The organism is Spirosoma harenae, from assembly GCF_054776975.1.
Window position 1 is genome coordinate 1 of record NZ_BAAHBD010000020.1, and the last position, 57,671, is coordinate 57,671.

General features: G+C 46.9%; 54 protein-coding genes (1 of these 54 running past the window's edge). 27 read left to right on the top strand and 27 right to left on the bottom strand.

Annotation, left to right across the window (positions count from 1 at the left end; all coding sequences use genetic code 11):
• The 5 genes from ACYVE4_RS22185 to ACYVE4_RS22205 all read left to right on the top strand — a co-directional run.
• Window positions 1-2,473, top strand: a 2,473-nt coding sequence (locus ACYVE4_RS22185) for a T9SS type B sorting domain-containing protein (protein WP_461042438.1), incomplete at its 5' end; no start/stop codon positions are given.
• Window positions 2,474-2,478: 5 nt separating this feature from the next.
• On the top strand, window positions 2,479-3,456 hold the full coding sequence (locus tag ACYVE4_RS22190) for a PorP/SprF family type IX secretion system membrane protein (RefSeq protein ID WP_461042439.1): 978 nt from the start codon (window positions 2,479-2,481) through the stop codon (window positions 3,454-3,456).
• 205 nt (window positions 3,457-3,661) lie between these two features.
• Window positions 3,662-6,040 carry an OmpA family protein gene (locus ACYVE4_RS22195; RefSeq protein ID WP_461042440.1) on the top strand — a complete coding sequence of 793 codons (2,379 nt, stop codon included), beginning with the start codon at window positions 3,662-3,664 and terminating at the stop codon, window positions 6,038-6,040.
• 144 nt (window positions 6,041-6,184) lie between these two features.
• On the top strand, window positions 6,185-7,102 hold the full coding sequence (locus ACYVE4_RS22200) for a PorP/SprF family type IX secretion system membrane protein (RefSeq protein WP_461042442.1): 918 nt from the start codon (window positions 6,185-6,187) through the stop codon (window positions 7,100-7,102).
• A 144-nt stretch (window positions 7,103-7,246) separates the two neighbouring features.
• Window positions 7,247-8,296: an AAA family ATPase gene (locus tag ACYVE4_RS22205; RefSeq protein WP_461042494.1), complete on the top strand. Its 1,050-nt coding sequence runs from the start codon at window positions 7,247-7,249 to the stop codon at window positions 8,294-8,296.
• On the opposite strand, the gene ACYVE4_RS22210 is transcribed toward ACYVE4_RS22205, so the two are convergent.
• Both ACYVE4_RS22210 and accC read right to left on the bottom strand, forming a co-directional pair.
• Window positions 8,293-9,063: a LamG domain-containing protein gene (locus ACYVE4_RS22210; protein ID WP_461042444.1), complete on the bottom strand. Its 771-nt coding sequence runs from the start codon at window positions 9,061-9,063 to the stop codon at window positions 8,293-8,295. The two genes, ACYVE4_RS22205 and ACYVE4_RS22210, sit on opposite strands and share 4 nt — an antisense overlap.
• A gap of 116 nt (window positions 9,064-9,179) precedes the next feature.
• A complete protein-coding gene (gene accC, locus ACYVE4_RS22215; RefSeq protein WP_461042445.1) occupies window positions 9,180-10,673 on the bottom strand; it encodes an acetyl-CoA carboxylase biotin carboxylase subunit in 1,494 nt (497 codons plus the stop codon).
• A gap of 207 nt (window positions 10,674-10,880) precedes the next feature.
• On the opposite strand from accC, the gene ACYVE4_RS22220 reads away from it, so the two are divergent.
• Together ACYVE4_RS22220 and ACYVE4_RS22225 are read left to right on the top strand one after the other, a co-directional pair.
• The gene (locus tag ACYVE4_RS22220; protein WP_461042446.1) at window positions 10,881-12,185 is read left to right on the top strand and encodes an aminotransferase class I/II-fold pyridoxal phosphate-dependent enzyme; all 1,305 of its coding nucleotides are present in this window, start codon (window positions 10,881-10,883) and stop codon (window positions 12,183-12,185) included.
• A gap of 143 nt (window positions 12,186-12,328) precedes the next feature.
• Window positions 12,329-12,511, top strand: a complete 183-nt coding sequence (locus ACYVE4_RS22225) for a histone H1 (RefSeq protein ID WP_461042447.1) — start codon at window positions 12,329-12,331, stop codon at window positions 12,509-12,511.
• 164 nt (window positions 12,512-12,675) lie between these two features.
• On the opposite strand, the gene ACYVE4_RS22230 is transcribed toward ACYVE4_RS22225, so the two are convergent.
• Window positions 12,676-13,083: a MaoC family dehydratase gene (locus tag ACYVE4_RS22230; protein WP_461042448.1), complete on the bottom strand. Its 408-nt coding sequence runs from the start codon at window positions 13,081-13,083 to the stop codon at window positions 12,676-12,678.
• 150 nt (window positions 13,084-13,233) lie between these two features.
• On the opposite strand from ACYVE4_RS22230, the gene ACYVE4_RS22235 reads away from it, so the two are divergent.
• On the top strand, window positions 13,234-14,460 hold the full coding sequence (locus ACYVE4_RS22235; protein WP_461042449.1) for an acyltransferase family protein: 1,227 nt from the start codon (window positions 13,234-13,236) through the stop codon (window positions 14,458-14,460).
• A 48-nt stretch (window positions 14,461-14,508) separates the two neighbouring features.
• Here the strand turns inward: ACYVE4_RS22235 and ACYVE4_RS22240 are convergent, their stop codons facing one another.
• Window positions 14,509-14,952 (bottom strand): YybH family protein, encoded by a 444-nt coding sequence (locus ACYVE4_RS22240; RefSeq protein WP_461042450.1) that lies wholly within the window; start codon window positions 14,950-14,952, stop codon window positions 14,509-14,511.
• Between the two features lie 112 nt (window positions 14,953-15,064).
• Here ACYVE4_RS22240 and fabG point away from each other — a divergent pair, with 112 nt between their 5' ends.
• The gene (gene fabG / locus ACYVE4_RS22245; RefSeq protein ID WP_461042451.1) at window positions 15,065-15,802 is read left to right on the top strand and encodes a 3-oxoacyl-ACP reductase FabG; all 738 of its coding nucleotides are present in this window, start codon (window positions 15,065-15,067) and stop codon (window positions 15,800-15,802) included.
• 222 nt (window positions 15,803-16,024) lie between these two features.
• Window positions 16,025-16,903, top strand: a complete 879-nt coding sequence (locus ACYVE4_RS22250; protein WP_461042452.1) for a diacylglycerol/lipid kinase family protein — start codon at window positions 16,025-16,027, stop codon at window positions 16,901-16,903.
• Window positions 16,904-16,908: 5 nt separating this feature from the next.
• On the opposite strand, the gene ACYVE4_RS22255 is transcribed toward ACYVE4_RS22250, so the two are convergent.
• Window positions 16,909-17,973 (bottom strand): sensor histidine kinase, encoded by a 1,065-nt coding sequence (locus tag ACYVE4_RS22255; protein ID WP_461042453.1) that lies wholly within the window; start codon window positions 17,971-17,973, stop codon window positions 16,909-16,911.
• Between the two features lie 164 nt (window positions 17,974-18,137).
• On the opposite strand from ACYVE4_RS22255, the gene ACYVE4_RS22260 reads away from it, so the two are divergent.
• The 5 genes from ACYVE4_RS22260 to ACYVE4_RS22280 all read left to right on the top strand — a co-directional run bounded on the left by ACYVE4_RS22260 (window position 18,138) and on the right by ACYVE4_RS22280 (window position 22,835).
• The gene (locus ACYVE4_RS22260) at window positions 18,138-18,665 is read left to right on the top strand and encodes a hypothetical protein (protein WP_461042454.1); all 528 of its coding nucleotides are present in this window, start codon (window positions 18,138-18,140) and stop codon (window positions 18,663-18,665) included.
• 102 nt (window positions 18,666-18,767) lie between these two features.
• On the top strand, window positions 18,768-19,958 hold the full coding sequence (locus ACYVE4_RS22265; RefSeq protein WP_461042455.1) for an argininosuccinate synthase: 1,191 nt from the start codon (window positions 18,768-18,770) through the stop codon (window positions 19,956-19,958).
• Window positions 19,955-21,148 (top strand): glycosyltransferase family 9 protein, encoded by a 1,194-nt coding sequence (locus ACYVE4_RS22270; protein ID WP_461042457.1) that lies wholly within the window; start codon window positions 19,955-19,957, stop codon window positions 21,146-21,148. The genes ACYVE4_RS22265 and ACYVE4_RS22270 overlap by 4 nt, the downstream gene beginning before the upstream one ends.
• Window positions 21,149-21,317: 169 nt before the next feature.
• A complete protein-coding gene (gene argC / locus ACYVE4_RS22275; RefSeq protein WP_461042458.1) occupies window positions 21,318-22,301 on the top strand; it encodes an N-acetyl-gamma-glutamyl-phosphate reductase in 984 nt (327 codons plus the stop codon).
• 21 nt (window positions 22,302-22,322) lie between these two features.
• A complete protein-coding gene (locus ACYVE4_RS22280) occupies window positions 22,323-22,835 on the top strand; it encodes a GNAT family N-acetyltransferase (protein ID WP_461042459.1) in 513 nt (170 codons plus the stop codon).
• On the opposite strand, the gene ACYVE4_RS22285 is transcribed toward ACYVE4_RS22280, so the two are convergent.
• From ACYVE4_RS22285 to ACYVE4_RS22295, 3 genes are all read right to left on the bottom strand, one after another.
• Window positions 22,830-24,293, bottom strand: a complete 1,464-nt coding sequence (locus ACYVE4_RS22285; protein WP_461042460.1) for a gluconokinase — start codon at window positions 24,291-24,293, stop codon at window positions 22,830-22,832. The genes ACYVE4_RS22280 and ACYVE4_RS22285 overlap by 6 nt on opposite strands.
• Window positions 24,294-24,311: 18 nt before the next feature.
• Complete coding sequence (locus ACYVE4_RS22290) at window positions 24,312-25,142, bottom strand: amidohydrolase family protein (RefSeq protein ID WP_461042461.1); 831 nt, start codon at window positions 25,140-25,142, stop codon at window positions 24,312-24,314.
• Between the two features lie 120 nt (window positions 25,143-25,262).
• Window positions 25,263-26,117 (bottom strand): fumarylacetoacetate hydrolase family protein, encoded by an 855-nt coding sequence (locus ACYVE4_RS22295; RefSeq protein WP_461042462.1) that lies wholly within the window; start codon window positions 26,115-26,117, stop codon window positions 25,263-25,265.
• 221 nt (window positions 26,118-26,338) lie between these two features.
• Between ACYVE4_RS22295 and ACYVE4_RS22300 the strand changes: the two genes are divergently transcribed.
• The 7 genes from ACYVE4_RS22300 to ACYVE4_RS22330 all read left to right on the top strand — a co-directional run bounded on the left by ACYVE4_RS22300 (window position 26,339) and on the right by ACYVE4_RS22330 (window position 34,730).
• Entirely contained in the window at window positions 26,339-27,421 is a 1,083-nt protein-coding gene (locus ACYVE4_RS22300; RefSeq protein WP_461042463.1) for a M20 family metallo-hydrolase, read from the top strand.
• 58 nt (window positions 27,422-27,479) lie between these two features.
• A complete protein-coding gene (locus tag ACYVE4_RS22305) occupies window positions 27,480-28,835 on the top strand; it encodes an alpha-L-fucosidase (protein WP_461042464.1) in 1,356 nt (451 codons plus the stop codon).
• Between the two features lie 97 nt (window positions 28,836-28,932).
• Complete coding sequence (locus ACYVE4_RS22310) at window positions 28,933-29,913, top strand: type I phosphomannose isomerase catalytic subunit (RefSeq protein ID WP_461042465.1); 981 nt, start codon at window positions 28,933-28,935, stop codon at window positions 29,911-29,913.
• 121 nt (window positions 29,914-30,034) lie between these two features.
• Complete coding sequence (locus ACYVE4_RS22315; RefSeq protein WP_461042466.1) at window positions 30,035-30,361, top strand: L-rhamnose mutarotase; 327 nt, start codon at window positions 30,035-30,037, stop codon at window positions 30,359-30,361.
• Window positions 30,362-30,500: 139 nt separating this feature from the next.
• Complete coding sequence (locus tag ACYVE4_RS22320) at window positions 30,501-32,414, top strand: CocE/NonD family hydrolase (RefSeq protein ID WP_461042467.1); 1,914 nt, start codon at window positions 30,501-30,503, stop codon at window positions 32,412-32,414.
• Window positions 32,415-32,443: 29 nt separating this feature from the next.
• Entirely contained in the window at window positions 32,444-33,178 is a 735-nt protein-coding gene (locus tag ACYVE4_RS22325) for an ATP-binding cassette domain-containing protein (RefSeq protein ID WP_461042495.1), read from the top strand.
• On the top strand, window positions 33,171-34,730 hold the full coding sequence (locus tag ACYVE4_RS22330) for an ABC transporter permease/substrate-binding protein (RefSeq protein WP_461042468.1): 1,560 nt from the start codon (window positions 33,171-33,173) through the stop codon (window positions 34,728-34,730). Before ACYVE4_RS22325 ends, ACYVE4_RS22330 begins: the two co-directional genes overlap by 8 nt.
• Before the next feature lie 79 nt (window positions 34,731-34,809).
• Here ACYVE4_RS22330 and ACYVE4_RS22335 read toward each other — a convergent pair whose 3' ends face one another.
• From ACYVE4_RS22335 to ACYVE4_RS22360, 6 genes are all read right to left on the bottom strand, one after another.
• The gene (locus ACYVE4_RS22335; RefSeq protein WP_461042469.1) at window positions 34,810-35,076 is read right to left on the bottom strand and encodes a hypothetical protein; all 267 of its coding nucleotides are present in this window, start codon (window positions 35,074-35,076) and stop codon (window positions 34,810-34,812) included.
• Window positions 35,077-35,092: 16 nt separating this feature from the next.
• On the bottom strand, window positions 35,093-36,268 hold the full coding sequence (gene fahA, locus ACYVE4_RS22340) for a fumarylacetoacetase (protein WP_461042470.1): 1,176 nt from the start codon (window positions 36,266-36,268) through the stop codon (window positions 35,093-35,095).
• A gap of 3 nt (window positions 36,269-36,271) precedes the next feature.
• A complete protein-coding gene (locus ACYVE4_RS22345) occupies window positions 36,272-36,709 on the bottom strand; it encodes a MarR family winged helix-turn-helix transcriptional regulator (RefSeq protein ID WP_461042471.1) in 438 nt (145 codons plus the stop codon).
• Window positions 36,710-36,743: 34 nt separating this feature from the next.
• On the bottom strand, window positions 36,744-37,469 hold the full coding sequence (phhA, locus tag ACYVE4_RS22350; RefSeq protein ID WP_461042472.1) for a phenylalanine 4-monooxygenase: 726 nt from the start codon (window positions 37,467-37,469) through the stop codon (window positions 36,744-36,746).
• 108 nt (window positions 37,470-37,577) lie between these two features.
• Window positions 37,578-38,714, bottom strand: coding sequence for a 4-hydroxyphenylpyruvate dioxygenase (gene hppD / locus ACYVE4_RS22355; RefSeq protein WP_461042473.1), 1,137 nt, complete (start codon window positions 38,712-38,714; stop codon window positions 37,578-37,580).
• A 12-nt stretch (window positions 38,715-38,726) separates the two neighbouring features.
• Window positions 38,727-39,920, bottom strand: coding sequence for a homogentisate 1,2-dioxygenase (locus ACYVE4_RS22360; protein ID WP_461042474.1), 1,194 nt, complete (start codon window positions 39,918-39,920; stop codon window positions 38,727-38,729).
• Between the two features lie 246 nt (window positions 39,921-40,166).
• On the opposite strand from ACYVE4_RS22360, the gene ACYVE4_RS22365 reads away from it, so the two are divergent.
• Complete coding sequence (locus ACYVE4_RS22365; RefSeq protein WP_461042475.1) at window positions 40,167-41,081, top strand: nucleotidyltransferase family protein; 915 nt, start codon at window positions 40,167-40,169, stop codon at window positions 41,079-41,081.
• Between the two features lie 118 nt (window positions 41,082-41,199).
• Here the strand turns inward: ACYVE4_RS22365 and ACYVE4_RS22370 are convergent, their stop codons facing one another.
• From ACYVE4_RS22370 to nusB, 8 genes are all read right to left on the bottom strand, one after another.
• A complete protein-coding gene (locus ACYVE4_RS22370) occupies window positions 41,200-41,772 on the bottom strand; it encodes a DUF4136 domain-containing protein (RefSeq protein ID WP_461042476.1) in 573 nt (190 codons plus the stop codon).
• Between the two features lie 83 nt (window positions 41,773-41,855).
• Window positions 41,856-43,523, bottom strand: coding sequence for an amidase (locus ACYVE4_RS22375; RefSeq protein WP_461042477.1), 1,668 nt, complete (start codon window positions 43,521-43,523; stop codon window positions 41,856-41,858).
• 49 nt (window positions 43,524-43,572) lie between these two features.
• Window positions 43,573-44,178 carry a dephospho-CoA kinase gene (coaE, locus tag ACYVE4_RS22380; protein WP_461042479.1) on the bottom strand — a complete coding sequence of 202 codons (606 nt, stop codon included), beginning with the start codon at window positions 44,176-44,178 and terminating at the stop codon, window positions 43,573-43,575.
• 63 nt (window positions 44,179-44,241) lie between these two features.
• Complete coding sequence (locus tag ACYVE4_RS22385) at window positions 44,242-44,958, bottom strand: YbbR-like domain-containing protein (RefSeq protein ID WP_461042481.1); 717 nt, start codon at window positions 44,956-44,958, stop codon at window positions 44,242-44,244.
• 90 nt (window positions 44,959-45,048) lie between these two features.
• Window positions 45,049-45,369 (bottom strand): preprotein translocase subunit YajC, encoded by a 321-nt coding sequence (yajC, locus tag ACYVE4_RS22390; RefSeq protein ID WP_461042482.1) that lies wholly within the window; start codon window positions 45,367-45,369, stop codon window positions 45,049-45,051.
• A gap of 123 nt (window positions 45,370-45,492) precedes the next feature.
• A complete protein-coding gene (locus ACYVE4_RS22395) occupies window positions 45,493-45,945 on the bottom strand; it encodes a DUF1573 domain-containing protein (RefSeq protein ID WP_461042483.1) in 453 nt (150 codons plus the stop codon).
• A gap of 99 nt (window positions 45,946-46,044) precedes the next feature.
• Window positions 46,045-46,347, bottom strand: coding sequence for a YtxH domain-containing protein (locus ACYVE4_RS22400; protein ID WP_461042484.1), 303 nt, complete (start codon window positions 46,345-46,347; stop codon window positions 46,045-46,047).
• Between the two features lie 97 nt (window positions 46,348-46,444).
• On the bottom strand, window positions 46,445-47,581 hold the full coding sequence (gene nusB / locus ACYVE4_RS22405) for a transcription antitermination factor NusB (RefSeq protein WP_461042485.1): 1,137 nt from the start codon (window positions 47,579-47,581) through the stop codon (window positions 46,445-46,447).
• 288 nt (window positions 47,582-47,869) lie between these two features.
• Between nusB and ACYVE4_RS22410 the strand changes: the two genes are divergently transcribed.
• Entirely contained in the window at window positions 47,870-49,651 is a 1,782-nt protein-coding gene (locus ACYVE4_RS22410) for an ABC transporter ATP-binding protein (RefSeq protein ID WP_461042496.1), read from the top strand.
• A gap of 6 nt (window positions 49,652-49,657) precedes the next feature.
• On the opposite strand, the gene ACYVE4_RS22415 is transcribed toward ACYVE4_RS22410, so the two are convergent.
• The 3 genes from ACYVE4_RS22415 to ACYVE4_RS22425 form a co-directional block, all read right to left on the bottom strand.
• Window positions 49,658-50,185 (bottom strand): DinB family protein, encoded by a 528-nt coding sequence (locus tag ACYVE4_RS22415; protein ID WP_461042486.1) that lies wholly within the window; start codon window positions 50,183-50,185, stop codon window positions 49,658-49,660.
• A gap of 102 nt (window positions 50,186-50,287) precedes the next feature.
• The gene (locus tag ACYVE4_RS22420; RefSeq protein ID WP_461042487.1) at window positions 50,288-52,267 is read right to left on the bottom strand and encodes a hypothetical protein; all 1,980 of its coding nucleotides are present in this window, start codon (window positions 52,265-52,267) and stop codon (window positions 50,288-50,290) included.
• Between the two features lie 134 nt (window positions 52,268-52,401).
• A complete protein-coding gene (locus tag ACYVE4_RS22425) occupies window positions 52,402-52,977 on the bottom strand; it encodes a hypothetical protein (RefSeq protein WP_461042488.1) in 576 nt (191 codons plus the stop codon).
• Between the two features lie 152 nt (window positions 52,978-53,129).
• Between ACYVE4_RS22425 and ACYVE4_RS22430 the strand changes: the two genes are divergently transcribed.
• Together ACYVE4_RS22430 and ACYVE4_RS22435 are read left to right on the top strand one after the other, a co-directional pair.
• A complete protein-coding gene (locus ACYVE4_RS22430) occupies window positions 53,130-54,197 on the top strand; it encodes an Ldh family oxidoreductase (RefSeq protein ID WP_461042497.1) in 1,068 nt (355 codons plus the stop codon).
• Between the two features lie 63 nt (window positions 54,198-54,260).
• Window positions 54,261-55,247 (top strand): aldo/keto reductase, encoded by a 987-nt coding sequence (locus ACYVE4_RS22435; RefSeq protein WP_461042489.1) that lies wholly within the window; start codon window positions 54,261-54,263, stop codon window positions 55,245-55,247.
• 124 nt (window positions 55,248-55,371) lie between these two features.
• Here ACYVE4_RS22435 and ACYVE4_RS22440 read toward each other — a convergent pair whose 3' ends face one another.
• Both ACYVE4_RS22440 and ACYVE4_RS22445 read right to left on the bottom strand, forming a co-directional pair.
• On the bottom strand, window positions 55,372-55,941 hold the full coding sequence (locus ACYVE4_RS22440; protein WP_461042490.1) for an outer membrane beta-barrel protein: 570 nt from the start codon (window positions 55,939-55,941) through the stop codon (window positions 55,372-55,374).
• 129 nt (window positions 55,942-56,070) lie between these two features.
• The gene (locus ACYVE4_RS22445; protein ID WP_461042491.1) at window positions 56,071-56,760 is read right to left on the bottom strand and encodes a PepSY-like domain-containing protein; all 690 of its coding nucleotides are present in this window, start codon (window positions 56,758-56,760) and stop codon (window positions 56,071-56,073) included.
• A gap of 327 nt (window positions 56,761-57,087) precedes the next feature.
• Here ACYVE4_RS22445 and ACYVE4_RS22450 point away from each other — a divergent pair, with 327 nt between their 5' ends.
• Window positions 57,088-57,671: the start of a circularly permuted type 2 ATP-grasp protein gene (locus tag ACYVE4_RS22450; RefSeq protein WP_461042492.1), read on the top strand. It continues 922 nt past the right edge of the window; the window shows 584 of its 1,506 coding nt (coding positions 1-584); the start codon lies at window positions 57,088-57,090; its stop codon lies beyond the right edge, outside the window.

Consider the following 57,671-nt stretch of genomic DNA (forward strand, 5'->3'; position numbering starts at 1 on the left):
CAGCACGGTATCGAACGGAGCTATCTGGAAGCATATCGATAGTCTGCACGTAGGGGCTAGTGAGCAAATTGTGTTCACGGCCCGTCTGACGGTGAAAAACCAGGAGGTTGTCAATACTGCCCAGATCGTATATCTGGATAATAAAGACACCAATCTGGCTAACAACACATCGAGTGTAACCGTAAAAGATACGTCAGCTCACACAGCGAGTCGGATTGGTATTGCCAAATCGGTACTTGGTCAACCGACAGCAGAAGGAGATTCGATTGTGAAAGTTTCGTATCGATTCGTCGTAACCAACATGGGCGATGATACCCTGCGCAAAGTTCAGGTAAGTGATGATCTGGCCTACGCGTTCCGGCCAAATACCGTGACAGCCGCCAACGTAACGCTGTCGAATAGTGGTTCTACATTATACCTGAATCCGGCCTTTACCGGAAATGGTGCCAATACGAACCTACTTGATTCGACGAGCTACCTGGCACCAGGTCAGTCGCAGATGATGGTCATGAATGTGACAGTGAAACGGACTGCGGGTGATACAACCAAAGCGTTCGATAACATTGCCCAGGCTTTTGCATTCAATGGATTAGCAACGGTCTCTGATCTTTCTACCAATGGCGGAGATGTTGACCCAGATAATGATGGCGATCCGACGAACAACACGGGTGTGACCAGCTTTACACTGGGAGCAACTCAACCTCAAGGTCCAAGCATTGGCCTGGCTCTGGCAGTGGTGAAAGTTGAACAGCAACCAGATAGTTCGTATAATGTGACTTACAAAGCCACTATTAAGAACTTCGGTGATGTTGAATTGAAAGGTATAAGTCTAATTGATAGCTTGAATCAGGTGTTTGTGTCGCCAGCCTCTTACAGTGTGGTAGGCGCACCGACAACAGCCCTTGGCAGCACGCTGGTAGCGAACGCGAGCTTCGACGGCAATACACAGCCCGACATTCTGACCAACGCTAGTGTGTTGGGAGTTGGAGTTCAGGATACGGTAGTGTTCGTGGTGAATGTGAAGACCAATGGTAACAACGGTCCATTCTACTCTAGCGCTACGGTGAAAGGAACCACTCCGGATGCCAGTCAGACCGTTATGGATATTTCCAACAGTGGTCTCGATCCGGCTCCGCAAGGCTCTGTTTCGACTACGGTTCGTTTCGATCTGCCCAAAGGCCTGTTGGGTGTAGCCAAATCAGTGGGAACACCGATCAAGGTGCAGGATGGCGTATATGATGTGCCGTACACGATTACGCTGACGAACGCTGGTTCGGTACCGCTCAAGAACGTGCAATTGGAAGATAACCTCTCAGCCGCTTTCGGCAATGGTGCGCTAATTGTCAGCAACCGCATTGCAGTGGCGAGTACGGGTACGGTTAGTGTAGATTCGCTTTACTCGGGTCAGGGCATGATCACGAAAATGCTGATCGACTCAGCCAGTACGCTGGCGGTGGGTGCTAAAGCTTCGCTGTCTTTCACGGTACGGGTAGATGTGACGAGTGTAAATCCTGACTCACTGACGTTCTTCAACGTGGCTAAGGGTTCGGCCTTAACGCCAACCGATGACCTGGTAGAAGATCAGTCGACAGCAGGTACCAATGCCGATCCGGACAATGACCTTGACCCACGAAACAACAGCCAGCCTACGCCAATTGCGCTGAACAGTCTGGCCAGCAATTCGTACATTGGTCTGGCGATGGCCGTGGTCGACACAGCTCGTCAGTCGGACGGTAGCTACAACGTGACCTACCAGCTGGTGGTAAAAGCTTACGGGCCTGATCCGCTGAAAAATGTGACGATTACCGATTCGCTCTCGAAGGTGTTCAATGCCCAGACAGGAGCTCTGCTCAAAGTTGTAGGAGCACCGACGATCACGTCGACAGGTAGCGCCCTGAAAGTTAATCCGAACTTCAACGGCGTCAGTGATCCGGTGATCGTTCTGGGTGATAGCACCAGTCAGTTAGCTGCGGGTAAAGTAGATACGATCCGAATCGTGATCAACGTGTTGACCGATGGTACCACAACGACCTATCTCAACAGTGCGTACGCTCAGGCGAATTCACCAACGGGTGTGGTCAGTGATGTGTCGACGAGCGGGCTCAACCCAGATCTGAACGGCAATGGCAACCCAACGGATGCCAACGAACGTGAAGCAACTCCGTTGACGATACTGCCAGTCTACACCACGGTCTTTATTCCGGAAGGGTTCTCACCAAACGGCGATGGTATCAACGACCTGTTCGTGATCCGAGGAGCCAATGGATTGACGGTGAGTCTGGAGGTGTACAACCGCTGGGGTAATCTGGTGTACAAGAATGAGGATTACCGCAACGATTGGGATGGTAAAGCCAACACCGGCATCACCATCAGCTCTGCCGATGCGGTGGGTGTGCCCGACGGCACCTACTACTACGTGGTTACCCTCAGCGATGGCCGCAAGTTTGTTCGATACATGACCATTAACCGTTAATTCCGATGGCAAACCAGTTTGCATCTAAACTTTGGGCCGCCAGTCTTGGGCTGCTGATGCTGGGCATCGGCAGCCGCTCCGCCCAGGCTCAGCAGGACAAGATGTTTTCTCAGTACATGTTCAACATGACTGCTCTGAATCCAGCCTATGCGGGCAGCCGCGACGTGCTGAGCATGTCGGCCCTGTACCGCAACCAGTGGACCGGCGTGGAGGGAGCGCCCCAAACCGCCACCTTCACCGCCGACATGCCGCTCAGCAATGAACGGGTAGGGGTAGGGCTGCAGCTCTACGGCGACAAAGCCGGGGTGATCCAGGAAGCCGGTGGCTTTGCCTCCTACGCTTTTCGCATCAAGGTGGGTGCCAAGAGCACGCTGGCTTTGGGCCTGCAGGCCGGAGCCTCCAGCTACCAGGCTAATCTGACGGAGGTGAGAACCTCCCCCGACAATCAGGTTGATCCGGCGTTTGCCTCGAACATCTCCAAGATTCTGCCCAACTTCGGTACGGGGATCTATCTGAGCAATGACCGGGCGTACCTGGGCTTGTCGGTGCCCCGACTGATCAAGAACCGCTTGAGCGAGTACAATGTGGGGGCGTTGCGGTCGGTGCAGGCTCGTCATGCGTATCTGGCGGCCGGTTTCGTGGTGGGCTTGAGTCCGGCCATCAAAATGAAGCCCTCGATGCTGGTGAAGTATGCGGAGGGTGCACCGTTGGGCTTTGATGGGAACATCAATTTCTGGTTTGCGGACCGGATCGCGATTGGGGCCTCGATTCGTCGGAATCAGTTTTCGACCTGGTCGAGTTATACCACGGATGCGATTGTAGGGATGCTGGAGGTTCAGTTGACGGATCAATTCCGATTCGGGTATGCCTATGATCGAACGATGAACAATCTGCAGAGCGTAGCGCCAAGTTCGCACGAGATCATGATTCGGTATGAGTTTGGTTTCGGTAAAAACCGAATCCTCACCCCGCGTTACTTCTAATAAACATAATCGCATAAACGTGCAAAAGCGTGATGTCTATCCAATAGATGTCGCGCTTTTGTGCTTTCAACCATTCCCTATTTTTCTTCTTTAGATCGTCACTTCGGCGTAGAATTTGCTTATTAAAAGGTGTATTCGACTGTTTTTACAGACCGAATACACCTTTTCTTTTTCTAGTCGATTGCGTTCCAACTTTCATAAGTATATGAGGTATACCATTCCTATTCTCGTTCTTTCCTGGCTGTTCGTTAGTCCGTTGCTGGCCCAATCCTTAGTCAAACAAGCGAATCGTCAGTTCGATGATTTAGCGTATTCCAAAGCGATTGAACTGTATGAACAGGCAATGATTAAGTCAGCCTCGTTGTCAGTAGCTGAACGGCGCGATGCCAGAGCCAAACTGGGCTATAGCTATCAGCAAATGCGCGATATGGCGAATGCTGAACGAGTTTATCGAGACTTGATGAGCGAAGGAGACCTACCTGCCGAATACACAAAATGTTATCTTTTCTACGCCCAATCGCTGGCTAGTAATGGTAAATACAAAGAGTCTAGGGATGTGTACGAAAAATACGGAACGTTACAAGCGAGCGATAAGCGAAGCCCGTCGTTTTCAAAACTTTATCACGATGTCAGCGCGCTGACCAAAAATGCCGGAAGCTACAAAGTTGAGTTTTTACGGATGAATACGCGTAAAGCCGAATTTAGCCCGATGATGTATAAAGATGGCCTGGTATTTGTGTCAGCGGGCAGCGGTGGTAACGGGATCAAGCGGGTGTTCAACTGGAACGATACCCCATTTCTGGATTTGTATTACCTACCCGATCTGAAAAAAATACGGGGTTCCAAAGCGGCTAGTCTGGGGGGGAGTTCGGTATCGGTGAAACGGGAACGAACACATTTGGTCCGTCCGCTCGGGAGTGACGATTATACAGCGCCAACACCAAACGATTCTCGAACGGTAGGGTTCTATGGTGGCAACAACATCAGCTTAGGTTACGAAGATCAGCCGCTCAGCGAATCGGAACGGTTTGGGCGTTCGTTAAATACAAAATACCATGAAGGACCCGCTACTTTTTCGAAAGATGGGTCGCGCGTGATTTTCACCCGAAATAATTTCAATGAAGGTAAATATGGGAAAAGCACCGATGGGGTTAATAAATTAAAACTCTATACAGCTACTCAGACGAATGGCGTATGGAGTAAGGCCGAAGAATTACCCTTCAACAGTAATGAATATTCGACAGGCCATCCAAGCCTTTCTAAAGATGGCCAACTGCTTTATTTCGCGTCGGATCAGCCTGGTGGATTTGGCGGCACCGACATCTATGTGACGAAATGGGTTAGTGGAAAATGGAGTACGCCCGTCAATTTGGGTAAAGAAGTAAATACCAAGGGCAACGAACTCTTTCCATTTGTCGACGAAAAAGGAAACATTTATTTCTCATCCGACGGTCGACCGGGGTTAGGCGATCTGGATATTTTCTATGCGCAGCTTACTCCCGATGGTCAACAAGGGTTACTGTCGCGTAATCTGGGTGAACCAATTAATTCGTCGAAAGATGATTTTGGCATCGTAACGGATGGGGATCGGATGACGGGTTACTTTAGCAGCAACCGGAAACGGGGTGGTGCCGACGACGATTTGTACCGCTTTACTCGTGAAGGTTCGCTGTATCCTTGTCGCGAACTGACCGTCAGTATTATTGATGCCGAATCGAAAGCGCCATTGGCCAATACGTCGATATCAATGGATAATTCGGCGAATAATGCGCCAAAACAGCTTAAAACGGATGCAGATGGCCTTTTGCGGGTTTGTCTGAATGTCGATAGCGACTTTAAATTCCTGGCTAGTCGTGAGGGGTATGTAGAGAACAAAGTGGGTTTCTCCACAAAAGATTTATCGGATGATCAGCCTTCCCGGCTGGAAATTCCTCTGCTGCTATTGAAGTCGAAAGAAGTAGCTCCAGCTATGACTACTATACGCGGACGCATCACGACGCAAACCGATAAAAAGCCGATTGCTGGCGTAAAAGTTATCTTGAAAAATGGCTGTGATACGACGTCGCAACAGGCAATAACAGGAGCCGATGGTAGTTACGAATTTACCGTTAAAGTGGGTTGCGATTATTCCATCGAAGCGATGAAAGATGAAATGGGTACAACAGGTAGCCGGATTACGAAAGAAGGTATTGGCTCTGCCGACCTGACCATGTTTAAGAAAGGCGACATTATTAAAATTGATAATATTTACTACGACCGCAACAAAGCTGCCATTCGCGCCGATGCCGCCGTTGAGCTGGACAAAGTGGCCGAGCTGATGAAAAAATACCCGACGATGACCATTGAGATGCGGTCGCATACCGATAGCCGCTCTTCGGCTAAGTTCAACTATGTATTGTCGAGCAACCGGGCAAAAACGGCGGTGAAATATTTGCGGACAAAAGGTATTGCACCTAAGCGAATGGTTGCCAGAGGCTACGGCGAAAGTCAGCTGTTAAACAAATGCAAAGACGGCGTGAAATGTCCTGAAGAAGATCATCAGCAGAACCGCCGTACTGAGATTAAAATTCTGACGGTGCAATAGAATAAAGATTGCTTCTGTCGTTCTTTGAAGAGCTAAAACAGAATTGTATTACCCGTGAAACGCCAGTCATCTCGCCAATACATTCGGGGTGATTGGCGTTTTTCGGTTATCACTGGCAGCTAGCCTGCTCTTATCAACGTCTATATGCGTTTTACGTTTCCTAACCCGTTCAAATGGCTTCTGATCGTTGGATGTATTCTTGTAGCCAAGCGGTCTGCATATGCCCAGAAAGAAGTGCTGTATTCGCAGTATTTGTTAAATACATTGAGTATCAATCCCGCTTATGCCGGTAGCCGCGAGTCGTTTCATTTAACGGCGGCACTTCGTCGGAAATGGATCAGTGTTCGTTATGCGCCGGTTACCCAGAGTGTTTCGGCTGATGGTTCTATCGCCCACGGCAAGCTTGGTATTGGTTTTCAGGCGCTGAACGACCAGATGGGGCAGATTACAAATACGGGTCTATATGGCAGTGTAGCGTACCGATTTAATTTACCTGCACTGGCAAAATTGTCAATTGGCGTTCAGGGGGGAGTCAGTATTATTCCCTTCTCTTATGCTGTGACCGTATCAAGTATTAATCGGGCGATGGCCAGTTTTGGAGTCGGTGTTTATTATAAATCCGATCGTTTTTTCGGTGGACTTTCTGCTCCTGAACTGGGTGGGTCTATCACGGACTTAACAGGGCAGTACACGTTCAAAAGTGTTCGACCCATTATGTTACAGGCCGGCATGCCGTTTGAAGTGGCCGATAATACCATTCTGATTCCGTCGGTCATGCTATCCAAAATTGCGGACCGACCAATAGGTTTCGACATCAATCTTCGGGCGTGGTTTACCGAGCAAATTGGCTTAGGATTGTCGTATCGGCAGAATAGCCCCGGCTTAACTCAGACGAATTATGTACAGGCATTAGCTGAATATCAATTAAGTAAAGCCATTCGATTGTCGTATATTTTCAACTCGCAAACCCCCGAAAGTCCGCGGGCTTTGCAGTACGATCAAACGAGTGTACATGAAATTATGCTTCGATTTTCACCTAACCTGCTGTCGTTTACCTACTGAGCAATTAACTCGAACAGCCGCTGGTGAGGCAATGAAAAATTTTGGTAACTTGGTCCCTCCGAAACGTAACGAAACGTCTGCTTGAAACAGAAAGATGAGCTATTCAGGGCCGATATCTTGCGTTATCTGTCGGCCGATAGTCATATGCCTAATCAATCTATTATTCAGAATCTCTATATCCCCAGCGACCTTGATCGGGAATTTCCGCTGGCACCTCATTTTGTTCAGGCATTTGGCAGTTACCCCAATTACCTTCATTTCAACGACGATTTTAAACTATCGGCTCAGGAGCTATTGGATACGCGGGGCTTTGTCCAGATTAACCATTCGACGCGAGTTAATGATACTGGTTGGCACGTTGTTGAGCGCATTTACCAACACGACGAAGGTATTATTCTGAAAGCCGAATATGTTGGCGAGCGATTTTTCCGGATGTACGGGTATTTCCGCGACGAAACGTCGGTAAAAACACTATTAGATGGCTTTCAGGAGCATAAATACGTTCATGAGGATAATCAAACGCATATCTATCTGATTCAGAGTGGTATGGGCGGTTTACATACCGAGCGGGTTGAAATTCTACCACCTGAAATTGACCTTGAATTACATTACAACGACGATTTTCCGGCGGTTCACGAACGATTGGTAAGTTTACTGGCTCAGCCAAAGAGCAAAGGATTGATTTTGCTTCACGGCGAACCAGGAACGGGCAAAACGACCTATATAAAATACCTCAGTTCGCTGGTCAAAAAGGACATGCTTATTTTGCCGCCTTACATGACCAACTATCTGACCTCGCCCGAAATAATTCCGTTTTTACTGGATAATAAGGATTCCGTATTGATCATTGAAGATGCCGAGCGGATTCTGCAATCACGCGAAGCTGGTGGCGATACAAATAGTGTCTCGAACATCCTAAACCTTACTGACGGACTTCTGGCCGATTGTATGCACATTCAGGTCATTGCCACCTTCAACGCCAGCAAGCATCTCTTAGACAAAGCTTTGCTCCGAAAAGGCCGCCTAATGGTCGATTATGCGTTTGGAAAACTGGCCCCGGCCAAAGCCAACGCTTTACTGACTAGCCTCGGCATGGACTACCGTACCAATCAGCCCATGACCTTAGCCGACATCTTCAATCTGGACGAGCAAACCGTTTCCGGCGAACGGCAGGAGGTTCGGATGGGGTTTTAATTGACAGAATACACATTTTGAACTTCATCAGGTGTAAGAGCACGGTTGTACAAACGAACGTCACTAATCTTGCCTTCAAAGAAAACGTTGTGAACAGATGAATACAAATGAGCCCCTATGTGCAACCGCTTAGTGGGCTCACTACTTTGCCTGGTATAGGTTAGCTTTTGAACACCATTATCGAATAAACTAAACAATTTGTCTTTCTTCACCAGCGTCAAATGATGCCAGTTTGTATCAATGAGAAATTCTGTAGAATTATCGTTGTCACAATTGATACCACCCAGTAAAACAATAATTTTATTTCCCTTAGAACATTGACCGCTGCTAATGATGAGACCAAAACCATCCTTCCCAGCATGCCCATAATACATGATAATTGCATTCTGGGAAAGATTATCTGCTTTTACCCAGCATGACATTGTGACATCAGTGCCTAATGAAACACTATCAGCATAAATGATTCCATCAACACCATTGAATTGATAGGCCCCGTTTGATGCGCTATTTCGGTTTGTAGTTGGAGTTATACCTTTTGAAATAAATGAAATATTTGAAAAATCTGGGTTGCAAGAACTATTAGTTACATTGGCATGGAGGGGCAGATAAATGGATAGATCTTCAGTGGGCCCTTTTATATCACAGCTTACTTCCTTTTTGCAAGATGATAACAATATAAATACTATCAAGAGTGCTATATATTTGTTTGATTTATAAATACTGTTGTCAGTATAGTTTGTGGCAATGTAAATTTCTCTCCGCATCATTTTGCTAATGAGTATTAAATTCTGAAAGATTAGACAAGTTGCCCTAAGAGGGGATTCAATGGGTTAAAGGTGTAAAAGAAATAAAGATGATTGAGAGTTTGTTTGGAAAGAAGATCTTATCCCAGCCTATTCACCTTCCAATTACTCTTCCTACTAGTCGTTAAGGTGACCCCATTTTGCTTTGGTTTAGCGGTTTCCAGTAGCCAGGCACTCAATACAGCCGCTAATTCAATTTCGTCATTATCAGATTTTGGGATAAGTTTATCAGCTGTAAAATACTTGCCGACGAAACCTGTATCGAACTGGCCAGAACGGAAGGCGTCATGTTCCATTACAAAGCGGCAGAAAGGCAAGGTGGTTTGTACACCCGTAATCTGATACTCGTCAATAGCACGGATCATTTTCTGAATCGCTTCTACGCGGGATTCTCCGTAAGTAATGAGTTTGGCAATCATCGGATCGTAATAAATCGGAATCGCCATGCCCTGCTCGAAACCATCATCCAGCCGGACGCCGTTTCCCTGCGGACGCACGTAGGTTTCTAGTGTACCGACATCAGGCAGGAAATTGTTGGCTGGATCTTCCGCGTAAACCCGTACCTCCATCGCATGGCCTCTTATCTGTAAATCCTCCTGCCTGATCGTGAGCGGCTTGCCTTCAGCAATATAAATCATCTGCTTGACCAGATCGATGCCCGTAATCTGCTCCGTAACAGGATGCTCGACCTGAAGCCGGGTGTTCATTTCCAGGAAATAAAAATCCAGTTTATCATTCACGATAAACTCGACGGTACCAGCCCCGTAGTAGCCGCAGGCACGAGCTACATCGACGGCAGCACGACCCATCGCATCCCGAATTTCAGGCGATAAAATAGACGAAGGTGCTTCTTCAACAACTTTCTGATGCCGACGCTGGATAGAGCATTCCCGTTCAAACAGGTGAATAATATTTCCATGCTGATCGCCCAGAATCTGAATTTCAATGTGCCGGGGTGAGGTGACGTATTTTTCAATAAATACCGACCCATCGCCAAATGCCGACTGCGCTTCGCTGACAGCACGATCCATCTGTTCATCGAAATCGGCTTCATTCTCCACAATCCGCATACCTTTCCCTCCTCCGCCTGCACTCGCTTTGATCAGAATCGGGTAACCAATCTGAGTTGAAATGGCTTTGGCTTCAGCACGATCAGTAATTGCAGACGGTGTCCCCGGTACCATTGGAATATTGTAAGCCGCAACGGCTGCTTTAGCTGCCAACTTACTACCCATCACCTCAATGCTTTCGGGCGAGGGACCAATGAAAATAAATCCGGCGTCACGCACTTGCTTGGCGAAACTGGCATTTTCGGATAAAAAACCGTAGCCTGGATGGATAGCATCAACCTGAAGTTGTCGGCAAACATCGATAATTGTATCTGCACGAAGATACGATTCGGTAGATGGGGCAGGGCCAACGCATACAGCTTCGTCGGCGTAGCGTACGTGGAGTGCATTTCGATCTGCTTCAGAATAAATGGCAACCGTTTTAATCCCCATTTCTCGGGCAGTTCGCATAATTCTGAGCGCAATTTCGCCCCGATTGGCAATAAGAATTTTTTTTATAGTCATTGGGATATGATTAACGGTCATTTATCATCGTCAGGGCATTTATCATTAACAACTGCTAATGAGTAGAATGACAACGAATGGCCAATAATACAAAAGGATTATCGAATTGAATTTTACAGCTTGAGTTTGCGCTACCAAAAGTTAACCGTATTTTTGCACTTAGCTTATAAAAAAACGAGGCTTACGCCTGATAAACACCAATATAAAGTGGATTTATTTGAGAAACTGCGTAACAACTTAGGACCTATCGGTTCGCCAGCACGGGAGTTCAATGGCCACCATTATTTCGCATTTCCCAAACTGGAGGGTGAACTAGGCCCTCACATGCGCTTTCGGGGGAAAGAAGTACTGAACTGGAGTCTGAACAATTATCTGGGGTTAGCCAACCATCCTGAGATTCGGAAAGCGGATGCGGAAGCGTCGGCGCAGTGGGGCCTGGCATACCCAATGGGAGCTCGGATGATGTCGGGAAATAGCGACCTGCATGAACAGTTCGAGCAGGAACTGGCTCAATTTGTTGGGAAAGAGGATGCGTTCCTGCTTAACTATGGCTATCAGGGCGTTATGTCGGCCATCGAAGCCGTTGTCGATCACCGTGACGTCATCGTTTACGACGCTGAATGTCATGCCTGTTTGATTGATGGCATTCGTCTGCACAAAGCTAAAATGGGCGAATACTATAAATTCAACCATAACGACATCGATAGCCTGGAGAAAAACCTTCAGCGTGCGGCCAAAAAAGCAGCCGAAAAAGGAGGAAGTATTCTGGTCATTACCGAAGGCGTGTTTGGCATGTCAGGGAAAGTAGGTAGCCTGGACAAGATTGTTGCCCTCAAAGAAAAATACGAATTCCGGCTCCTTGTCGACGACGCGCATGGCTTCGGTACGATGGGTAAAACGGGCGCGGGTGTTGGCGAAATGCTCAACTGTCAGGATGGTATCGATTTGTACTTTTCGACGTTTGCCAAGTCGATGGCGGCTATCGGTGCATTCATCGCAGCTGACCACGACATTATTATGTATCTGAAGTACAACATGCGTTCACAAACCTACGCCAAGGCGCTTCCAATGCCTTATGTAGTGGGTGGACTGAAGCGACTGGATATGATCCGAAATTCGTCGGAATTCCGGGATAAACTTTGGGAAAATGTTCGTGTTCTACAAAGTGGTTTGCGTGAACGCGGCTTCGATATTGGCGATACGCAATCGCCTGTAACACCGGTGTTTTTACACAATCTGGAAGGTGGCGTTCCCGAAGTGGCAGCACTAACCAAAGATATGCGTGAGAACATGGGCGTATTCTGCTCGATTGTGGTATACCCTGTTGTGCCGAAGGGAACGATCATGCTCCGAATTATCCCAACAGCTGCTCATTCGCTGGAAGATGTAGAATATACCTTAAATGCATTTTCTTTAGTATACGAAAAGCTGAGCAAAGGGTACTATAAGCAAGGCGCACTCGAAATTGCCAACAAAACGCTTCAAGTATCGGCCGAAGCGGCTACTGAGTAAGGTTTTTTAAGGAAAATAGGATTTTTTAAGCATTTTTTTGGCTTAGCTATTGCGCTGTATGAGAGAATGATTAAATTTCCGACTAAAACCGCGTTTTTGGCGGAATTTGGGCATTTTTCTCACTTAAACCCATACAAATCGCTATGGCTCGCTTCGATGAAGTAAAGAATTTGGTTATGTCGCTGGAAGGCGATTTCGAGAAGTTTTACGAAAAAAATAACCAGGCTGCCGGTACCCGCGTTCGGAAAGGAATGCAGGATCTGAAAACGCTGGCACAAGACATTCGTTCAGAAGTTCAGAATACTAAGAACGCTGCTGAAAAGTAATGTAAGCCACGGTTGACTAACCGCCATAAAAACACCCCCGTTAGGCTAGGCTTAGCGGGGGTGTTTTTATGTGACGTTGCCGGATTTTAATGTTGTGTGGGCTATATAGTTAGCTAACACGTATTCTTACCATTATAACTCTGTCGCATTACAACGTTATGCCTTTACAACTTCTCTCGGTGCATTAATGTAGCCACTCCGCGTGTTGTAATTTTCCCAGTTTGAACATCTCGAATTTCACCCAGAATTTGTGCCGTATGTTTGGCTGAATCAACGGATTGCACTGTAAACGTTGCTTCGTAATCCGTATCAACAAACATTGGCCGGAGGAACTCCAGTGTTTGTGCCAGATAAACCGAACCGTAACCTGGAAATTCAGTGCCTAACACTTTTGTGAAAACACTGGCTCCCAGCATGCCGTGAATAATAGGACGCTTGAAGGGGGTTTGAGCCGCAAAATCAGCATCTACATGTAGCGGGTTATTGTCGCCCGTAACACCCGCAAAATCAACTACGTCGGCCTGCGAAAACCGAAACGCGTAGCGATGAACAGCATTAATTCCAAACTCCATAGAATAGTGATGAACGATAAGTGATAAACGATGAGTGCAAAAATAGTTTATCGCAATTCATTAATCATCACCGCACGGGCAACCCCGTTATCTTCATCACTCATCACTTATATCACTTGTCGTTCATCATGCTTACCTTCGTGAGTAATTATGCTGACGAAACTGTTTTCGCCCGATATCACATTGACTAAGCGCGTATTTGGCTTGGATGTTATGCGGGCCATTGCCATCCTGATTGTCGTTGATGCTCATGCGACAATTGCGCTTAAGGAATATTATAACGGAATTTTTCTCCATCATCTTCTGCCCGACGGTGTTGAATTGTTTTTCGTACTGAGTGGCTTTCTGATTGGTGGAATCCTGATTCGGTCGTACGAAAAAAAAGGCCGTTTCGATCGTCAGCTCTTACTTAATTTCTGGACCCGTCGATGGTTTCGTACGTTACCTAATTATTACCTTGTTCTGCTTGGATTGATTTTGTTTGCCTTAGTTCGGGCGTGGCGAAGTGGCTTGCATCATACCTTGCCTGAGCGACAGATTCTGAGTAAATATTTTGTTTTCTTACAGAATTTTGCGAGTCCAGTCCCGCCGTTTTTTCCCGAAACCTGGAGTTTGGCTATTGAAGAGTGGTCGTACATTTCGTTGCCGCTCATACTTTGGTTGATGCATGGTTTGTTTGCAAATCGATGGTCGCGGCAACGGATTGTGTTAGCGACAATTTTGATGGTCATTGTCGGAACCAACGTTTATCGACTGATTATCGCCAGTTATACCCCACTTGATGAAGGTGAACTGGAGTATCGAGGTATGGTGATGACTCGGCTGGATGCGATTTCTTATGGTGTACTGGCTGCCTACGCTAAACACTATTTTCCGGCTATCTGGACTAATGAGTCCCTCCGCCGACGTCTACTAATTATTGGCCTGATCATCACAGCCTTAGCATCTTTTTCGTCGTCCGTGCTTGTGATTGGCTACTATTACAAAGCCGGAATTACGCTGGGCTACACATTCTTTAAGCGCACCTTATACTTTCCCTTAATCGGATTAAGCATGGCACTGCTAGTACCCTACATGGATGGTTGGCGGACGGCTACGGGTGCTTGGGCGAAGTTTGGTATTGCTCGGGCGATCACGCACATTAGTCTCATTTCGTATTCGATGTACCTGCTGAATCTGACGCCCATTATGATCAACGTGATAGAGCGAATCCCAACTACTTCTTTTGTGGTTGGCTGGTCGAAAGTGGCACTTTTCTGGATTTTAGTAATAGTACTCTCAACGCTCTTATATAAATTCTTCGAGAAACCCGTCACCGAACTCCGCGAACGCCTTTCCGTCAAGGAGCCAACGCAGCTTACGGAGCATAGGGCATAGGTTTTCTACTGTCCTATCTTTTACCCGCTGCCCTTACCCCTCTGCTCTTCAGCTTGTATGATCGCTGATGATGACCCAGCGGTTTTTAACCTTGTGCCAGAGAAGAGTAAAATAACCGTCGGCATCACCAATTTTGGGTCGGGTGAGATGAAATCGACCGATGACATAAGCGACAGTAGGCGTTGGGAAATTCATGTTCAATATATCGAACTTAAGTGTACCCATTGCAGCCCGGCTTGGGTAGCGTTTTTTATAATTCTCAAGCGTTGCCTGATAGCCGTATGTTATCCCAGCTTTGCCTATAAACGTAAGCGAGTCAGAATTCCAGTAAGCCTTCATAAACTTATCAACCTGCCCCGCATTCCAGTCGTCAGTCTGTCGTTTCAATACCTGCAGAATTGCTCTACGGTCAGTTGCGGTCCCGATCGATTGAGCGTGGCCTGGTAATGCTGAAAGCAAACTAAGTAGCAGGCAAATAAAAAGTAGTTTCATGATTAGATCGTTTTTACTACAATACGTTACAGGATAAAGTCCGTCAGTCGATAAACGGCGAGGTTTGTTATTCGTTTCGCAATGATAACACAGTAATCTTGATTGATAAGTTATGCGATTACAAGATAGAGTTGCCATTATTACCGGGGCTGCCCGAGGAATTGGCCAGAAAGCCGCCGAAGTATTTTGCCAGGAAGGTGCTACCGTTGTGATCTGGGATGTTCTTGACGAGGGCGAAACCACCGCACAGATGCTGAGAAATCAAGGCTTCCGGTGCGACTTCAAACACGTAAGTACAACCGATGTGTCGGCTATTGAAGCGGCCGCTCGTGAAGTATTTGAAACTTACGGTCGGATTGATATTCTCATCAACAACGCTGGCATTACCCGTGACAAAACCTTGCTGAAAATGTCGTTTGAAGAATGGCAACAGGTGATCGACGTAAACCTGACGGGCGTATTCAACTGCACGAAGATTATTGCTCCTTACATGGTAGATCAGAAATACGGCCGGATTATTTGTACCTCGTCAATCAACGGCGTGCATGGAGCCTTTGGGCAAACGAATTATGCAGCTGCCAAAGCGGGCATTATTGGTATGGTTCGATCGTGGGCGAAGGAGTTAGGGCCAAAAGGCGTTACGGCCAATGCCGTTGCGCCTGGATTTATCCAGACCGCCATGACCGATGCGATGCCAGAAGATGTTCGTAATCATGCCATTGCTACCATTCCAGTCCGACGAATCGGCAAACCTGAAGACATTGCACATGCTTACCTTTTTCTAGCGTCTGAAGAGGCTTCCTTCGTCAATGGGCACGTATTGGCGGTGAATGGTGGGCAAGCGATTTAATTAGTTTGACGTTTGGGGTTCGAACCCCAAACGTCAAACTACCTATCTTTGTAGCATGAATAAGATTCGGAAATTTTATAACGAGTATAAACCGTATATTTTCTCTGACGGCTGGTACTATGTATTTATCGTTGTTTTCATTCTCTTCTTATTTATTTTCTTCTCCTGAACTTGTTCTCAACAAGAGAGTTGAAATCGTAACACGTAAATCATACGTCTATCGTGGCTACTCGTTCGGCCGTTCTGGCCATTATCAATCCGAATTCCGGTACGACAACTACCGAGCAGAAAAAACTCCTATTAGATGCGTTTACCCGTCGGGCCAAAGCGCTCGATTTCGAACCAGAAACCATCTTAACGACACACCCTGGTCATGCTACTGAATTGGCCGCTGATGCCGTAAAACGAGGAGTAAATCGTATGCTGGTGATTGGAGGTGATGGCACAATTAACGAAGCGGCTCAGGCGCTTCGTCGGTCGTCTACATCGCTGGGCATTGTGCCAATTGGATCGGGCAACGGACTGGCGCGACATTTGGGCGTTCCACTTAATCCCCTGAAAGCCATCGAGCGAGCCTTGGCGGGGCGCCCGGTTGTAATTGATAGTGGCGAAATCAACGAACATCCTTTTTTCTGTACCGCAGGCATGGGTTTCGAAGCGTATGTGGCGCATGAGTTTGCGAAATCACCCGTGCGTGGCCTGCCAACCTACGTCCGGACTGCCTTCCGGTCCTTCTGGACGTATAAACCGCAACGCTTTCAGATTGATGGACAAGAGAAGGAGTTGTTTTCAATGACGTTTGCTAATGCAGGCCAGTTCGGCAATAACGCCTGGATGGCTCCCACCGCCAATATTGCCGATGGTCGACTGGAACGGTGTGAAATCAGCCCATTTCCAGCTCAGGCTGTTGGTATGATTACCTGGCAATTATTTAATAAAACCCTGAATCAATCGAAGTACTGGCGCGGCCATTCCATCACGAAAGCAACCGTAGAAGCTGACGGTCCATTGCTAATTCATGCTGATGGCGAACCGCTGGAGATACCCACAGGCCAGGCCGAAATCCGCATATTGCCGGGAAGTTTGCTAATAGTGTTGTAGAAATATCAGGCCGGAATCAAAGGGATGGCTACGACAAATAGGCCTGCTTCTTCGCGTACAATCGGTTGAGGTTGCCCCAGCATTTTATATTTGGTCATAATATTCGACAGTCCCACACCATTCGAAACAACTCCCTGCTTCTTTTGTTGCAAATTGTTGGTTATCAGTAGGTTGCCTATTTTGTCGGTGCATATTTCAACAGTCAGCGGCTGGCTCGTCTGCACAATATTGTGCTTAACGGCATTCTCCACCAACAGTTGAAGCGTTAGAGAGGGAATCTGATAGGTATTAAATTGGGGGTGTATATTCGTAATAAACTGAAATCCAGAGCCGTATCGTGTTTTAAGCAAATGGGCGTAAGAGTGAATAAAGTCTAATTCTGTATCTAGCTGAATTAAATCCTGCTCATTAGCCCGAAGAATATAGCGGTACACAGAGCTTAATTCTTCCGCAAAGATCTCAGCCTGTTGAGGATTCTCGCCAATAAGTGCGATCAGGGAGTTCAGACTATTGAAGAGAAAATGTGGGTTGACCTGTGTTTTTAAGACGTTTAACTGATTTAACAAAGCCTCCTGCTTATACATTTCAGTCGCTATACTATTCTCCCGCCATTTTGTAAGCGTATAATAGAGTTCGTAAATACAAAGCGAAATAATGTTGGAGCCAATGCCTATCCAGAAAATAATAACTTGACTGGAATACGGAGGCTGAAAATTAAAATAGGGAATCAATCGGTAAACGAAAAACGATATGACTGACGTAGCTATCGTGAGTACAACAAAAACTGGGAACTCAAGCGCCATGCGTAGGGGCGTTTGCGATAACTCAGGATACCGATGGGTGATTCGACGGATAATGGCTGTCTGAAGAATTAACAGTGTTGTGCAAACTGTGTATGAATTGAGTGAAGCAATCAAGAATATGCGCCAATCCGAAAAATAGCGATCGCCAAGCCAAACGTAGTTACCTAGCGGAACTGTCCATGAAACCAAACCGAGTAAGATCCAGATGCTCTGCGTCGGAAAATTGATACCGGGAAATGTAGACCGCCAACGGGTTAGGTATAACATAAGCTTATCAGCAAAAGCTGACTAAGGACTTTATGGTAAACTGCAATGACGAATATCCGCAATTATTTTAAGTCGCTCAATAGTTATGTTTGTTAAATTCGATCCTATTGCCCAACATAGACCTATTGGGCAACGATTTCAACCTGTGTGACTATATACGATCTATGCCAGCTCCTAAACGTAAAGTTGTTGTTTCGCTTGATACCTATCTGAGTGTTCTTGCCGTTGTTTCCAGTTTTTGCGCAATCGGGATTACGTTATATCAGGCATACTTGCAGAGAACAGAACAGTATGCATCAGTGATGCCTATTCTAAAATGTCTGAATACCAATAAAGTGGAAGGTGGTGGCTATGCGTTTATTTGTGTAAACAATGGTCTTGGCCCAGCCTTTATTGACGAAGCAACGTATATATATGAGGATAAATCGTATTCATCCATTGACGACATTATAAAATTTTTACCAGAAGATTCAACCTTAAATACGAGTAATGTAGGCAAAGGCTGGGTTATTCCCCAGGGGGAGCGAGTTGATATTTTACAGATTATTGGTAAAAAAAACGCAGCCATTATGCGGCAGAAGATCGGAAACGGCAATTTGACGGTCAAATTTGTTTATAAGTCAGTTTATGGTCAACGTTGGCGTATGACGTATCCCGCTAAGCTCAATGAGGTGAATGTAGAGATAAAGTAGTGTTTGGAAGAATACGCGCAAGTTAACCGCAAAAGCCCGATATTTGCGGCTCCAAAACTAGACTGATAGCCAGGCAATCCGTTGTTCGGCGTCTTTTATCCGATGTCTCAAAAAGTAGTTCTTGCCTTTAGTGGAGGTCTGGATACCTCCTTCTGCGTTAAATATTTGTCTGAAGACCGGGGTATGGAGGTATACTCGGTGCTGGTCGATACGGGCGGTTTCTCCGATGCCGAACTCAAAGCTATTGAAGAGCGGGCGTATTCGTTAGGTGTAAAATCACATAAAACGATCTCGAAAACCGACGATTACTATCAGCAATGCCTGAAGTTTCTGGTATTCGGTAATGTCCTGAAAAACAATACGTATCCACTCAGTGTCAGTGCTGAACGTATCTTCCAGGCCATTGCCGCTGCTGAGTATGCTCGTGAAATTGGTGCATCGGCTATTGCACACGGTAGCACAGGAGCGGGTAACGATCAGGTTCGCTTTGATATGGCGTTCCGGATTATTGCGCCCGATGCCGAAATCATCACGCCAATTCGCGATCTGCGATTGTCGCGCGAAGCTGAAATCGAGTACCTCAAGGAGAAAGGTGTTGATCAGGAATGGCACAAAGCGGCTTATTCGATCAACAAAGGCCTTTGGGGAACATCGGTAGGCGGAAAGGAAACCCTGACTTCCGATCAATTCCTGCCCGAATCGGCCTGGCCAACGCAAATCACGAAAACCGAGCCTGAAACCATTACGCTGACGTTCCAGCACGGTGAAATTAAGGGCGTCGGTGATGAGAAATTTGCCAATCCAGTCGATGCGATTCGTAAACTCACTGAACTCGCCGGGCCTTTTGGTATTGGTCGCGATATTCACGTAGGCGATACGATTATCGGAATCAAAGGGCGCGTTGGCTTTGAAGCTCCCGCTCCGTTGATTCTCATCAAATCGCACCATACGCTCGAAAAACATGTATTGGGCAAATGGCAATTATACTGGAAAGAGCAACTGGCGAACTGGTACGGTACGATGCTCCACGAAGGTCAATTTATGGACCCGGTAATGCGAAATATCGAAACCTTCCTGGCTGATTCACAGGCGCATGTATCAGGGAAAGTCCACGTGTTGCTGGCTCCTTACCGGTTCCAGGTGCTGGGTATCGAATCGGATCATGATCTAATGTCGTCGAAATTTGGTTCTTACGGTGAAATGAATAATGCCTGGACCGGCGACGATGTACGTGGCTTCTCGAAAGTGGCGTCCAACCAGGTGATGATCTACGAGAAAATCAACAATCAGTGATCGGTAAATCCCGAAAATACTGTGCTCCCCGGAGTATTGGTTATCCATTACAACTGCTGGATGTAGTGGTTGACCAATACGCTCGGGGGGCCTATAGTCGCCGAAACTACGGAGCGATCAATACCGACGCACCCGAAATTCTGATCATGATGTCGGGGCATCTGGGCGATGCTCTGATTTTGTCGTATGCCTTTCCTATTATTCGAGAAAAGTATCCGAAAGCGCAGATTGATGTGCTGGCCGGTAGCTGGTGCGATCCGATCTGGAAAGACAATCCCTACATTCGGCGGGTCATCCATCTGAATCACATACGAACGAGCCGTCGACCTTTGTCGAAGTTGGAGAAATGGCAGGAATTTTACCGGACGACGAAATCAGCCATAAAAAGCCTTCACGATACGGTTTACGACTATTCAATTGATGTTCGGTTTTCGGATTCGCCCATGCATTTTGTCTTGCCCTATCTGAAGGTGAAGCGTAAAATTGGCTACGGAACTCGCGGGTTCGGGGGATTGCTCGACGACGAGTTTTTCATGCCCGATGAGGAAGTCCATAACTTCGACCTGATTCTCAACTTACTGGAGCCTCTGGGAATCAAAGCCGATTTACGAAACGTAAAGCCCTATTTCTTCCATCCGTCAACGTCGTTCGAGGCCGTATGGACTAAGTTGGCGGTTCCTGTTCCAACACAAAAAATCATTTTAATTTGCCCTGAATCGGGTGCTGACGTGCGAATGCTCTCCAGAGATTACTGGAGCCAACTGATCACCCGGTTGTTAGCCGAAAGCACAAATCCGGTGGTTTTCAGCGGCCAAAAGGCATTTACCACGGAGTTATACGAACAGGTACGGAATGAGAATCCGACGGCGAGTGAACGATTGATTTCGGCGGTGGGTAAATTGACTTTGCAGGATGTTGCTAGTCTGAGCGAACAAGCCAAAGCTGCTTTCACGCTGGATTCATTGCCCATGCACTTATGCTGTATCAGCTGCCCAACGCTCTCGTTTCAGAAAAGTGGTATGGGCATCCAGTTTTTCCCGATTTCCATACAGCCGACGCTGGTTATACACGATCATCGACTCAGTCAGTCACTTACGCTGGATCGGCCAGGTTTTTCGAGTGAATATGTGACTACGTTCGACGAGGCTGTTCTGGATCGGGCAATACAATGGTTTCGGAAAATAAACTAAGCGTTGAATCCGTGGACTGTGTCCTCACAGTCCACTTTGCCGGATGGTTACCTCTGGCTGGCGCGTGGGTGGACTGTGAGGACACAGTCCACGGAAGAGGAGTTGGCGCAGGTCAATTTCGCAAAAGAGAATATGAATCAATCCCTGTAGCGGCACGTTACGAAGGAATATGGAGAAAATTAACGTTGGTATAATTGGCGGGGCAGGCTACACAGGTGGCGAACTGCTTCGTATTTTGATTAATCACCCGTTTGTAAATGTGGCTTTTGTACATAGCAAAAGTCAAGCGGGCAAACCTGTCTGGTCAACGCATACGGATTTACTGGGCGATACAGATTTGACCTTTTCGGGCGAAGAGTCGGCCGAACTCATGACGCATGAAGGCCTGGACGCGGTTTTTCTGTGCTCTGGTCATGGGGCTTCGGCTACATTTATGGCCGATCATGAGGTTTCCGACGATATTGCGGTTATTGACCTCAGCGCTGATTTCCGGGATGAACACGACGACTTTGTGTATGGCTTGCCCGAACTCCAGCGGGAGCGTATTCAGGAAGCGACGCGAATTGCCAATCCGGGATGTTTTGCCACCAGCATTCAACTGGCGTTGCTACCGTTAGCCAAAGCCGGAAAGCTGATTAATGATGTCCAAATTAGCGCCATTACGGGCAGTACGGGTGCTGGACAGGCATTGGTTCCAACAACAGGATTTACCTGGCGAAACAACAATGTATCGATCTATAAAGCGTTTACGCACCAGCATTTAGCCGAAATTCGCCAAAGCCTAACGCAACTCGAGCCAGATTTTAAAGCGGCTATTAACTTCGTACCTTACCGAGGTGATTTTACGCGAGGCATTATGGCTAACGTGTATACACCTTTTTCGGGAACGCTGGATGAAGCCAGACAACTCTACAAAACGTATTACGAGAACCATCCGTTTACCCATGTAAGCGACGCTTCTATCGATGTAAAACAGGTGGTGAACACAAATAAGTGTCTGCTTCATCTGGAAGTACACGATGGTCAATTGCTGATTACGAGCGTCATTGATAATCTGACGAAGGGAGCATCAGGACAAGCCGTTCAGAATATGAATCTGGTATTTGGTTTGCCTGAGGACACCGGTTTACGGTTGAAATCGGTGGCGTTTTAAGCTGGAAATTGGCGTTCTCGTATGTTCGAAACCGACCGGTTACTGCTGCAAAAGTTTACGGTTGACGATGCCCCCTTTATGCTGGAGCTGCTGAACACACCAGCTTGGCTTACGTTTATCGGTGACCGGGGTGTCCGGACGATTAGTGATGCCCGGCAGTACATTCTGGATGGCTCTATCCGAAGCTATAATCAGCATGGATTTGGCCCGTATCTGGTCAGGCTGAAAGCGGATGGCCAGCCGATTGGGATGTGTGGCTTGTTCAAACGCGATACCCTGGACGATATGGACATCGGGTTCGCTTATTTACCTGAGCATATTGGTAAAGGCTATGGACTGGAAGCGGCAACGGTCGTGATGACTTACGCCCGTGATGTGCTGGGCGCTACTCGTATTGTAGGCATTGTTGATCCGAAAAATGTTGCTTCCATTCGACTGCTCGAAAAGTTAGGGCTGACTTTCGAACGAACTGTTCTTCTAAATGGACGTACGGAAGAGTCGTTGTTATTTGCCAAGCTTATTCAGGAATCATAAGCGGGCGAGGGCGGCTTGCCACTTTTTAAGTGCTTTCTGATAGAGTCTGTGTCGCGTTACATTCGGCTCAAATGTTTGTCCAAAGGCGACGCGATCAGCGGCTTCTTCCAGCGTTTTTACAATTCCAACGGCTTTCATTGTCAATAGAATAGCGCCCATTGACCCGCTTTCATTGCTGGCATTGAGCCGAACGGGAACGCCCGCCATATCGGCAAGCATCTGCACCCACAGACTTGATTGCGCAAAACCACCATTGGCATGAATCACGCGCGCAGATCCTGTATAATCAATAAGTAGGTCATTGATGCTGAGGAGGTTAAATAAGACTCCCTCCAGTGAAGCCCGGATAAAATGAGCGCGTGTATGGAGCCAATCTACCTGCAAGTACGCTCCTCGTACGGATGCATCCCACAAAGGGGCCCGTTCACCTTGTAGGTAGGGGAGGAACAATAAGCCATCAGAACCGGGAGAAATGGATTCGGCTTCGGTCAAAACAGTTTCGGTTTCCTGATGGGTCAGTTTTTCAGATACCCATTCCAGTACGTTTCCGCCATTGTTGGTTGGGCCGCCAACTACATAATGTCCCTCGTCAAGATAGTAGCAAAATAGTCGGATTTCAGCATCCCGAAGCGGTTTTCGAACCGTTTGCCGAATAGCCCCACTGGTGCCTATAGTGAGCGTAGCGGTACCGCGTTTGATAGCCCCAGCGCCCAGATTTGCCAGGCAACCATCAGACGCACCAATCAACAGCGAAACACCAGCGGGTAATTCTGTTGCTTTGGTTTCAGAACGAGGTTGGTACGTTTGCTGGTGCGTTGTTGGAACGGGTATTGATAGTTGATCGGGCCGAACGCCCGCATAGTCCATTGCCTTTTTACTCCATTCCCGATTGCTTTCGTTGAAAAGGCCGGTTGCGGTGGCTATCGAATAATCGATCTCGAAAACGCCGGTCAACTTATACCACAAAAACTCTTTGATTGACCCGAAATGCGCCGTTCGGTGCAGAAATCGAGGATCGTGCTCGCGAAGCCAGGCCAATTTGCATAACGGAATCATCGGATGCAGGGGCGTTCCGGTCTCTTTGTAAATGGCTTTCCCTAGATCGGCCTGTTTGGTTCGGAGGTCGGCAGCCTGCGCTTCCGCACGATTATCGGACCAGAGGATCGCATTTCCGAGGGGTTTTCCATCAGCATCCATGGGTAAGAGGCTGTGCATGGCCGTACAGAACGCAACGTGCGTAATCGTATGATTTCCCTTGTTCAGTTCCCGAACCACTTCCGCGATCACCTGCTCAAACGCCGACCAGATTTCGGCCGGGTCTTGTTCGGCGTAACCCGGTTTTGGGTTAAGCGTCGTAAGGGGAGCCGACGCATGCGCCAGAATCTGACTCAGATCGGCTGGCATCGCCAGGGCTTTTACGTTCGTTGTACCGACATCAACACCAACAATACAATCCATAAAATAAGGCTGGTCTGGCTACGAATCTAGCCGATAAAAGGAAATTGCATTTTCGCCGAATACTTTCGCCCGAACTTCGTTGCCCCAGGCACTAACGTATTCTTCGACCAGCGTTTTTACTTGAGTATAACTCGCAGCAACCAGGCAAACAGGCCAGTCAGAACCAAACATAAGCCGGTTGGGTCCGAATTGTTCGAACACAACATCGAGATACGGATAGAAGTCTTTTTTGCTCCATTTACGCCAGTCGGCTTCGGTTACCATGCCCGACAGTTTGCAGGATACATTCGGATGTTTGGCGATCTCCGTCATGAAGTTCGACCAGCGATTGATTTCCTGTTTCTTGATATATGGTTTCGCCAAGTGGTCAATCACAAAGTTTACTTCAGGAACGGCTCGTACGAGTTGTAAAGCAGCTTTGAGTTGGGTTGGGTAAATCAGAATATCATACGTCAGACCAAAATTCGCTAACTGGCGAATCCCCTCAATCACGGTTGGCCGCGCCAGAAAATCGTCGGGTTCGGCCTGGGCAACGTGTCGATATCCCTTGATTTCGGGGTGTTCCGATAAAGCCGTTAATCGCTCCGGCAACTGCGACGACTGTAAATCGACCCACCCCACAACACCTTTCACGATGTCGTACGATTTAGCCAGATTGACCAGAAACAACGTTTCTTCTTCAGACTGCGACGCTTGTACGGCTACGCAGCCATCAATGCCATTCTGATTCAGAACGGGTTCTAAATCAGCAGGTAAGAAATCGCGCTGAATCACAGCCATATCGTCCGTAATCCAACTGTCACGAACAGGGTCAAAATGCCAGAAATGCTGGTGAGAATCGATAGTCATAACCGGGATTTGTGGGATTGAAATGATTAAGCTGATTTTGTTTAATCTATCCAGTTTCAAAAAGTGATTGGATAGATTAAACAAAATCAGGCCAATCTGTTAAATCATAAAAATCCTGGTTCAGACGAATGCGACCGCTGTTTGTTTTTGCGTACCTAGTCCTTCGATACCTAGTTCGACAACGTCGCCCGGTTTTAGGAAACGCTGTGGTTTTAAGCCCATACCTACGCCAGCTGGAGTTCCCGTGGAAATTACGTCGCCGGGGAGTAAAGTCATGAACTGGCTTAGGTAGCTGACGAGCGTTGGTACGTTGAAAATCATGTCGTCCGTATTGGAGTTCTGCAATTGTTCGTCGTTCAACTTAAGCCACAACGGCAAATTATTCGGTTCAGGAACTTCATCTTTTGTAACCAGATAGGGGCCTAGCGGGGCAAACGTGTCGGCACTTTTCCCCTTCACCCATTGACCACCACGCTCTAATTGCCAGGCGCGTTCGCTATAATCGTTGTGAACAGCGTAACCGGCGATATAATCCATCGCGTCCTCTAATTCAACGTAACTGGCTTTTTTGCCGATAATAATGGCTAATTCAACTTCCCAGTCTGTTTTTTCGGATCGTTTCGGAATTACCACGTTATCATTTGGACCAAGAAGAGCTGTTGTTGCTTTAAAAAACACTATTGGCTCAGCCGGTACGGGCGCATTGGTTTCGGCTGCGTGTTTGGCATAGTTTAAGCCGATGCAAACGATTTTGGATGGGCGCTTAATACAAGGGCCAAAACGCTGATCAGAAGCTACTTCAGGGCAGGTATGCGCATGAGCCGTAAGCCAGTGAGCCAGTCGTTCGGGGCCATTACTAGCGAAAAACGACTCATCGTAATCTTCGCCAAAATGCGTTACATCGATGTGTTGACCGGAGGGTAAAACAACGCCGGGGTGTTCGTGGTCGGGCGAGCCGAAGCGGAAAAGTTTCATGCGAAAAATGTCAGATTTTTGATAAAAGGGTGGGCATAGCCGTTTATAACCATGCTCATTACGATCCAATGTAGTTGCTGACGAACGGGTAAAGATAGGATTGGTTTCCCATTTTGCGCCAGTTGATATCCGGAAATATGACGACTTAACGTATCCGTAAAACCTTATTGACGGTTGGCTGTTAATTAACCATGTATCTTTGAGTGAATAACCTCCATTCTATGATTCAACTCACTGACCCGATCCAGCAATCGACACTGGCAGCCGATGCGCTTGATTTGCTTAAACGCTTGATTGCAACCCCTTCGTTTAGCCGTGAAGAGGTACATACAGCGGAACTCATCGAATCATTTTTTCGGGAAAGACAGATTCCATTTGAGCGATTAAAAAATAACATCTGGGCGCGGAATCGCTATTTTGATCCGGCAAAACCAACGTTGTTGCTCAATTCTCATCACGATACGGTTAAACCCAATAAATCCTGGACGCTTGATCCATTCACGCCAATCGAACAGGATGGAAAACTGTTTGGCCTGGGAAGTAATGATGCTGGTGGTTGTCTGACTTCGCTGCTGGCTACGTTTGTCTATTTCTACGAACGGCCTGAAATGGCCTATAATATTGTGATGGCGGCCACGGCCGAAGAGGAAATTTCGGGTCGTGAAGGTCTGGAACTTGTGTTGCCTTTATTACCTCCCATCGACTTTGCTATTGTTGGTGAACCGACCGAAATGCAATTGGCGATTGCCGAAAAAGGATTGCTGGTATTGGATTGCACGGCGCATGGCGTCAGCGGTCATGCCGCCCGCGACGAGGGTGACAACGCTATCTATAAGGCAATCAGGGATATTAACTGGATTACGACGTATAAATTCCCCAAAGTGTCGCCTACGCTGGGACCGATCAAATTATCGGTGACAATCATCAATGCGGGTACGCAACACAACGTTGTTCCCGATACCTGCACGTTTACAGTTGATGTACGGGTGACGGAGCAATACACGCTCGAAGAGATTATTGAAACCATTCAGGCCAATATTCAATCGGAAGTAAAACCGCGATCAATCCGACTGAAACCCTCCAGTATTCCGGCCGATCATCCGATTGTAAAAGCAGGCCTTGCCCTGGGCCGACATACGTATGGTTCACCTACTACCTCCGATCAGGCTCTGTTAAATTGTCCGTCACTCAAATGCGGTCCTGGTCATTCGAGTCGATCTCATTCGGCTGATGAGTTCATTTATATTCGGGAAATTGAGGAGGGCGTACGTGGTTATTGTCAAATGCTGGAGCAGATTCTTTAATCTTTTACTACATTCGGCTCCCCAACGTATCATTAAACCCGCTTTACAACTCATATACATGCGCGTTTCCTGCTTACAAATTAGTTTCGTGCTTCTGCTGATCGGTACGTTTGCCTATGCCCAACCCAAACCGACAGTTCGCCAACTCGCCTGGCAACCGCTCGAAACGACCGCTTTTCTACACTTCACAGTAAATACATTCACCGACAAGGAGTGGGGAGATGGTACCGAAAGTCCGGCCATTTTCAACCCAACTAAACTTGATGCCCGTCAGTGGATTAAGGCATTGAAAGAAGCTGGTTTTAAACTAGCGATCATTACAGCAAAACATCACGATGGTTTTTGTTTATGGCCGTCGAAAATGACCGAACATTCGGTGAAGAACAGCCCATGGAAAGGCGGAAAGGGCGATGTTGTGAAAGAAGTGGCTGATGCCTGCCGCGAATTCGGGTTGAAATTCGGTGTTTATCTCTCGCCCTGGGATCGCCATGAACCCAAATATGGTACGGCTGAATACAACGATTACTACAAGAGTCAGCTACGTGAATTATTGACCAACTACGGACCGATTTCGGAAGTTTGGTTCGATGGAGCTAAAGGCGAAAATGCCAAAGATATGACCTACGATTTTGCAGGTTATTGGGCGTTAGTGCGCGAATTACAACCTAATGCCGTCATGTTTTCGGATGCGGGTCCGGATGTACGTTGGGTAGGAAATGAAGCCGGAAACGCAGGCGAAACCTGTTGGTCCACAATTAATACCGATGGATTAGCACCCGGAAAAGCCGATTCTAAATACCTCAATCGGGGCGATCCGGCTGGTAAACAATGGGTGCCCGCCGAGACGGATGTGTCGATTCGTCCGGGCTGGTTTTACCATCCGGCAGAGGACACGAAAGTTCGTTCAGCGAAAAATTTGGTCAATCTGTATTATCAATCCGTTGGCCGAAATAGCTTATTATTATTGAATGTACCGCCCAATCGTGAAGGGCTTTTTTCGGAACCCGATCTGGCAAGTTTGAAAGAGTTTCGAAGTATTCTGGACGAAACGTTCAAAACGAATCTGGTCGCAAAACCGCCAAAACCAAAGCTGACGGACGGAAAACTAGGTACTTTCTCAACCGTTTCGGCGAATCAACCAATGATTATCGATCTGACTGGCGCACCTTCTTTTGATCGGATATCAATTCAGGAAAATATTGCTAATGGCCAGCGGATTGCTAGTGGTCGAGTTGAGTATTGGGATGGTAGCGACTGGCAGCCGCTGCAAACCTTTACAACGGTAGGCTACAAACGATTGCTTCGTTTTCCAGCTGTAAAATCGTCCCGATTACGTTTGTTTATTACCAATTCCAACGGACCAGTCGAACTGGCTGAAGTAGGTGTTTATAAAGCATCCGATCGGGAAAATTAATATTTACCAGACTCCTGTCTATTGACTAACAAATGACCAATTTTGCCGGTTAATCTGGCATTCATATTAGTTTATTATCCATTCTTTGACTCTACTCATGCTGTATCCGCTAACGTTCGAGACTATTTTTAAAGATAAAATTTGGGGTGGCCAGAAAATCAAAACCATTCTGGAGAAAGATTTTTCACCGTTGCCAAATTGTGGTGAAACCTGGGAAGTCTCTGATGTAGAAGGCAATGTGTCGATTGTAAAAGAAGGTAGTTTACAGGGTAAATCGCTACACGAACTAGTCGAGCAGTACAAAGAAAAACTGGTTGGAAAGCACGTTTACGAGCAATACGGCAACCGATTTCCACTATTGGTAAAATTCATTGATGCCAATGATGATCTTTCTATTCAGGTTCACCCTGATGACGAACTGGCGAAAAAGCGCGGTACCGGCTTCGGCAAAACCGAGATGTGGTACATCATGCAGGCCGACGAAGGTGCCAAACTCAATTCGGGCTTCAATCGGGAATTGACGAAAGAAGAGTATGTAAAAGCGGTTGCCGACAATACAATTCAGGACTTACTCAACATCGAAACCGCTAATCCTGGCGATGTATTTTTCCTGCCTGCGGGCCGCGTTCACTACATTGGGAAAGGTTTATTACTAGCTGAAATCCAGCAGACATCTGATACAACCTACCGAATTTATGATTTCGATCGTGTCGATGCGACGACGGGGCAAAAGCGTGAATTGCACACGGAATTAGCTGTCGATGCGATTAACTACCATCACTACGATCATTATAAAACGCAATACGATAAGAAAGTAAACGAAGGCGTCAATGCCGTAACCAGCGATTATTTCGTAACCAACGTACTGAATTTCAACGAGGAAGTTGCGCACGATTACACACATATCGACTCGTTTGTTATTTTAATCTGCGTGGCTGGCGGTTTAACGATCGAAGCACCCGGCGGCTACAGCGTTTCGCTCAAAATGGGTCAATGCGCACTCATTCCTGCTTCCATCAACAACGTAACCCTCGTTCCCGACGGCGATATGACCGTACTGGAAACCTATGTGCCGTAGTCTGAACCTGAACCGGGATTTACGGGATTGAACTGATTAAGCTGATTTTGTTTTCGCTTCAAAGAAGCGCTTATTTACAAAATCAAAGTCAGTAAGTAAAATCAAATAAATCCCGGTTCCGATGCGCTATTGCCTTGCCCTTGACTTAAAAGATGATCCCACGCTGATTGCTGAATACGAGCGCTATCATGAACGACTTCGGCCTGAAATCGAAGCCAGTATTCGTGAGTCAGGTATCACCGAAATGGAAATCTACCGGATCGGAAATCGGCTGTTCATGATCATGGAAACCGATCATACCTTCTCTTTCGAGGCTAAATCGGCTGCTGATGCGGCTAATCCGAAAGTGCAGGAATGGGAAGCCCTGATGTGGCAGTATCAGCAATCTCTCCCTATGGCGAAACCCGGTGAAAAATGGGTACTGATGAATCAGATTTTCAAGATGTAATCTCTCAAAATTTATAAACTAGCTTAAGGGCTAGTATTTACAAACGCCCGCTCCAGTTGGGCGTTTTTTGTTCGTGTTTCTCCGATAGTCCAGAACGCCTATCTTTACGACTGTCTATATCTCTTAGCTTATCAACCGTATGAAATACTGGCTTTATACCTTCATCGCACTCACATTCATCCTGCCCACTTATGCGCAACTTACGACCGCAGGGACGTTTGTTCGGGATAATTACCAGAAGTTTGACTATAAAATCCCGATGCGCGACGGGACTAAATTGCATACACACGTCTATGTCCCTAAAGATGCCTCAGCGACGAACAAATACCCGTTTATGATGCAGCGGACGTGCTATAGCGTAGCTCCGTATGGCCCCAACACCTATCCGAATCAACTGGGTCCATCCAAAACGCTTATGGGCGATAAGTATATTTTTGTGTACCAGGATGTTCGCGGCCGATGGGCATCCGAAGGCACCTGGACAAACATGACCCCGACGGTGACAGATCAGAAACCGGCTCCCGTTGCGAAAGGAAAAAAGCAAGCGACGAAGCCAGTCAGTAGTACGCTCGTCGATGAAAGTTCAGATACGTACGATACGATTGAATGGTTATTGAAAAACGTTCCGTACAACAACGAACGGGTAGGGCAGTGGGGAATTAGTTATCCTGGTTTTTATACAATTGCTGGAGCTGTAGCGGCCCATCCGGCGCTCAAAGCGTCGTCGCCACAAGCCCCTGTATCAGATTTTTTCTTCGATGATTTTCACCACAATGGTGCGTTCATTCAGGCTTATATATTTACGTATCCCGTGTTTGGTGTGCAGCATCCGGCACCGACAACGCAGCCGTGGTATAATAGTCAAATGATTAAAACCGGTACGAACGATGGCTTCCAATGGCAATATGACTTGGGTCCGTTGAAAAATGCGGATAAGTACTACAAAGACAATTTTTATTGGCAGGAAACTGTCAATCACCCGAACTATGACGAGTTCTGGCAGAAACGGAGCATTATTCCACACCTGAAAAATATCAATCACGCAGTAATGACCGTAGGTGGCTGGTTCGATGCCGAAGATTTATATGGCCCGCTCAACATCTATAAAACCGTCGAGAAAAATAATCCTAATACGTATAACACGCTGGTAATGGGACCGTTCGGGCATGGGCGCTGGTCGGTCGAAACGGGCCATACGATGCATAGCAATGTCTATTTTGGCGATAGTATTGCCACGTTTTATCAGCGCAATATTGAAGCGAAATTCTTCAATCATTTTCTGAAAGGGGCGGGCGATGGTAAAACCGGATTACCCGAAGCGTATCTGTTCAATACGGGAAAAAATGAGTGGAAAACATTCGATAAATGGCCTGCTGCGAATGCCCAAACGATGCAGTTTTACTTATCAAACAACGGGCAATTGGCGCAACAAGCAGGGAATGCTTACTCTGAATTTGTCAGTGATCCGATGAAGCCAGTGCCTTATTCGGAAGATATTACGACGTTTCAGGGATTCACGCCATTTAATTACATGTCGGAAGATCAGCGATTTGCAAGTCGTCGACCAGATGTACTCACCTTTCAGACTGATGTATTGACAGACGATCTGACCTTGGGGGGCGAAATCATGGCGAAGCTCAAAGTGAGTACTTCGGGTACCGATGCCGATTGGGTTGTCAAACTGATTGATGTGTATCCACCCAACGAACCTAATCATCCGTATATGCCTAACCGCAACATTACGCTGGGTAATTACCAGCAGATGGTTCGTTCGGAAGCTATGCGTGGACGATTCCGCAACTCGTTCGAGAAACCAGAACCATTCAAACCCGGCGAAGTAACGGACGTAAATTTCCGGTTGCAGGATGTATTGCATACGTTCAAAAAGGGCCACCGGGTTATGATTCAAGTCCAGAGTACATGGTTTCCGCTGATTGACCGTAATCCGCAGAAATATGTGGAGAATATTTTCAAAGCAGATGCGGCTGATTTTCAGAAAGCAACGCATCGCGTGTATGATAATTCAGTGATTGAAGTTCAGGTATTGAAATAATAACGCAGCAAATGAAGTCGACAGAGCAGATGATTGATATTCAGGGGCTGACGAAACAATTTGCTACGCATACTGCTGTCGACGATATATCCCTGACTATTGCGTCTGGCGAAACGCTGGTTTTGTTAGGAACGAGTGGATGTGGTAAAACCACAACGCTTAAAATGATTAATCGACTGATTGAGCCGACTCATGGCTCAATTCGTGTAGGAGGTGTTGATGTTCTGCAACAACCGGCTCATGAACTTCGTCGCCGAATTGGCTACGTGATTCAGGACGGAGGCTTATTTCCACATTATACTGTTGCTGAGGCCATTGCAACTGTTCCGAAATTACTCAACTGGCCGTCTGTTGATAGTAAAGAACGAACCCAGGAGTTGATGGCTAAACTCCGATTGCCCGAAACAATTTTAGCGCGTCATCCGGCGGAATTAAGTGGTGGGCAACGCCAGCGAGTAGGGTTGGCACGGGCGTTGGCTGCCCGGCCATCTGTTGTGCTCATGGATGAGCCGTTCGGCGCCCTTGACCCCTTCACTCGCAAGCACGTTCGGCGGGAGCTATTTGGATTGAATGAACTGAAAGAAACAACAGTCGTACTCGTTACCCATGACGTTAGTGAAGCCTTGGAATTGGCTGACCGAATCGCCCTCATGGATGCAGGGCGAATTATACAAATGGGACGACCTAAGGAGCTAATAGAGTCGCCCATCTCTGATTTTGTCCGGGATTTTCTGGACGATAAACCGCATCGCCTGAATGACTGATTTCTTTCTCTTCATCCGTGACCAGGCCGATAAATTGCTGGAACAGACCCTAACACACATCGGGCTGACGGCGATTTCACTGCTGATAGCGCTGCTGATTGGTGTTCCGTTGGGCATCTTAATCTCGCGTTATACACGATTGGCAAGTAGTATTCTGGGTATTGCTGGCGTGTTGCAAACGGTACCGAGTATCGCTTTGCTGGGGTTTTTGATTCCGTTACTCGGCATTGGTATAGGACCAGCTTTAGTCGCTCTTTTTCTGTATGCGTTGCTACCAATTATTCAAAATACGTATGTAGGTATTACGGAAGTAGAGGCTTCGATAAAGGAAGCAGCAAAGGGAGTAGGAATGACGGAACGTCAGCTATTAATCAACGTTGAATTGCCGCTGGCTTTGCCGGTTATTTTCGCGGGGATTCGTACGGCAGCCGTAATCAATGTGGGTGTTGCTACGTTGGCGGCTTATGTAGCAGCCGGAGGGCTAGGCGAATTTATTTTCAGTGGTATTGCGCTCAGTAACACGAATATGATACTGGCGGGAGCGATTCCGGCGGCATTATTAGCTGTTGGATTCGATCTTGGATTAGCCCGGTTACAACGATTATCGACAAGGAAACTTCGTATTGGAGTGGGCCTTTTTATTCTATTGATTCCAGCATTATCCAGTTTTTATTGGATTTCGGGTAGACGAGATAAGCTAGTAGCTGGCTTTGCACATGAATTTTATGGACGGGCCGATGGCTATCCTGGTTTGCAAAAAACATACGGTCTGCAACTCAATCCGCGTTTGATTGACCAGAATCTGATGTATGAAGCCATTCATCAAAAACAGGTCGATATCATCAGCGGCTACTCGACGGATGGGCGAATTAAGGCCTTTGATTTAATAGTTTTGACCGATAATCGCCATGCGTTTCCACCTTACGCGGCTGCACCTGTCATTCGACAGCAAGCTTTGGATCGTTATCCTGATCTTGGACCAGTCTTGAATCAGTTGGCTGGGGAATTGACGGATTCGATAATGACGGCTTTGAATTATCGGGTCGATTATAAAAAAGAAGCGCCAGCGATCGTTGCGCGGGATTTTCTAAAGCAAGTCGGTTTATACAAAATACCCGCTTCAGGCAATCGAATAGAAACGGTTGTGATGGGATCGAAGGTATTTACAGAACAATACATTCTGGCCGAAATTTATCGGCAACTTATTGAAGGACAGACACCATTACGAGTCGTAACAAAAACCGGCTTGGGTGGTACGCAAATCTGTTTCGACGCTTTGCGCACCGGTGGAATTGACCTTTACCCTGAATACACGGGTACGGGTTTGCTGGTCATTCTTCAACCAGCTAAGTCTGTTTTGGCTAGTTTGTCTATGGAATCCGATTCAATTTATCGCTTTGTAAAAGATCAATTCCAGCAGAAATATAAATTGAGTTGGTTGCAGCCGCTTGGATTCAACAACAGCTATTGCCTGATGATGCGACGAGAACAAGCGCAGCAGCTAGGCATCCAATCCATTCAGGATTTGGTGAGCTACCTTAATCGGAAATAATTAACGAAAACTAAAACGGCTTAATTAGTCATCTTTGTCGTCCTGACTCCAGGGAAGGATGACAAAAAAATAGTTGCTATCAGACTTGTAAGAGCGTTAGCCAAGCTTCGTTTATGTTATTCTCAGAAAGCAATTGTTTAGCCCGAAGGTGAAGCAAATCAGGTAAATACTGACAACCATACCGAGCTTCGTCAACTAATTCATTCAAAACGCCCGACGCTTTATAACTAGCTAATTCCTCAGGTGTAGGCAGATTAGAAATGGTGCCTAACTTTTCTAAATCATCTTGCGATAAAATAGCGCTATTGCGAATTGACGCTGGAATCTGATTGTTGGTTGTACTCATTTCAGCATGAGTTAGTTCAGGAATAAATCGTTCCTTTTACACTATCCAGAGCAATTGATCCGCGCTTATTTCGACCGTTCCCCCGGAAAGTAATCGTATCGCCATCGGCCAGGAATGTTCGACTTACCGATTCAGATAGATGCAACGGACGTTGACCATTCCAGCTTAGCTCGAGTAAAGAGCCGTAACTTCCTGGAGTTGTACCTGAAATGGTCCCGGTAGCCAGTACATCGCCGATCGCCAGGTTGCAGCCGCCAACGGTATGATGTACAATCATTTGGGCAAAACTCCAGTACAAATACCTTGTGTTCGTACGGCTGATACAGACTTCCTCCTCATAATCAGGCTGTAGCCAGACCTCCAGATCAAGATCGAAATGACCGGGTGCTAACGTTTGCAGGTAGTGGAGTGGCTGTGGCTCCTGCACTGGACCTGCGATTCGAAACGGTTCCAATTCCTCAAATGGAATCACCCAGGCCGACATGCTAGAGGCAAAATTTTTACCCAAGAATGGTCCTAACGGTTGATATTCCCATCGCTGAATATCACGTGCCGACCAGTCGTTGAACAAAACAATGCCAAAAATGTAGTCTTCCGCTTTGTCTATTGGAACAGGGTTTCCTAATGGATTTGATTTGCCAATAATCAATCCCAATTCCAGTTCGAAATCCAGGGCTTGGGTTGGACCAAAAACCGGTTTTTTATCCGCATTCAGAAAAGGTCCACTAGGCCGATGAATCGATGTGCCAGAGACTACAATAGATGATGCGCGGCCGTGATAAGCTACGGGAATATGTCGGTAATTAGGTAATAATGGATCACCATCGGGGCGAAACATACGGCCTACATTTTCGGCATGGTGAATCCCCGCGTAGAAGTCTGTGTAATCGCCAATACGAACGGGTAAATGCAGTTGCGCCCGCGACTCGTGGATAAATACCTGATCGTGAATAGCCACAAATGCCTGATTATTATCATCTAATAAGTCAGTAAGTCGCTGACGGATAGCCTGATGGTATGCTTTACCGAGCGCGATAAAGTCGTTCAGAAACGGCTGAGCAAAAACACTCGAGTCAATATTGAGATCGGCAAAATAGCCCAACAGCGCCACGACTTCCAGATCGAGAATACGGTCGCCGTGCTTTAGTCCGACGCGAGGGCTGGCAATATCGTAGCTGAAAATGCCGTACATACGCTACTCACTTATATTACTGTAAATCGAGTCCATAATGCGTACGAAGTGCTGATAATCCTCATCGCTTAGATCACCCCAGCCTTTGCGTCGCATGGCCGATACTGCAGGCAACACTTCATGGTATTTTGCTTCGCCAATTTCTGTCAGATACACCAGAAATTTCCGCCGATCGGTATCCGTCATCCGTCGTTCAGTCAGCCCTTTTTGCGACAAAAGATCAATGATTCGGGTAACGGTTGGCGCATCTTTTGTTGTCATCTCCGAAATCGTATTCTGGCTGATGCCTGGATTGCGATAAAGGTGATCGATCACAACCCACTGATCGACAGTTAGATCGAAACCTGCATCATTGAACTGTTTTTGCAGGGCATTTCGAATTTTCTTGATTGTCGTATCAATCTTGAAAAAATAAGCACGCGTATCGGATGGATGCGTCATGAGGAATTGATAAGAAAGGACAAAATTAGCCAATCTATGCAACTAACAATCGTTCCAGCAATTCCTCAATTTGGGGTATGGAATGATAAAGCTGCTCAAACGACTTGATGACGAAATATTGCTCCTGAAAATGATCAATAATGTAGGGCGTTTTCAAGAGCGTTTCAACGTCATAAGGAAGCCGTTCAGGGTGAGGGCTATACAAGCTGTATGTTGTTTCGCCAACCGACGATAAAATACCTCCCCCATAAATTCGCAGCTTATTATCTTCCTGAATCAGACCAAATTCGACGGTGTACCAATACAATCGCGAAATCATCGCGATGGCTTCTTCGCTTTCGATATGATCCAGGGCAATTCGGCTAAGTGCGGCTAAAAAATCACAAAAAGCCTGATTCGACAGCATCGGAACATGTCCAAACGTGTCATGAAACATATCCGGTTCAGGCAGGTATTCCAGTTGGTCGCGCCGACGGAGCCAGGTTGTTGCCGGAAAGTTTCGATTGGCCATCGGCTCGAAAAATTCCCGATTCGGGATCAATCCGTCCACCGGATAGACGTGCCAACCCGTAAGACGCTTCAGCCGTGGATTCAAATCTCGATTAAAATCAGGAATCCGATCCGCCCGAAACCCCGTGGCTTCAATACCATCCAGATAAGCCTGGCTAGCTTTGCCGGGTAACTGCTCCATCTGCCGCTCGAACAACAACCGCCAAACGGCCTGGTCGTCAGCGGTATATTTAGAATAGGTTTGGTTCATTTTAGTGATAAGTTATGAGTGATAAACGGTCCGCCGTAGCGGTGATGAGTAGCTGACGCTTTACCGGATGTGTTCACTCATCGTTCATCACTTATCATTCATCGTTTATTAAAGCGTTCCTCGTAAGGCTTGTTCGCGTTCGATGGCTTCGAACAGGGCTTTGAAATTGCCTTTTCCGAATGATTTAGCGCCTTTACGCTGGATGATTTCGAAGAATAGTGTGGGCCGTGGGCAGATCGGTTTCGTGAAAATCTGAAGTAAATAACCCTCATCGTCGCGGTCGGCCAGAATGCCTAATGGGCGTAGGGTGGCGATTTCTTCGTCTATTTTCCCCACTCGCTGAGCAAGATCGTCGTAATACGTATCTGGTACGGTTAAAAACTCAACACCCCGGTCACGTAAGGCTAAAACAGTTTCGACAATGTTATCGGTAGCAACGGCAATATGTTGCACGCCGGGGCCGCCATAGAAATCCAGATACTCTTCAATCTGCGATTTCTTTTTGCCTTCGGCGGGTTCGTTGATCGGGAATTTGACACGCCCGTTGCCATTGCTCATCACCTTGCTCATCAGCGCCGTGTATTCCGTCGAAATGTCTTTATCATCGAACGAAACGAGCTGCTGAAACCCCATCACATCATGATAGAACGCCATCCAATGATTCATTTCATGCCAGCCGACATTCCCAACCATATGATCGACGTATTTTAACCCGACGTCCATTGGCTGGTAATCCGGTTGCCAGGGTTGATAACCTGGAAGAAATACGCCGGTATAATCATTCCGCTCGACAAATACATGAATCGTATCGCCATACGTATGGATACCCGAGCGGATTACATACCCATGTTCATCCTGCGAACGAGTCGGTTCCATATAAGGATTAGCCCCCCTGCGAATCGTTTCCTCAAACGCCTGTGTCGCGTTATCTACCCATAACGCAATGATTTTTATACCATCGCCATGTTGGTCAATGTGCCGGCCAATTTCGCTATTGCCATAAAGAGGAGAGGTCAGGACTAATCGGATTTTACCTTGCTGAACTACATACGATTCTCTGTCACGAACGCCCGTCGCTAAACCAGCGTGAGCAACCGGCTGAAAGCCAAATGCCGTCTGAAAATAATGCGCTGATTGCCGGGCATTGCCCACGTAGAGTTCGAGATAATCTGTGCCATTCAGCGGCAGAAAATCGACGTTTTCTGACGAGTCAGTTTTAGGTTCTAAAAGATCGAGAGTTTCCATGGTTTGTTGATGTTATTGGTTCAGCCACGATTTATAATACTTACCATCGTCTAGGGTTAGGGCTTGTTCAGTCAGCATAAGCGGCCGAAACGTATCGACCATAACTGCGTATTCCTGGGTTTCTTTTTTGCCAATGCTTCGTTCCATTGCACCAGGCGCCGGGCCGTGGGGAATGCCGCCGGGATGCAGGGTAATGTGTCCCGGCGCAATGTCGTTTCGACTCATAAAATCACCATCAACGTAGTAGATCACTTCGTCGGAATCGATGTTCGAGTGGTTATACGGAGCCGGAATCGCTTGCGGATGATAATCGTACAAACGCGGGACAAACGAGCAAACAACGAAAGCATCCGTTTGAAACGTCTGATGAACCGGCGGTGGTTGGTGAACGCGACCGGTAATGGGCTCAAAGTTGAAAATCGAAAATCCATAGGGATAATTGTAGCCATCCCAACCCACCACGTCGAACGGATGTGAGGCATAGATCAGCGAATGCAACGAACCCTGTTTTTTAATTTTCATTAGAAAATCACCCGTTTCGTCATGCGTTTCCAGATCGCGTGGGCGAATAATATCCCGTTCGCAAAAAGGCGCGTGCTCAAGCAGTTGACCAAAGTGATTTCGATAGCGTTTGGGCGTATAAACTGGCGAATGCGACTCGACGTACAGCAGTCGATTATCACTACTATCAAACTCGATCTGGTAGATCATCCCTCGCGGAATGATCAGATAATCACCGTATTGAAAAGGAATAGTACCAACCAGCGTTCTTAATTTACCCGATCCTCGATGAATAAATAGCAACTCATCCGCATCGGCGTTTTTGTAGAAATATGTTGTTAAGGATTCTCGTGGGGCCGCCAGCCCAAAAATCAGATCATTATTCACCAATAAGGGTACCCGGCTTTCCAGAAAATCAGTCGCCGGTTCGATGTTAAAGCCAATCAATTTTCGCGAAAGCATCGAATTTGCCTTGGACAGCTTCGGCGTTACATCAACACTGTCGAGCACTTCTTTCACCATCGTAGGCCGATGAACGTGGTATAGAAGCGACGACATGCCCTCAAAGCCAATCGTTCCGAACAATTGCTCGTAGTAAAATGGCCCATCACTCTGTCCTGTCGAACCAGCAAACTGATTTGCTGGACGAGCAAACTGCGTATGCCGTTTGGGTGGAATCTGGCCGAGCGTATGATAGAAAGGCATTAGTATTGATGAGTATAATTTAATTGCTAAGACAACTATTGTTTAGCGTACAATTATAACGACAACTTTTATAAATAGTATATTGTTTAGAAAAACTTTTATTAAATGATGTTAAAATGGATAAAGTAGCGTATATAACGGTTTTGATAGCAGCGCATAGCCCTTTTTCCTAATTTTGAACCAACAAGGTTTTCGGGCAATGTTTGCTAGCTAATCGAGACTATTAACTATTGATAAACAACTGAAATGCAACCTACGCTTTTGATTCTGGCTGCTGGTATGGGTAGCCGCTATGGGGGTGTCAAACAACTTGATCAGTTTGGGCCAAATGGCGAAACAATTATAGATTATTCACTTTTCGACGCAATTCGGGCTGGGTTTGGCAAGGTTGTGTTTATTATCCGGGAAGAACTTCGGGATGATTTCGAGGAAGTATTCGGTAAAAAATTAGCGGGTAAAATCGAAGTCGACTACGCGATTCAGGCACTCAATTCCTACGTTCCTCAAGAATTGGGCGTAGTTAATCGAACGAAGCCTTGGGGAACGGGCCATGCGATGTTATGCGCTAAAAACCATACGCATACGCCTTTTGCCGTTATTAATGCCGACGATTTCTACGGGCTCGAAGCGTTCCAACTCATCAGCGATTTCCTGACAAACGATACTGACGATCAGTTACACGCAATGGTTGGGTATGAAGTGAAAAATACCTTATCGGAGAATGGTTCGGTATCACGTGGGGTATGCGAAGTGGCTGAAAACGGAAACCTGATTTCGGTGATCGAGCGGACAAAAATTTATGAGAAAGACGCCAACGGTGAACCAAAAAAGATTGTGTTTGAGGAGGGCGACAGCCTTACATCGCTATCGCCTGATACGCCTGTGTCTATGAATTTCTGGGGCTTTAAACCTAGTGTGTTTCCGCTGGTACAACACCAGTTCGAGAGTTACGCTATCGCCAATATCGATTCGCCCAAAGCCGAATTTTATATTCCGACTGTTATGACGAATCTAATTGAAACTGATACGGGTCATTGCAAAGTATTCCGGAGTCGGTCGGCCTGGTTTGGCGTAACGTATCCTGAAGATAAACCGACTGTGCAGGCCGCGTTAAAGCAATTGCATGACGACGGTGCGTATCCAGCACAGCTGTGGGATTAGTTGACGTTGTCTGTTTTCCTGTCTACGTTTAAACCGCGTTTTTGTCAGCATGACAAAAAATAGAAAACCCCGCTAACTTTCACGAGTCAACGGGGTTTTTGGCTGATTTAGGCTTCGCTTAACTCGTGCGATCCGGGAATTTTTCAACGATTCGTTCTGCCTGCTTGGTCAGTTGAGCTGTAATGCGAGAGGGTGAACCTACTGCGTCTTCAACAGATCCGCGCCAAACTAATCTATGCGTTTTGGCATCGACCATATCGACGACAAGTGTACCGGCTTTGTATTGTTCCTGCGTGTACTGTGTACCACCCCAGCCCCACCAGCCGGGTCCCCAGCCTCGAAATCCCCAGCGGCCCCAACCTAAGTATGGCCCATATAGAGGAGTCGTTGGATTGGCTACCGTTCGAGTTTTGTTTTCGACAAAGAAGTGATAACCAACTAATAAATCGGGGCGATTCTCATCTTGTCTTAAGCCTTTTTCCTGCAAGACGTTAGCCATCGTATTTTCGACACTCTCTGTCGCTAACTGATTATAATAAGCCGGATTTTGTCCCGCTTTTACATCCGAATCCATCCAGGTAAATGTTTTGTATTTGCTGAAATCCGCCCGGCTACTACTATCCACCGCTACACGGGGTGAACAGCCAAAGGCAGCGGTCAATAAACCCGCAATTATTAATAAGCGCTTCATAACGTTAGTTGATTAGTATTCTCTATAAAACAAATAGAGTTATGAAAGGTTTGGGATTGCTTTACTGAAAAAGGTAACGGGGATTACTGAAGATTTGGGTGCTTTTTATGCCATTCTGTAGCATCCTGATAGGCTTTTGCCACCGCTAAAACTTTACCTTCTTCAAATAATTGCCCCATAAACGTAATGCTGGTGGGCAGATTCTGTTTGGTAAACCCATTCGGCAGAACAACGCAAGGATGCCCCGTCAGATTAGTAAGCGCCAGATTACCGCCTGCATAAGCGGGCGAAACGTAGACGTCAATTTTAGCTGCCTTCAGTTGGGCTGCCATTTCATTGATCAGTTTTGTCCGGGCGCGATTAGCCTGAATGTATTCAACAGCGGGGACGAATCGTGAGGCCCGAAACGAATTTGGCCAGGCATTTTTGGTTTGGCGAGTCAGCAGATCGTCGCGACCAGAGCGGGTCAGTTCATCGAATGCGGCTGCGGCTTCCACACCAAGCAAGAACGAAATGCGACCGGCAGGAACGCCCGTTGGTAAATCAAAAGGGACTAATTCAGCACCCAGATTGCGCAATGTCTGGAGCGTCAGTGAGTCGTTAGCGCGATTAGCATAATTGCTTTCGAACCCTTTTTTAACGTAGCCAATTCTTAGTCCTTTCAGATTAGCTAATGGCGCATAGCGAAAAGGTGCTGCCATAACTGTTGGATCAGCTCCGTCAGGTCCATAAATAGCGTTGAAAACAATCGCGCAATCTTCTACCGATCGGGTAATTGGCCCAATTTTATCCATACTCCAACTTAACGCCATCGCTCCATGACGACTGACGCGTCCAAACGTCGGACGAAGGCCCGTAGTGCCGCAAACGGTGGAAGGAGAAACAATTGAGCCCAGCGTTTCGGTACCAATAGCAAATGGCAATAATCCCGCCGATACACTCGACGCTGACCCTGCCGACGACCCACTAGAGCCGTTGGAAGTATTCCAGGGGTTGCGCGTCATTCCCCCAAACCAGACATCGCCCATCGCTAAAGCGCCTAACGTCATTTTTGCGCATAGAACGGCGCCAGCTTCCTCTAGTTTTCGAACGACTGTCGCGTTCATGTCGATGGTCTGATCTTTATACGGATTTGCTCCCCAGGTTGTTTTGTAGTTTTTGGTCGCGAGCAAATCTTTCGCTCCGTAGGGAATTCCATGAAGAGGTCCCCGATATTTTCCGGCCTTCAACTCGGCATCGGCGCGTTTCGCCTGACTCATGGCTAAATCTTCTGTTAGCGAGATAACGCAGTGTAATTTAGGGTCGTACGTTTTGAGCCGATTCAGAAAAAACTGGGTTAGTTCGACGGACGTAATTTGTTTGGTACGAATAAGCTGCCCAAGCTGAGCGACCGTGTAAAATGCCAACTCATCGCGATTTTTGGGTACGGTTACTTTTTCTGTAAAAGAGGCTTTAAAGGAAGATGGACCCGTTGGCATCGTAAAACCCGCTGGAAGCGGATTGAAATAAAGTGCTGGGGCAATGTCGTTGGGTAAGTCAATTTTACGGAGAGCTTCGTAATTCAGACGGGCGTTGTTCAGGTTGTCGAGCATGGAATCGCGCTCGGAGGAGGTAAATTCCAGATCAAAAATCCGCGCAGCCACCTCGACCATGTCGGACGTAATCGGCTTCTTGGAATCGTCGCTATTGATAAAGGCGCCAAGCAGAAAACTGCCCGCACAGGCGGCAAGAAGAAGGACAGGTTGTTTCATTCAATTGGGCTATTGATGAGTGATAGCCCAAATTACAGCCAGATAGGCATTAATTGGCGGCTTGCCGTAAAAATTCCTCGTGTAGTCGAATAACCTGGGGAAGTACGAGCTGGGTTTCGTCGTTTTCGATGATGTAATCGGCCAGCCGAAGTCGTTCGGCATCCGGCATCTGGCGATCAATAATGTTGCGAATTTCAGCCTCAGATCGATGCGGGTCCCGTTTGCGAATCCGTTCGACCCGCAACGCTACAGGAGCATTCACTACAATAATTTTATCCGGCGACTGAGGTGTATTGGGCTTCATGATAGCCGCTTCTTTCACGACATAAGGCTTCCCAACCTGTTCGGCAACCCAGGCAGTCGTATCGGCAAATACGCGGGGATGGATTACTGAATTCAGCGTCAACAATAGTTCAGGATTGGCAAAAACCTGCGAAGCCACCCAAGCCCGGTTGTAGCGACCCAATGCGTCGTATGCCTCAGAGCCTAAAACCCGTTTGACATCAGCCTTGAGAATAGGATCATGTTCAGTCAGCCATTTGGCTCGTTCATCGGCTTCATAAATCGGAATGCCCAGCGCCCGAAATACGTCACAAATAATACTTTTTCCAGAACCAATACCGCCCGTTACACCAATTTGCAGTGGAAGTTTCATGGGTTGAAAGAGCGAAAGAACGGAAGAATGAAAGAGCGAAAAATTACCAACTGACTTCGCTCTTTACTTTTTCACGCTTTCGCCAGTAGATTGTGGTGATAATAATTCGCTGACCTCAAAGCTGACCGCTACTCGGTTAGCACTAGCCTGTAGAAGCGGATGACGAAGATGAGAGAGGGGTATTTCTTCGTCATAATTATCAATAATGCGTTTGCGTGGAATCTTTACCAATATCGTATCGGGTAAGCCACGAACTAACTTGGCCGGACCGTCAATCTGAATACTATGGGGTGTGATATTGATAATACTGGAAACGACGAACCTCGGTGCTAAATTGATATGTAAACTATCGACTTTCAACTGCACCATTTTAGTCAATCGACGGTCGAAATGGATATCGAGTTTATCCGCTACCACATAATTAACGTGCAGTTTCTTAATGTGTTCCGCCAAAGATGCCGTCAGCGACGATGTATTGATAGCGGTTGTCTGAAGTGGATCTTTGATCACATAGGTAACCGGATCGACCCGGAAAGGCAGCCATGTATGACGCAACAACCCCCAACCATCGCTCGATACATTGACCTGCACCGTTTGCGGCAATCGAGAGGTTGGTACATACAATGAATCGTTATACACGAACCGAACGGGATATTCTACGTTCAGGGTGTAACCCGGTTTATTTAGCGCGCTCAAAAACCAGAATAGTGTAGCCGCTATCAAACACAAAAGGGCTTTTGTCGGCTGGAAGGAGCGGGTGTTTGGCGCGTGGATATTCACTGGAAGGGGTAGGCGCTGGCTTATGTGTTTTGAATTTAACGTTTCAAGTTATTGCATTAATCAACAGGAGACATTAAACTCAAAACAGAATTACTTTTTCTCCTCTTCGGGTTTGACAGTGGCTTCGCGTGAGATGGATGTTTTCTCAAAGGTCATTTTTACACCCCGATCAACTTCGAGTGTTACAGTTGTGCCTTCTACCGAAGCAATTTTACCATGCAAGCCGCCGATTGTGACAACGTTATCTCCTTTTTTGAGATTATCTACAAAGGTCTTCTGATCCTTCTGCTTTTTCTGTTGCGGACGAATCATGAAGAAATAGAAAATGCCGATGATACCGACCCACAACAACACGTTGTAAATCATGGATGTATTTGAACCGGCTGGGGCCTGTAATAGAATTGAGTACATAGTTTTAGTAAAAGTTAGTTTCAGGTTCCACTAAATAAGAGCCCTTCGTCAGCATGACAAAACGATTCTTAGTTAAAAGTTTAAAGAGGTTCGTCGTAAATATGAAACCCGAAGCAAAAGGAATTACGATTTTTTAGCAGCTTCCGGTTTTGGATTAACCATGGCCTTGAAATGCAGATCGGTCATCGACGGTTCTGTATTGGCAAAGATGGTGACGGTTTTATTCTGCGCCCCACTTTTACCCCGACTGTTGAAGCGAACCCGCACAGAAGATTTAGCTCCGGATGCAACAGGCTCATGCGGCCACTCGGGCGTAGTACATCCGCAGGAAGCCGTAATGTTATTGATAATCAGAGGGAATTCGCCTGTATTGGTAAAGGTGAAAACGTGTTCGACAGTGTCTCCTTCGGTCAGGGTGCCGAAGTCATAAATGCCGGGTTCGGCAAAGGTGATTTTGGGCATTTTTTCAGAAGCTACCTGCTTCGAAGATTCGCCCTGTTGCCGATTGTCGCAGCTTATTTGACCGAACCCAATGCCTGTGGTAATGACTACGAATAGCCAGTTTTTGAGGTGCATTTTTTGGTTAGTTGTAAAGTTGTAAAGTTAAAAGATTGTCTAGTTAATCATCTGGAAACGTTACAACTATACAACCTTTTAACTGTATAACTCAATATCTTATGTATTCTGCTGCTTAATTTGAGCCATAAGTCGGTCAACGTCTTCAAGCAGTCGTTCAGCCTTTTCACGGGCATCATTCACAACCCGTTGTCCTTCGTTTTTAGAGGAGTTTTCAGGCAGATCTACAGAATTTCCTAAATCTTCAAGCAACTGATTAATCTGTTCCCGATACTTCGACAGTCGAAATGATAGTCGATCACGGGTAATTTTGCCCTTATCCGGCGCATACAGCAAGCCAAATAAGGAACCGACGGCAATACCGGTCAGCAAAAAGGTTAAATCACGGCCAATTCTGCTCATTTTACTAAAAGTCTAAAGTTGTAGAGTTATAAAGTTGTCTAGTTTTAAGGGCAGTTAATTCAACTTTATAACCTTACAACTTTACGACTTTACAACTCTATTTATTGTCTAACAACCCGCGCCCACTTTTGCGCAGGTGACCCGAAGCTTGCAATTTTTCGGACAGGTTGTCTAAAATTCCATTGACAAACTTACCGCTTTTAGGCGTACTGTATGCCTTCGCCAGTTCGATATATTCATTAATCGTAACTTTTACCGGAATGTTTGGAAAACTGAGCAATTCGCAAACGGCTAGTTTTAGAATGATTTTGTCGAGCATAGCTACCCGTTCTACATCCCAATTCTTAAGCTGATCGGCTAGCAATTGTTCATATTCCGCATCGTTCTCCAGCGATTTCTGAAACAACGTATTCAGAAAAAACTCATCTTCCTCCCAATCATCGGTCAACGGTTCAAGCTGCAAACCTGTCGAACTCTGCACCGACTTAAGCGTGCGAATAGCCAAACCTCGTACAACTTCACTGTTTTCGGTCCAGCTCAAATCAATCTCTGCCAGATGATCCCGAATGATTTCATGCTTGAATATCAATGTTCTAAGCACGTATTGTGCCAATGCCTGATCTTCATCGGCGGTATGTGTTTTTTGGCTGCAGTAGGCTCGATAGGTCTCGTCAGCTTTCAGCACTTCACGCAACGCTTTCCGGACAAAAACCAAATCATCGGCCCACGAAATACCATGTCGGAGAACCTCATTACGAAGCGGTTGATGTGCCGCCAGCGCCTTTACAACGGTATTATCATTTAGCGTCGACTCGAACGGGAAAGGCGTTTCATCGACATCCCGATACACCCGCTCACTATCGACAAGCGCTGCATGACCAAGATCGACAAGCAGCAACATAACGCGCAAATAGTCGTCGTAAATGCCATTTACCTGCTTGATCATCATCTGTGCCAGATGATGCCGATCCTTTTTTGTTCGACTCTGGTAGAAGACGAATCCGTCGTTAGCGGCTTTTAGTACTTTCTTGGGTGCATCATCATCCTGAGCGGGCTGATTCGCTTTGATGGCATCTTCAAATAATAATCCGGCAAGTTTACGGTAGCCTTCGAGTTGCCGCTTGTCCTGTGGCTCCATCGAATTTAGGTCGGGTTGGAAGAGATCATTTATGCCATCAATGGCTAGTTGTTGATTAGAAAATTCGGCCTGCCGAAGTGCGTATAACGCCTGCATGACCTTTATTCGGAGTAGTCGCCTGTTGAGCATCCGCCTAAAATCTACCGGTATGATAAAGAACTGATTTTGGTGCAAAGATAGGGAAAAGCTGGCAGAGGGGCAAGGGCAGAGGGTAAAGGGTATGGGGCAAATGGAGCCTTGCAGAAGGCATGGGAGTAAGGGCATAGGGTTGGGGGTATATGCAAATAATCCCTTGACCCTTGGACCCAAGCCCTCTGCCCACTGCCATTTTGCAACTTTTCCGCGAACCGTGCGGTTAGAAAAAAAAGCTTGGTTGACCTTCCTGTGAAAGCGCTTTCCTATCTCAACAAATACCTTGTAAAATATAAGTGGTACCTGATTCTGGGAACGATTTTTACCGCCGTTTCCAACCTCTTCGGTATTTTTCCGGCGCAACTGGTTCGGTATGCACTCGATCTGGTTCGCGAAACACTGGACGTTTATTACCTCTACGATAAGTCGCCCCTGCAATCGGATTTATACGATGTTTTTGGCGTTAGTATTCTCCTGTTTGGTGTACTGACACTGGTGATGGCTTTGCTGAAAGGATTCTTTCTGTTTTTGGTTCGACAGACGCTTATTGTTATGTCGCGTCATGTCGAGTACGATCTTAAAAATGAGATTTACGATCACTACCAAACCTTACCCCTCAGTTTCTACCGAAAGCACAATACCGGCGATTTGATGGCCCGGATTTCGGAAGATGTCAGCAAAGTCCGGATGTACGTCGGACCGAGTATTATGTATGGGCTGAACCTGATTGTGTTGTTTGTTTTGGTTATCAGCTACATGGTGAGCATCAACGCTCGTTTATCGTTGTATGTATTGCTGCCATTGCCCGTTTTATCCATAGCGATTTATCTGGTTAACAACATAATTATCCAACGGTCCGAAGAAATTCAGCGGAGTTTATCCCGACTATCGACGTATGTGCAGGAAGCCTTTTCGGGGATTCGTGTGCTGAAATCGTTCGTACAGGAATCTAATTCGGCGGCAAAATTTGAGCTTGAAAGTGACGAATACCGGGCCAAATCGTTGGGATTAACCCGCGTTGATTCACTGTTTTTTCCCATCGTCGCGATTCTGGTTGGCCTGAGTAACGTACTGGTTATTTACGTCGGTGGTCAGGAAATCATCGCGGGCCGATTGACGCCGGGAAATATTACCGAGTTCATACTATACGTCAATATGCTGACCTGGCCCGTTATGGCTCTTGGTTGGACAACCAGCCAAACACAGCGGGCGGCCGCTTCTCAACAGCGTATCAACGAGTTCCTGAATGTGAAAACGGATATTGTCTCGCAGAAAGATATTCGTCACACCATAAAAGGTGAAGTAGAATTCCGAAACGTACGGTTTGTGTACCCTGACTCGGGAATTATTGCCATCAAAGATTTCTCGATGCACGTTCGGGCGGGCGAAACGGTGGCTATTTTAGGCACGACAGGTTCCGGAAAAAGTACGCTGGCCAACCTGCTGACGCGCATGTACGATGTTACGTTTGGCGAAATTTTGATTGATGGTATTCCGATTAAAGACTACAACCTTACGTCGGTTCGTGAGCAGATGGGCTATGTGCCGCAGGATGTGTTCCTGTTCTCCGAAACCATCAGCAATAACGTCCGATTTGGTAAACCTGATTTGCCACAAGACCGAGTTGAGCAAGCTTTGCGCGATGCTGATCTATACCAAAACGTGCTGGATTTCCCTGAGCAATTCGATACGCGTGTAGGAGAGCGGGGAGTAACGTTATCGGGCGGCCAGAAACAACGGTTGAGCATTGCCCGCGCCATTGCCCGCGATCCGAAAATTCTGATTCTGGACGATTGTTTATCGGCGGTGGACACAAACACTGAGAACATCATCCTGAATAACCTCCAGCGCATCATGGCCGACCGAACGTCCGTCGTGATTTCGCACCGCGTATCGTCCGCAAAACTCGCCGATCACATCATCATGCTCGACGACGGCGAAATCATCGAACAAGGCACCCACGAAGACCTCCTAGCCATGAACGGTGCTTATCGCGAACTCTACGAAAAGCAATTGCAAACGGAGGAAGTCTAATATCGGCTAAACTAACCCCAATGCCATAACCTGATTTCGATGACGGTCAATGTGGAAGCGGAGGAAGGCGAAACGTTGCTTAATGTCAAGGGGGCCAGACAGTACGTGGGGATGAATAATATTCTCCAGATCTTCGTTGGCTAACCCGTTGGCCAGATCGGTCAAGGGTTGTTGTAGGCTGGCAAACGCGGATAACCAGAATGCAGCCGAACCTCCCATACGGGGAGCGGCAATCGCCGGAACCTGTTCTTTTTCGCGCCAGGTACGAGCAATAATTGTTTCTATGGGTAAGCCTTTATTAACCAGTTCACCTTCCCAAACGGGAGAGCCCGCTTTCTTGGCGTGATAGGCCCGCCACATACCCCAGATGCCCCCGTGTTCGGCCCAATACAAGTGTTCAGTATTGTCGACAGCACTCCATACATCGGGTGCGGGTTTCCATTGCGCCTGTTCTTCAGTGAGTTTGCGAACTTCGTTGATATAGCGGGTTCGGGCGTCGGCAACGTCGGCTAGGAGTTGGTTAAGCTGTGACATCGGTACGGGGGAAATTAAGTTAGTCAGCCAAGATATTTATTCTGCTGAATAGTTTATTATCCGATGGATTTCAATTGAGCCAATGGTAGTAATTTCCTGTGGTTAAGTGGTAGATAGCTTGTAAACTCTCAATCCGTCCTCTTCAAAAACTACGTCGCCTTTTGGTAATTTCGGTATTGTTTTCGGCAGATTTCCAGTCATGCTTGCCACAAAGATGTAGTCGCTGGGCTCAGTATGTGTCCAGGCGATATATGAATCTTTTCCAGGAGGAACGATCCACTGGGTTTCTTTGCCGATAATAGCAGGCCAGATTTGTTCGGCAAATTGTCGTATTCGTTGAATAACCAAAAACTGCTCCGTGTTTTGACCCCAGCGAAAAGGAGTGTGCGTTACCTTGTCGGTTTGCCGATCATCCTCAATCCGAAATACATAAAGTTTGCTGTATTCTTCATTCGTTCCGCGTTCCTCGTGCAGATTTCTTACTTCGAATCCCAGCCCTACGTAGCTTGGCATATCGGTCAGAAACAGGGCTGTAAAATAGCGAAATAGATTACCGGTGCGGTAGAATTCGTCGAAACGAGGATCGTCTTTATCGGCGGTCATTACCGTGAAATTGGGCGCAAACCGACGGGTTTTTAGGTGGGTGTAGTATTGAGCAAAGTGATGTTTAAATAGCTCAGAATGAACTACCATCGATTGCAGATCGCCCAGCGTAGAATCGGCTTCGATGGCTTCGAGGTGATCGAGTTCATTGCCATAACCCATCGTATCAGGAGGTGCCAGAAAGGTTTCAGCAAAGAAGGCATAATAGGGTACACCGCTGGCCTGAACAGCTTTTTTAATTGCCCGTAGTGGATCGTAGTAAGGATCGATTTCGGTCGGAACTCCTTCGGGACGCATTTGTACATGAGCCATATCGCCCCGCATAAAGTCGAAATTATAAATGCGCTGACAGTCAACTATTTTTCGACAAACGTACTCCCAGGCCATTTGATTGGGATGCGCAAAGTCAAGTTCCCAATTCTGATTAGCTTCTTTTGACTCGTAAAACCGATACCGGGTTAGTGGACCAAATACGCGCGACATGGCTTCGGGTTTGTCGAAGGCATACTGATACCAGGTCTGTCCGGCATCGTCGATTACATAATCGGCTGGATCAATATGAAGGCCACGGTAAGGGGGAGCCATCGTCATGGGCAGGGTTTCAAATCCCTCCGATACCAAATGCTGGATTAACGCTAATCGACGATTCAACCGGCCGCCGTAATTGTGTGGATAACCAAACAGCATTTTTAAGCGCTGATCATCTAATAGAATGCTGATGTCTTTTGAAAAAAAAGCATCTTTCGAAAAGGTTATCGGCGTGCCGTCGGCTGCACCTCTACACTTGAGGAATTGCCAGATCGATTCTTCTACGTAACGGTATACGAAACTGGAATGATCGGCAAGCTGGGCTGGATTGCCGTGCTTTACATCCCGCTGGACCCACTCAAACAGCGATGGGCATGCCAGCGCCATTTCAGAAAAACGATCCGTGTGCGGAATTACATCCATCCCCACCGTACGACCCATGGCATGAAGCAGGTTGATGACGACTTTTAGCTGTTTTTCTACCGAATCTAGCCCCGGTACAAACCGTGCCAGCGAGACATCGAAAAACTCCGGATTGATTTGCCAGCTCACCATGCCATACAAACTACCCACAACTCCCGGCTCCCAGATCGGTAATAAATGGATACTATCATGACTGGCTGGAAGTGTCAACACATAGTTGATGACGTTCCAGAATGACCGAACTGTGCGGACATTGATACCAACCATATTGCTGCGCTTGAGCCACGAGCCATCCGAATAAATTTTAGTCGGACTGTCGATCGTTTCATTCGGATTTAAGGCCCGTCGGAGAATATCGTTCCCGAGTCGTTTGTGCAGAATGTCGAGGGTTTGATAGACCGAGAACTGCACGGCAAGCTGGGGCAGCAGATTGGGAATGAACGACAAACGCCCTGACTCATACGCATCCGTATGCAGTCGGTAGTGCTGATTCCAGTCGGCTTGTAACGTAGCGATCGTGTTCGACATAGGGCAAATGTAAACGCATTTTTTAGAAAGCCAAAAGCCCTTAGTTTGTGTATTTTTGACACGTAGAGGCCATTTCCGCCCTAATCGACTAACTGGATTTTATCGGGAAGAAATCGTTAAAAGTTCCAGTCTGCCTAATACGTTCTCAACACTTTCAATCGGTGGTTTTTATTGATTCGTATACGCGGATTACTGATCCAATGAAACAATCCTCCACCCACCACTAACGACCCCACAACGGGCAGCGTATTGCTATAGAATCCGCGATTATTGACAATATCCGCCAGGAGGTAAACACCGCCAGCGATCGGTAGCAACGTACCTGCAGCCGTAACGAACGGGATTCGACGGTGAAGCAATATGGTTTTTACTTCATCCAGCCGGAAGGTTACGGGTTCATCGCGATTCATAACTTCGTTAGCCATCAGAATGCTGAACGTACTGTCGGTAACATCATATAGTTCTTCGCGGTATTTTTCGCCACGCGCTTTAAAATGTAGTTCATCGCCAACGAAATAACGATACCGTCGAAAGCCACCCACTGCATGATTTACATCGAGGGCAAGATAACGGGAGGGGCGAAGCAAGGCTGAGTAAGACGTTCCTTTGCGCTGCAAAAGCTGTTCGGTAGTAAGCGTGTCCTGCGGTTGCGCGTAGGCAATCGAGAAAAATAGGCACAATGCCAGGACCAGGTAGGGGCGAAAATTCATTTTAAGAAACAAAGCAGGTGGTTAGGCTAATAAAGCGAAAAGGTCCTGATTTGTTTCTTAAAAAAATGTTAATAGCGACCTGAAATGGACGACAGAGTCAATTCGTCTAACCGTCCTTGGCGATTCCTGACCTTTTCCTGACCTTTGCGGCCATGATTACTGCCAACCAACTCCGAACGTTTACCGAACAAGTGTTTATTGCCATCGGCTGCTCTGAAACCGATGCCCGTTTAGCCGCCGATGTGCTGGTTAGTGCTGATTTACGCGGTGTGGATTCGCACGGTGTAGCACGTCTGCCGGGTTATGTACGTCTGTACGACCACGGCCGTATCAACCCCCAGCCGGCCATTCGCGTCGTGCATGAAACCCCATCGACTGCCGTTGTTGACGGCGATCGTGGATTGGGGCTTGTGGTTGGGCCGTGGGCGATGAAAATAGCTATCGAAAAAGCGCGATTGGCTGGAACGGGCTGGGTAGCCGTACGTAATTCCAATCATTTCGGCATTGCGGGGTACCATGCCATGCTCGCGACCGAACACGATATGATCGGTCAGGCGATGACTCACGCGGCTCCGCTTGTCGCTCCGACTTTTTCTCTGGATAAATTGCTGGGTACCAATCCGATAGCGGTGGCGATTCCGGCGGCTACAGAACCTGCATTTCTGGCGGATTTTGCCTCAACGGCTGTCGCCTATGGGAAACTCGAAATTCTGCAACGTAAAGGAAAAGATATTCCGATTGGCTGGGCACAAAATGCTGAAGGCCAACCCACAACTGACGCCAACGCCATTCGAAACGGAGGGGCTTTGCTTCCGCTCGGTACCGATCGCGAGCATGGTTCCCACAAAGGGTATGGCCTGGGCGCTATTGTCGATATTTTTTCGGGTGTACTGTCGGGAGCGAATTATGGGCCTTGGGTTCCTCCGTTTGCAACTGCTGGATTTATGCAGGCTAACGAAGGTGTGGGGCAAGGGACGGGCCATTTTTTTGGTGCGATGCGCATTGATGCGTTCCGGCCTGCCGATGAATTTAAAACCCACATGGACACTTGGATTCAACGGTTCCGTCAGGCAAAAGCCGTTGAAGGGCACCAAGTCCTCATTCCCGGCGATCCCGAACGAATTATGGAAGCCGAGCGACTAGCTAACGGAATTCCCGTGCTGGAACCCGTTATCAAAAGTCTGGAAGAGATCGGTGAGCGCTTTGGGGTGAAGTTGTAATCAAATTCTGCACTTTTGTCAATCACACAAAAACCACTCTAAATAAGCTAAAATCAAATCGTTATGAATTACCGAAAACTGGGTAAAACCGATTTTACAATTTCCGAGATCAGCTTAGGAACATGGCAGGTTGGCGGCAAATGGGGCGATCCGTTTAACCACCACAACGCTGACCAAATTCTTAATGACGCTGTCGATGCGGGCATCAATTTCATCGATACGGCTGACGTGTATGGAGATGGTGAAAGTGAAAAAGCGGTAGGGCGATTGGTGCGTTCGCGATCGGAACGAATTTATGTAGCTACTAAATGTGGACGGCAACTAAACCCACATACGAATGAAGCCTATCAGCCTGGTACACTGCGCAAATTTGTCGAAGCGAGTTTGCGGAATATGGGGCTTGAAACGCTTGATCTGATTCAATTACATTGCCCACCGACCGAGGTATACTATCGTCCCGAAATTTTTGAACTATTCGACCGGCTCAAAGAAGAAGGTAAAATCCAGCATCTGGGCGTAAGCGTTGAAAAGGTGGAAGAAGGGCTGAAAGCGATCGAATTCCCAAACGTAACTACGGTACAGATTATTTTTAATATGTTCCGTCAACGACCTGCCGAACTATTCTTTGGCGAAGCAAGCCGACGCAACGTAGGAATTATTGTCCGAGTGCCTTTGGCGAGTGGTTTGCTGACAGGAACCTACAATAAGGACACCTCTTTTTCGGCAACTGACCACCGTAACTTTAATCGGCAGGGAGCCGCGTTTGATAAGGGCGAAACATTTTCCGGAGTCGATTACGAAACCGGTCTGGCGGCTGTCGACGAATTAAAAACCGTTTTCCCGGACGATCCAAATCTTGCTCCGGATGCTTTGCGCTGGATTCTGACGTTCGATGCCGTAAGTTGTATCATTCCTGGAGCTTCTAAACCTGCTCACCTGGTGTCGAATTTACAGGCAATGGATCGCCCTGCCCCTTCACCAGAACAAATGGCCGCTGTAAAACGGATTTACGATCAATACATCAAAAATCCAGTGCATTATTTGTGGTAATAACTAATGCACCGGATTTTTGTCATTCTGACCGCAGGGAAGAATCTTATCATTTCTTAACTAGTGCGTAAAGAAACGTTGAGATTCTTCTCTGCGCTCAGAATGACAAGAAATATTCCTGATATTACTTTCCGAAATAAACCTGGAAACCCAGGCTGAGATTCAGAGCTTTAGGGACGTTGGGCGTTAGAGCGTTGGCCGTTCCGGTCAGAACCGTATTAAACGCTCCGGTGCCGCCCCCAGTGTAGGTCAATCCTAAATCGAAGCTGACGGATTGATTGATGAAAAAAGCGACTCCACCCGTGAAACTATACAACGCATCGGTGCTGGACGCAGAATTAACACCCGGTCCGGAGATAGAGGTATTAACAACACCTACCGATGCGCCTAAAAATGGCTTCACCTGAGATGGTCCCATATAGTATCGCAAAAAAGGAGCTACCCCAATTTGAGTGGCTCGGGTACCATTTTGGCTGACATTAAAAAACGGAATGCCTGCGCCAATCACTAGTCCATCGCTCACAAACCATCCATAGGTGGGTTGAAGGCTGATAATTGTACCAGCATCCTTAGCCGTCGGAATCGTGATATTCCCAACGTTAACACCCATCAAACTATGCCCCCGTTCCGTTTGCGCCATTGCCGTCGAGAATCCAATAACAAGCAGTGTAAGGCTAATCAAAAAAGCTTTCATACGTATATAGATGTTTAGTCTGTAAATCAAGACTACATCTGCCTGCTTTTGTTATAGCGTTTCATAAAATTTTAACAAAAAAGCTCGGTAAACTACCGAGCTTTTTTGTAATCAATTGAAAATCTGGAGTTATCGTTTACCTGCTAAGGCTTTTTTGAACGTACCATCCGAGCTAAATAAGAGTAGCACTCGTTTTTTATCCGTTGTGACAATCAAGATCAGATAGTCGCTTGATGGTTTATCCTGTACTGCTTTTTCGATGGTAGCCCCCGCATAGTTTGTGTTGACATAGCTCGTAATTGCAGCGGGTAAACTCGAAACAGCTACCGTTGTGGCTTGTGGCCCAGTACCACCTGGCCGTGGATGATTGAGCGAATCGCCCATTGGTCGCTTCGGGTGACCGAGTGAATCGCCGGGCGCGTGATGACGTGTCGAATCCTTAGAATGATGCGTTGAATCGCGGTCGTGCGGGCCTCGTTTACCTGCACTTGCTTCTTTTACGAACGTACCGTCGTCCTTGAACAATAGCAACTTAAGTGTATTATTTAAGGTAATCGCAACCAGATAATTTCCTTTATCGTCTTTGACTGCTTCCTTAACGGAGGCTCCCGCATAGTTTGTCGTAATGAACGTAGTAATCGCAGCTGGCAGGCTCGACGCATCGACTACCGTAAAGTTGTGCGGCCCTGTAAGTGAGGTACTTACGGTTCCGGTAGTTCGGGCCGATGCATCGGCCGACGGATCGACAGAATTCTTGCTACAGCTCATCAACCCCCCGATCAAAGCCGCCACAACACTGAACAAAAGCAATTTTTTCATACGCGTATTAGGATTGGTTTTGTTAAAAAAATAAAATAGAAGACTAAGGTGGCACCCGATTCGTTTCTAGTGCTATTTGCCGTACGTCGTATAGACAGCCGCCGTTGCAGGGCCTATTGAAAAATATCAAAATGAGCTAAATTGGGCTGTTTCGTGCGTTATCAATTAAAACAGAATGAATAGCCTGAATAGGTATTTATCGGGAGGGGTAGCGCGCAATAGTGTCGGTGGAAGATAAATGCTTACTTTTATAGCGTTTTATTTGTGAAATATTCCAGTAATCAATATTCTATTTGGCTCATAAGTCGATAGTGAATAGATTGTTCTATGAAAAAACAAAATGCCCGCCAATCGCAGTCTCAGTCAATGAATGGTATGACGCAGTCGCAGGGACAGACGAATGCTAATTTTTCATTTACGGACTACCAAACTGAGAATTTTTTTGATGAGATGTTTACTAACGACGCGCAGGTGAGAGCAGGATATGCTCCGTTCCAACAGCGTGTTGAGCAACTCACCCAGGAGGATGTCATTGGGCGTCAGCACGCAGCCGAACGTGCCTTGATGAGTATGGGTATTACGTTCAATGTGTATTCCGAAGGCGAAGGTACCGAACGGATAATGCCCATCGATATTATCCCACGGGTGATTGATGGAGCCGAATGGAATCGGCTGGAAGCGGGCCTGATTCAGCGGATCAAGGCGATTAATATGTTTCTGGACGATGTTTATAACGATCAGCGGATTCTGAATGATGGCGTTGTACCCCGCGATCTGATTGAATCCAGTAAATCATTTTTACCAGGTTGCCTGGGTGTAAAACCGCCGAAAGGTATCTGGTGTCATATTACCGGTACAGATCTGATTCGGGGTGACGATGGCCAGTTTATGGTTCTTGAAGATAACCTCCG

What these genes read in the sequence shown, in the direction of transcription:
- ACYVE4_RS22190 (WP_461042439.1), top strand. Translation starts at nt 2,479, where the DNA reads ATGGCAAACCAGTTTGCATCTAAACTTTGGGCCGCCAGTCTTGGGCTG.
- ACYVE4_RS22195 (WP_461042440.1), top strand. Translation starts at nt 3,662, where the DNA reads ATGAGGTATACCATTCCTATTCTCGTTCTTTCCTGGCTGTTCGTTAGT.
- ACYVE4_RS22200 (WP_461042442.1), top strand. Translation starts at nt 6,185, where the DNA reads ATGCGTTTTACGTTTCCTAACCCGTTCAAATGGCTTCTGATCGTTGGA.
- ACYVE4_RS22205 (WP_461042494.1), top strand. Translation starts at nt 7,247, where the DNA reads ATGCCTAATCAATCTATTATTCAGAATCTCTATATCCCCAGCGACCTT.
- ACYVE4_RS22210 (WP_461042444.1), bottom strand. Translation starts at nt 9,063, where the DNA reads ATGATGCGGAGAGAAATTTACATTGCCACAAACTATACTGACAACAGT.
- accC (WP_461042445.1), bottom strand. Translation starts at nt 10,673, where the DNA reads ATGACTATAAAAAAAATTCTTATTGCCAATCGGGGCGAAATTGCGCTC.
- ACYVE4_RS22225 (WP_461042447.1), top strand. Translation starts at nt 12,329, where the DNA reads ATGGCTCGCTTCGATGAAGTAAAGAATTTGGTTATGTCGCTGGAAGGC.
- ACYVE4_RS22230 (WP_461042448.1), bottom strand. Translation starts at nt 13,083, where the DNA reads ATGGAGTTTGGAATTAATGCTGTTCATCGCTACGCGTTTCGGTTTTCG.
- ACYVE4_RS22235 (WP_461042449.1), top strand. Translation starts at nt 13,234, where the DNA reads ATGCTGACGAAACTGTTTTCGCCCGATATCACATTGACTAAGCGCGTA.
- ACYVE4_RS22240 (WP_461042450.1), bottom strand. Translation starts at nt 14,952, where the DNA reads ATGAAACTACTTTTTATTTGCCTGCTACTTAGTTTGCTTTCAGCATTA.
- fabG (WP_461042451.1), top strand. Translation starts at nt 15,065, where the DNA reads ATGCGATTACAAGATAGAGTTGCCATTATTACCGGGGCTGCCCGAGGA.
- ACYVE4_RS22255 (WP_461042453.1), bottom strand. Translation starts at nt 17,973, where the DNA reads ATGTTATACCTAACCCGTTGGCGGTCTACATTTCCCGGTATCAATTTT.
- ACYVE4_RS22260 (WP_461042454.1), top strand. Translation starts at nt 18,138, where the DNA reads ATGCCAGCTCCTAAACGTAAAGTTGTTGTTTCGCTTGATACCTATCTG.
- ACYVE4_RS22265 (WP_461042455.1), top strand. Translation starts at nt 18,768, where the DNA reads ATGTCTCAAAAAGTAGTTCTTGCCTTTAGTGGAGGTCTGGATACCTCC.
- argC (WP_461042458.1), top strand. Translation starts at nt 21,318, where the DNA reads ATGGAGAAAATTAACGTTGGTATAATTGGCGGGGCAGGCTACACAGGT.
- ACYVE4_RS22280 (WP_461042459.1), top strand. Translation starts at nt 22,323, where the DNA reads ATGTTCGAAACCGACCGGTTACTGCTGCAAAAGTTTACGGTTGACGAT.
- ACYVE4_RS22285 (WP_461042460.1), bottom strand. Translation starts at nt 24,293, where the DNA reads ATGGATTGTATTGTTGGTGTTGATGTCGGTACAACGAACGTAAAAGCC.
- ACYVE4_RS22290 (WP_461042461.1), bottom strand. Translation starts at nt 25,142, where the DNA reads ATGACTATCGATTCTCACCAGCATTTCTGGCATTTTGACCCTGTTCGT.
- ACYVE4_RS22295 (WP_461042462.1), bottom strand. Translation starts at nt 26,117, where the DNA reads ATGAAACTTTTCCGCTTCGGCTCGCCCGACCACGAACACCCCGGCGTT.
- ACYVE4_RS22300 (WP_461042463.1), top strand. Translation starts at nt 26,339, where the DNA reads ATGATTCAACTCACTGACCCGATCCAGCAATCGACACTGGCAGCCGAT.
- ACYVE4_RS22305 (WP_461042464.1), top strand. Translation starts at nt 27,480, where the DNA reads ATGCGCGTTTCCTGCTTACAAATTAGTTTCGTGCTTCTGCTGATCGGT.
- ACYVE4_RS22310 (WP_461042465.1), top strand. Translation starts at nt 28,933, where the DNA reads ATGCTGTATCCGCTAACGTTCGAGACTATTTTTAAAGATAAAATTTGG.
- ACYVE4_RS22315 (WP_461042466.1), top strand. Translation starts at nt 30,035, where the DNA reads ATGCGCTATTGCCTTGCCCTTGACTTAAAAGATGATCCCACGCTGATT.
- ACYVE4_RS22320 (WP_461042467.1), top strand. Translation starts at nt 30,501, where the DNA reads ATGAAATACTGGCTTTATACCTTCATCGCACTCACATTCATCCTGCCC.
- ACYVE4_RS22325 (WP_461042495.1), top strand. Translation starts at nt 32,444, where the DNA reads ATGATTGATATTCAGGGGCTGACGAAACAATTTGCTACGCATACTGCT.
- ACYVE4_RS22330 (WP_461042468.1), top strand. Translation starts at nt 33,171, where the DNA reads ATGACTGATTTCTTTCTCTTCATCCGTGACCAGGCCGATAAATTGCTG.
- ACYVE4_RS22335 (WP_461042469.1), bottom strand. Translation starts at nt 35,076, where the DNA reads ATGAGTACAACCAACAATCAGATTCCAGCGTCAATTCGCAATAGCGCT.
- fahA (WP_461042470.1), bottom strand. Translation starts at nt 36,268, where the DNA reads ATGTACGGCATTTTCAGCTACGATATTGCCAGCCCTCGCGTCGGACTA.
- ACYVE4_RS22345 (WP_461042471.1), bottom strand. Translation starts at nt 36,709, where the DNA reads ATGACGCATCCATCCGATACGCGTGCTTATTTTTTCAAGATTGATACG.
- phhA (WP_461042472.1), bottom strand. Translation starts at nt 37,469, where the DNA reads ATGAACCAAACCTATTCTAAATATACCGCTGACGACCAGGCCGTTTGG.
- hppD (WP_461042473.1), bottom strand. Translation starts at nt 38,714, where the DNA reads ATGGAAACTCTCGATCTTTTAGAACCTAAAACTGACTCGTCAGAAAAC.
- ACYVE4_RS22360 (WP_461042474.1), bottom strand. Translation starts at nt 39,920, where the DNA reads ATGCCTTTCTATCATACGCTCGGCCAGATTCCACCCAAACGGCATACG.
- ACYVE4_RS22365 (WP_461042475.1), top strand. Translation starts at nt 40,167, where the DNA reads ATGCAACCTACGCTTTTGATTCTGGCTGCTGGTATGGGTAGCCGCTAT.
- ACYVE4_RS22370 (WP_461042476.1), bottom strand. Translation starts at nt 41,772, where the DNA reads ATGAAGCGCTTATTAATAATTGCGGGTTTATTGACCGCTGCCTTTGGC.
- ACYVE4_RS22375 (WP_461042477.1), bottom strand. Translation starts at nt 43,523, where the DNA reads ATGAAACAACCTGTCCTTCTTCTTGCCGCCTGTGCGGGCAGTTTTCTG.
- coaE (WP_461042479.1), bottom strand. Translation starts at nt 44,178, where the DNA reads ATGAAACTTCCACTGCAAATTGGTGTAACGGGCGGTATTGGTTCTGGA.
- yajC (WP_461042482.1), bottom strand. Translation starts at nt 45,369, where the DNA reads ATGTACTCAATTCTATTACAGGCCCCAGCCGGTTCAAATACATCCATG.
- ACYVE4_RS22395 (WP_461042483.1), bottom strand. Translation starts at nt 45,945, where the DNA reads ATGCACCTCAAAAACTGGCTATTCGTAGTCATTACCACAGGCATTGGG.
- ACYVE4_RS22400 (WP_461042484.1), bottom strand. Translation starts at nt 46,347, where the DNA reads ATGAGCAGAATTGGCCGTGATTTAACCTTTTTGCTGACCGGTATTGCC.
- nusB (WP_461042485.1), bottom strand. Translation starts at nt 47,581, where the DNA reads ATGCAGGCGTTATACGCACTTCGGCAGGCCGAATTTTCTAATCAACAA.
- ACYVE4_RS22415 (WP_461042486.1), bottom strand. Translation starts at nt 50,185, where the DNA reads ATGTCACAGCTTAACCAACTCCTAGCCGACGTTGCCGACGCCCGAACC.
- ACYVE4_RS22420 (WP_461042487.1), bottom strand. Translation starts at nt 52,267, where the DNA reads ATGTCGAACACGATCGCTACGTTACAAGCCGACTGGAATCAGCACTAC.
- ACYVE4_RS22425 (WP_461042488.1), bottom strand. Translation starts at nt 52,977, where the DNA reads ATGAATTTTCGCCCCTACCTGGTCCTGGCATTGTGCCTATTTTTCTCG.
- ACYVE4_RS22430 (WP_461042497.1), top strand. Translation starts at nt 53,130, where the DNA reads ATGATTACTGCCAACCAACTCCGAACGTTTACCGAACAAGTGTTTATT.
- ACYVE4_RS22435 (WP_461042489.1), top strand. Translation starts at nt 54,261, where the DNA reads ATGAATTACCGAAAACTGGGTAAAACCGATTTTACAATTTCCGAGATC.
- ACYVE4_RS22440 (WP_461042490.1), bottom strand. Translation starts at nt 55,941, where the DNA reads ATGAAAGCTTTTTTGATTAGCCTTACACTGCTTGTTATTGGATTCTCG.
- ACYVE4_RS22445 (WP_461042491.1), bottom strand. Translation starts at nt 56,760, where the DNA reads ATGAAAAAATTGCTTTTGTTCAGTGTTGTGGCGGCTTTGATCGGGGGG.